This window comes from Hydrogenophaga sp. (assembly GCF_050182545.1).
Taxonomy (GTDB): domain Bacteria; phylum Pseudomonadota; class Gammaproteobacteria; order Burkholderiales; family Burkholderiaceae_C; genus Hydrogenophaga.
The window spans coordinates 1-55,379 of sequence record NZ_JBFXCD010000021.1 but is presented as its reverse complement, the minus strand read 5'-3'; the positions used below and the strand labels follow the sequence as shown (position 1 = coordinate 55,379).

Genomic DNA, 55,379 nt, shown 5'->3' with positions numbered 1-55,379 from the left:
TTGGGACACGCCAAAGAGCGCGGCGCCATTGTCCCAGGCGATCTTCCTCGCCACCTCGGCCGGCAGCGTGCCCAGCCAGGCGCGGTATCCCTTCATGAGGTCGTCGTAGTACAGCCAGCGCTGGTTGACCCAGGTGTCCGAACCAATCAGGAAGCGGTCCGGGTACTTGATCAGCAGCGCGCGCCACTCGGGGCAGAGCTGGCCGTCGCCGCAGGTCAGGCCGGGCCGGTACGACAGTTCTCCCATCAGGCGCGGGTAGCGCGCCATCAGCGCATCCACACGCGCCACCGGCGAACCACCAATGCCGGTGTGGGCCCAGATCAGCCGGGACTTCTGCCCTTTCGAGGGCGTGTGCGCCATCAGCAGGTCGATCGCCACATCGTCCACGTGCGCGAGGATGGCAAGGTCTTTGTCCTCAGCCAGCGCCATGAGCTGCTTTGCCACCGGGCCGTTGGCGTTGGCGCTGTCGTACAGGTGGAATTCGCCCAGGCCGCGGTAAGGGCCGGCGGGCGTGCCACGCGCGAGTTCGGTGTTCACCATCTCGACGATGCTCGCGTCGCGAAACCAGTTGGTGTAGTCGGCGCGGTTGCGGTAGAGACGCACGAACGGCACCACGGTGACGCCAGCCGCGCGCGTCTGCTCGCGCGCACTGGCCAGCGCCCGGGTGCCGTCGTTGGGTCGCGAATTGGCGATGATGGCCCGCACACCGTTGCGCTGCATGCGATCCAGCACGTCGGCCATGGGGTGCGGGCATCCCGGCGCGGGTGTGTCGTGCGTGCAGGCCTCGTCGTTGTAGTGCAGGTGGGCGTCGAACAGCGGACCGCTGTACTCGGACGCCAGCGCGGCCCGCCCCGCCAGCAGCACCACCAGACAGGCCACAGCGCGCCACACGGCCGTCAGCCCAGATGTTCGGCCAGGAACGCGAGCGTGCGTTCGCGCGCGAGCTTGGCGGCGGCTTCGTTGTACGAACCGCGCTGGTCGCAGTTGAAACCGTGGTTGGCGCTGTAGACGTGCACCGTCACGCCAGGATGTGCCTTCCTGAAGGCCTCGATCGTATCGAGCGGAATCCAGTGGTCCTGGTCGCCGAAGTGCACCATCACCGGCGTCATCGGCTTGCGACCCGCATCCTCACCGACGGTCATGCCGCCTCCGTAGTAGGGCACGGCGCCAGACAGCCCCTTGAGCATCGCGGCCGAGCGCCAGGTCAGCAAACCGCCCCAGCAGTAGCCCAGGATGCCGACCTTGCCGCCCTGCGCGGCATGGTCAATGGCGGCCTGGATGTCGGGCATCACGCCCGGCGCGGGCAGGCCTTCCACTGCGGCCTTCAAACCCATGCCCTCCTTCATGTCGGCTTCGGTGTAGCCCAAATCCACCCCCGGTTTGACGCGGTGAAAGGTGGCGGGGGCCACCACGAAGTAGCCGTCGGCCGCGTAGCCGTCGGCCACCGAGCGGATGTGCGAGTTCACGCCGAAGATCTCCTGCAGCACCACCAGCCCACCGCGGGCCTTGCCGGTGGGCTGGGCGACGTAAGCGGGGAAGCTGAAACCGTCCGCGGCCTTGAGTTCGATGGTCTGACCCATGTGCGTATCTCCTGTGTTGAGGTGGAAAGATTCAGGCCCGCAGGCGGCGGGCCACGAAGTCGAGGCGATCCTGGCCCCAGAACATTTCGCCGTCGACCAGGTAGGTCGGTGCGCCGAACACGCCGAGGTCGATCGCGGCCTGCGTCTGCGCCTCGTACCGTGCCTGCACATCGGGCTGCAGCGACGCGTCGAGTCGCGCGCCGTCCAGGCCACATTCGGCCAGCAGCTCGGCCAGCACGTCCTGCGAGGCAATGTTGCGCTCCTGCGCCCACACGGCGGCGGTCACGGCACCGGTGATGCGCAGCGCGGCATCGCTGCCGTCGTGCATCGCCACCGCGGTGATCAGGCGCGCGGCCGGGTCGCCGGCCACGGGGAAGAATTTTGGTTCGGGGTGCAGCGGCACGCCCAGGGCCTCGCCGAAGCGGCGCAGTTCGAGCAGGCGGTAGGCCTGGCGCTGCGGCGCGCGCTTGGGCAACGGCAGGCCGCCAGAGACGGGAAAGATCTTGCCCAGGTCCATGGCCAGCACGCGCACCTCGGCGCCGGTCTCGCGCGCCAGCGCGGCAAAACGCTCGTGGCCGAGGTAGGTCCAGGGACTCTGCGGGGCGAGGTAGTAGTCGACTGTGTGACGCATGGCGGTCTCCTGGCGCTGTTGTAATGGCGGGCTCGGTGGCGAGCCCGTGTTGTACGCCATGCCACCGACATTTGCAGGAGGCGGGTTATGGGCGATGTGACAGGACGGGCACTGCTCGTCACGGGGGGCGGGCGCGGCATCGGCGCGGCCACGGCGCGGCTGGCGACCCGCCAGGGTTGGGCGGTGGCGGTGAACTACACCGCAAATTCGCTCGCGGCCGACGAGGTCGTGCGCGCGATCCGTGCCGAGGGCGGCAGTGCGATGGCGGTGCAGGCCGACGTGGCGGACGAAGGCCAGGTGCTGGCCATGTTCGCCAGGATCGATGCGAAGCTGGGCCCGCTGCGCGGCCTGGTGAACAACGCCGGCGTGGTCGATGTCTCGGCGCGTGTCGACGAAATGAGCGTGGCACGCTGGCGCCGCATGTTCGACATCAACGTGATCGGTTCGATGCTGTGCGCGCGCGAAGCCGTGCGGCGCATGAGCACGAAGCACGGCGGCGCGGGAGGATCGATCGTGAACCTCTCCAGCGCGGCATCGCGCCTGGGCTCGCCGGGACAGTACGTGGACTACGCCGCCGCCAAAGGGGCGATCGATGCCTTCACCATCGGTCTGTCCAAGGAGGTGGCGGCCGAAGGCATTCGCGTGAACGCGGTGCGCCCGGGTCTGATCGAGACCGACATCCACGCCTCGGGCGGCCTGCCCGACCGCGTGCGCGATCTCAAGCACCAGGTGCCCATGCAGCGCGGTGGCCAGGCCGATGAAGTGGCCCAGGCCATTGCCTGGCTGCTGTCGGATGCGGCAAGCTACACCACGATGAGTTTGCTGGACGTGTCTGGAGGCCGATGACGATGACGACGACGACGACGACGACAAGCCCGATCAAATACTGGTGGGAAGACCTGCAGGTCGGCGAAACGCGCGACCTGGGCAGCATCACCCCCACGGAGGAAGAAACCGTGGCCTTCGCGCGGCAGTTCGATCCCCAGCCTTTCCACCTGGACCATGAGGCGGCCAGGGCATCGGTGTTCGGCGCCCTCAGCGCCAGCGGCTGGCACACCTGCGCCATGGCCATGCGGCTGATGGTCACCCACTTCCTGCACGAAAGTTCCAGCCTGGGATCGCCCGGCCTGGAGAGCCTGAAATGGCTCAAACCGGTCTTCCCCGGTGACACGCTGCGCCTGCAGCACACCATCACCGAGAAGCGCCCCATGAGCAAGCGCCTGGACGTGGGCCTGGTGCGCACCACCTGGGAAATGTTCAACCAGCACGGGGACAAGGTGCTGCACATGGAAGGCTACGGCATGTTCCGCCGCCGCGAGCCCGGGCAGCCATAGCGCGGCGGGGGTGGGCCACAATCCATCATGGATTTCAAACCGCTCATCACCCTGCTGGCGATCGTCAACCCGCTGGCGATCGTGCCGTTCTTCATCCACTACACGCAGGGGTTTTCGCGCAAGCAGCGGCGGCGCACGGTGATGATCTCCGCGCTCAGCGCCTTCGCGGTCATTGCCACCTGCGCCGTCATCGGCCTGCAGATCCTGGAGTTCTTCAGCATCTCGCTGGCCAGCTTCCAGGTCGGCGGCGGCATGCTGCTGCTGACCTCGGCCCTGTCCATGCTCAACGCCCGCCCCGCCGAGGCCAAGGTCACCGAACAGGAGGTGAGCGACGCCTCGTCGCGCGCCTCCATCGCGGTGGTGCCGCTGACCATTCCCCTGCTCACCGGGCCGGCGACCATGTCCACCGTGGTGATCTACGCCGACCAGGCGAGGACCTTCTTCCAGCACGCCGCGCTGGTGGGCTACGGCGTGGTGATCGCGCTGGCCACCGCCATCTGCTTCACGCTGGCCGAGCCGATCGCGCGCTTTCTCGGGCAGACCGGCATCAACGTGATGACGCGCCTCATGGGCCTGATCCTCGCCGCGCTCGCGGTCGAGGTCATGGCCACCGGGCTGGTCAAGCTGTTCCCCGCGCTGGCGGGCTAGCTGTTCACTTCAGCTTCTGCGTCTCGGCGCGGAATTCGGCCAACACGGCGCGCGCGTTCTTCAGGCCCCGCGCCTCGGCCGCGGCCACCCACTTGTCCTCGAGTTGCGCCTGGCGGGCCTTCACATCGTTGATGAAGGCCTCGCTGGCCATCTGGCGCTGCACGCCGGTGGTCTTCTGGATCTCGCGCGATGCCGCATCGGTGCGGTCCCAGCCGGCAGCGAACAGGCGCGCCGCGGCCTCGCCCGAGACCTTGTCGACCGCCGCCTTGTCGGTGGCCGACAGGGCGTCGTATCTGGCCTTGTTCATCATGAAAACGAAGCTGGTGTTGTAGAGCCCGCCGGGGAAGGTGGTGGCGTACTTCACCATGCCCAGCCGCATGGACTGCAGCGACTCGTCGGGGAAGAAGGTGCCGTCCATCACACCGGTGGACAGCAGTTCAAACGACTCGGTGGCGGGCTTGAGCGTGGTGTTCCAGCCCATGAGCTTGGACAGTTCGTTGATGTTGCCGCCGCCGATGCGGAACTTGAGTTTCGCGGCCTCTGCGGCGCTCGTCACCGGCTGCTTCACCGTGAAGATGATGCCCGGCCCGTGCGTGAACACGGCCAGCGTCTTCACGCCGCGGTGCTCGCCCAGCGGTGCGAAGTACTTGTCGTAGATGCGCTGGTAGGCCACGCTGGTGGCGGTGGAGCTGTCGCCCAGGAAGGGGAACTCGGCCACCTGCGTGAACACGAAGCGACCGGGCGTGTAACCGTCCACCGTGTAGGACACGTCGGCGAGGCCGTCGCGCACCGCGTCGAAGGTGCCGGGTGGCGCGGAAACGGCCTTGGGCAGCAGGTTGCACTTGACGCTGCCCTTGCTCTCCTTCTCCACAGCCTCGCACCACTGGTTCTGCGCCACGGTGGCGCCGTGCGAGGGCGGCAGCCAGGTCGACACGTTGAGCACGGTCTGCGCACCGGCGTGGCCACTGAGGGCCAGCAACGTGGCGAGGGTGAGGGTCTTGCGGGTCATGGGCATGTCTCCAGGGTCGTTGTGGGGAAAAAGCTCAGGCCACGGTGGCCGGTTGCGGTGACGGGTCCAGCGTCGCCTGCTGCTCGGCGCGCACGCGCGCCTCCAGCAGGCGGCGGAACTGGATCAACGCGCCGTCCATGGCCAGCGGCATCATGGGCAACGCGGGGTTGAGCTGGATGTTGCGGTGCTGCGCGGTGATCATGTCGCGGTCTTCATTGAACGCGCTCACCAGGCTGTTGTAGATGCTCTCGGTCACGGTCTCGTCACCCTCGCCCACCGGGTGCGACTGCTGGAAGAAATAGTGCGTGGTGGTGGCGGTCTCGGGCGTGAGCGTCTGGCAGGAATGCAGGCGCACCGACGGGCCGGGTGCGTCCGGTGCGGCACCCGTCGGCCGCCCACCCGAGTGCATCAGCAAGGTGCCGGGCAGCAGGAATTCGTAGACGAACCAGCGGTCCAGGTTCGTGTCGAAGCGGCGAAAGCGCTGGTAGAACGGCGGCGCGGGCACGTCGTTGACGTGGCGCGAGACCTTGATGCCCATCTGCGGCCAGCCAGCCATGGCGCCGGGCACCGCCTCGATCACCGGGCGCGACTGCGCGATGCGCGTGGAGCCCCCCAGTGTCTTCTCGTGCACATAGCTCAGGTGCGAGAAGTCGAGCAGGTTGTCGGCAATCAGCAGGTAGGGCGTGTCGTAGTGCAGGTAGCCGGGCTTGTTCTTCCAGTCCGGGCTGTCACAGCTGAAGTTGTCGGGCAGCAGCGCGGTGTCGGCCAGCGCGGGCTCACCCATCCAGACGAACACCCAGCGGTTCTTCAGCGCCACCGGATAGCTGCGCACACGCGCGCGCGCCGGCACGACCTCAATGCCGGGGGCCTCCACGCAACGGCCCTCCGGGTCGAACTTCAGACCGTGGTAGCCGCAGCGCACACAGTCGCCTTCGCGCTTGCCCACCGAGAGCGGCGCGTGCCGGTGGCAGCAACGGTCCTCCAGCGCCACCAGCTCGCCAGCCCGCGTGCGGTAGACCAGCACCGGCTCGCCGAGCACGGTGCGGGTGAAGAGTTGCGGCGCATCGGCCGCCGGGATCTCATGGTCCCAGGCGATCACGTACCAGCAATTGCGCAGCCACATGGACTTGTCTCCTTTTCGTGGGAATGTGGACCCATGCTAGGTGGCGTGTTCATGAGGACTGTCCCCCCCGAAGGGGATGGACAAGGGCACTTGCCGACCCACGCCAGCCTATGCCAGCCAGCGCGCCAGCCGCATCCGGTCGGCCGGCAGACCCGCGTCGGCGAGTTTCGCGTAGGCGCGCTTTCTCAAGGTCACCACCGTTGACGGCGCCACGTCGAGATCGGCGGCGATGCCGTCCGCACTCAGGCCGCAGGCGATGCGCGCGCAGACGGCGCGCTCGCGCGGCGACAGCGAAGGCGCGTGACGCGCCAGGCGCTGCTCGGCCTGCGCCACCTGGGCCTGACGATCGGCCGCGACCGCACCCACCTGCAGCGCCGCATGGTGAGCCTGGCGCAACAGCGGCGCGAGCGCGAGCAGCTGGTCGATCTCATGCGGCTGAAACAGGCCCTGACGGTCGTCGCGGTAGAGGTGGATCGCCTGCACCGCGCCCGGTGCCGGCGCGTGCAGCAGCGTGAAGCGCTCGGTGAGGCGTTCGCGCACGTAGATGTCGTCGCGCCAGCCGCGCACCGGCAGTTCGTCGGCGCGGCAGTGCAGCACCGCGACCTCGCGCGCCGGGCGGGTGGCCGCGTGGCCAGCGATGCGCATCACCGCGTCGCTGCGGAAGTAGCTGCGCCGGTAGATGGCGAAACACTCGGCCACCACGTCGCGCCCCTGCGTGTGCTGGGAACTGCCTTCGATGAGTTCGGGCAGGTCACGCCGGAAAGCCACGAGCGAGAGGTATTCCACCGGCACGACCGCCTGAATGGCGCGCAGCAAGCGCGGCGCGCTCAGCGGTGCGCTGGCCACGTCAAGCAGGGCCTGCACCGCCGTGGCCGGCAGGGCCAGGCCGGGAGCGGGTGCGTCGAAGGTCCAGGTGGTGGGCATGGGTCCGATTCTTGTGTGCCCGACCACGCACCACCAGCGGACTAACCCTGTCGGACCGAGGGCAGCGGGTACAGCCCGAGCGACTGTGCCTTCAGGCGCGCCAGTCCCAGCAGCGCATCGGTGAAGGGCGCGGGCACCTGGGTGATCTGGCCCAGCTCGCGCACCGCGCTGACCAGCGCATCCAGCTCCAGCGGCTTGCCGGCTTCCACGTCCTGCAGCATCGAGGTCTTGATCGCGCCCAGCTTGCGCGTGAGCACATGGCGGTCTTCGGGCTGCTGGTCAATGGGAATGCCCAGACGGGCGCCGATCTCGCGCGCTTCGAGCATCACCTGGCTGATGAAGCCGCGCACCAGGTCGTCGTCCATGATGCGGTCGGTGGTGGCGCCGGTGAGCGCGCTCACCGGGTTGACGGTCATGTTGCCCCAGAGCTTGTACCAGACGTCTTTCTGGATCTGCGGCGACACGGAAGCGTCGAAGCCGGCACGGCGCAACAGCCCGGCCAGGGCCACCACGCGTTCGCTGTTCTCACCCGAGGGTTCGCCGATGATGAGACCGTTGCCGAAGTGGTGACGGATCACGCCGGGTGCGTCCACCGAGCAGCTCGCGTGCACCACGCAGCCGACGACATGGCGCGCGGGAATGGCGCGCTCGAGTTCGCCCTGCGGGTCCACGGTCTGCAGCCGGGTGCCGGCGCGCTCGCCGCCAAAGCCGTTGAAGAACCACCAGGGCACGCCGTTCATGGCCGTGAGCACCACGGTGTGGCGCCCGATCAGGGGCTCGATGCTGCGCGCCAGGCCGGCGAGCGCCGGCGCCTTGACGGCCACGATCACCAGGTCCTGCACGCCCAGGGTGGCCGCGCTGGCGGCCGCGGCCACCGGTGCGCCCTGCAACTGGCCGTCCTGGTGCAGTTGCAGGCCGTCGCGCTGCAGCGCGGCCAGCGTCTCGCCGCGCGCCAGGGCGCTGACGGTGCAGCCCGCGTGCGACAGGCGCACGCCCATCCAGCCCCCAATGGCGCCCGCACCGACGATGGCGACGCGCTGGAAAACGGGTGTGGTGCTCAAGGTGTCACTCCAGATAGCTTGGGTCGAACCGGTTGACCTGGCGCACCAGGGCATCGAACACGTCGCGCCCGGCGCCGTGGTGGGGGTTGAACTGCAGCGCGTCGCGCGTGCATCTGGCAGCGATGGCCTCGGGCACGGGCAGCGCGGCCTGCGCGCCCCCCATGGAGAACGTGGCCAGCTGAATCTCGCAGGCGCGCTGCAGCGTCCAGAGAATGGCGAAGGTCTGCGGCAGGGTCGCGCCCCAGGCCAGCAGGCCGTGGTTTCGCAGGATCACCGCAGGCTTGTTGCCAATGCTCTTGAGCAGGCGCGGCGCCTCGTCGGCATGGATGGTGATGCCTTCGAAGTCGTGGTAGGCCACCATGTCGTGCAGCTGCGCGGTGTAGAAGTTGGTCTGCTGCAAGCCATCCTTCAGACAGGCCACGGCCACGCCGGCGGTGGTGTGGGTGTGCATCACACAGTGCGCGCCCGGCAAACCGTCGTGGATGGCAGCGTGCACCGTGAAGCCGGCGGGGTTGACCGGATGCGGCGAGCCGTCGAGCACCTCGCCCTGCAGGTTGATCTTCACGAGGTTGCGCGCGGTGACTTCGCTGTAGTGCAGGCCAAACGGATTGATCAGGAACTGCTTGTCCTCGCCGCTCACGCTGGCGGGCAGGCGAAGCGTGATGTGGTTGTAGATCATCTCGGTCCAGCCAAGCAGGGCGAAGACGCGGTAGCAGGCGGCGAGTTCGACGCGCGCGGCCCACTCGTCGGCGTGCATGCCGGCGGGTGCGGCGGTGGCGGGTTGCAGGGCAGCATTCATGGGTTTCTCCGGTCGCGGGTTGTCAGTACACGGCGCCCCGGGCCGGCGCGGCCACGGCGGGCGCATCGGCCTTGAAGCGCGCGGCCAGGGCGCTGGTCTGGCGCACGAGGATCTGCGTGTCCAGCCCCACGGCCACGAACACCGCGCCGAGCGCGAGGTAGTGGCGCGCCTGGGCCTCGTCGCTGGTGAGGATGCCGGGCGCCTTGCCCGCGCGCAGGATGCGGGCGATGGCGTCCTCGATCGCGGCCTGCACCTCGGGGTGGCCCGGGTTGCCGACATGGCCGAGCGAGGCCGAGAGGTCGGCCGGGCCGATGAACACGCCGTCCACACCGGGTGTCGCGGCAATGGCATCCAGGTGCCGCAGGGCCTCGCGCGTCTCGGCCTGCACCAGCAGGCAGACCTGGGCATTGGCCTCCTTCGCGTAGTTCGGGTAGCGGCCCCAGCGCGAGGCGCGGCTGCCGGCCATGCCGCGCACACCGCCCTGGCCGTCGTCCTGCGGGTATCGGCAGGCGCGCACCAGCGCGGCGGCCTGTTCGGGCGTGTCGACCATGGGCACCAGCAAGGTCTGCAGGCCCAGGTCCAGGTACTGCTTGATCAGCGCGGTGTCACCCACGGGCACACGCGCGATGGCGTGCGAGCCCGGGTAGGCGGCGATGGCCTGTGCCTGCGCGAGCACGTCGCGCAGGCCGTTGGGTGCGTGCTCGCCGTCGATCAGCAGCCAGTCGAAACCGGCGCCGGCGCAGATCTCGGCGCTGTAGGCGCTGGCCATGCCAAGCCAGAGGCCGATCTGGGCGCGCCGCTGTGCGAGCGCCTGCTTGAAGGGGTTGGTGGGTGTCTGCATGGTGGCGGCTTTCAAACGAACTGGAACTTGAGGCAACCCAGGGGGCCGTAGTCGGCCTCGAACAGGTCGCCCGCTTTTGCGGCCACCGGCCGCGTGAACGAACCAGCGAGCACGATCTGGCCCGACTGCAGCGACTCGCCCCAGGGCGCGAGCTTGTGCGCCAGCCAGGCGATGCCAATGGCCGGGTGGCCCTGCACGCCGGCGGCCAGTCCGGTTTCCTCCACCGCGCCGTTCTGCCGCAGCACCGCGCCGCACCAGGGCAGGTCGGTGGTGTGCGGGTCGGCGCGGTAGCGCGGGTCGCCCTCGCCGATCACGATGCCGGCGTTGGCCGCGTTGTCGCTGATCGTGTCGAACACCTTGCGCATCACCTTCGTGTGGCGGTCGAACTGCTCGATGCGCGCGTCGATGATCTCGATGGCCGGCGTCACGTACTCGGTGGCGGCGAGCACGTCCTGCACAGACACGCCCGCGCCCTGCAGCGGTGCCTTGAGCACGAAAGCGAGTTCCACCTCCACGCGCGGCGCGATGAAGCGCGCCGCAGGAATCTGCAGCACCTGACCCGCCGGGGCGGTAAACAGCATGCTGTCGAGCAGGGTGCCGAAGTCGGGTTCGTCGATCTGGCTGGCCATCTGCATGGCGCGGCTGGTCAGGCCGATCTTGTGGCCGATGACCTTCTTGCCACCGGCGACCTGTTGCGCCACCCAGGCGCGGCCGACGCGGTAGCCGTCGTCGATGGTCATGCCGGGAAAGCGCCGGGAGAAGTGCTCCAGCGGCACACGGCTGCGCTCGGACTGGTCGAGTTCGGCAGCGAGCTGCTGGATGAGGGTGTCGTCGAGCATGGTCTGGGGTCAGCCTCGGTTGAAGAGCGGATGCAGCGAACTGGTCTTGCCGTCGAACACCTCGTGCCCCTCGTCCACCTGCACGGTGATGCCGATCGGGCGGGCGGCGAGTTGCGCGGCGAAGTGCGCTTTCACGACGGCCTGCAGTGCGTCGCCCACGCGCTGGTGCGTGAGCGCGCTGCGGCCTTTGGCCATGCGCAGGTTCATGTAGACGAAGGCGTAGTCGCCGCCCTGCCCGGCAGCGATGCCGGCCGCGCCACCGTCGGCAATGGCGCTGTGCGCAGCCGGGTAGGCGAACACCCGCGTGCCGCCGGTGGGAAAGACCTGCCTGTCCGCTTCGTCGCGCACGGCCAGCATGGCGCCGCACAGCGTGCGACAGAGCGCACCCATGTCGGCGCCGCCTTCGCTCACGGCGCGGTCGAGGTTGGGCGTGTAGAGGATGACGAGGTGGGGCATGGTGGCAATCAGAGGCGCGAGACGGCCTGGAAACCCTGCGCCGAGGATGCCTGCGGCGCGGGGATGGCGCTGCCCGTGACGGGCGTGACCGGGAAGGCGATGTTGATCTGCCCCGTACCCGAGGCGCCGAAGTACGGCGTGATCACCTCGCCGTGGCCGTCGTACTCGCTCCAGCCGAGCGCGCCCAGCATCATGGCGGTGTCGTGCATGAAGCCCTCGCCGTGGCCCTTGACGGCGTACTCGGGCAGCATCTCGCAGAAGGCCTTCCATTCGCCGCTCTGCCACATGCGCACCACCTCGTGGTCCATGGTTTCGAGGAAGGGGCTCCAGAGCTTGAAGGCGTATTCGGGCGCCAGGCCGTTCTGCGCGAAGCGGTGGCTGAGCGAGCCGCTGGCGAGGATGGCGACGGTGCCGTCGTATTCGTCCTCGATGGCGCGGCGAATGGCCCAGCCCAGGCGCACGCTGTCGTTCAGGTAGTGCGCCATGCACAAGGCCGAGACGGAGACGGCCCTGAAGTGCTGGTCGGGGTTCATGTAGCGCATGGGCACCAGGGTGCCGTACTCGGGCGCGAGGGTGGTGCCTTCGTGCGCGAGGGTGTCGACCTTCATCTCGTTGGCCACCCGGGCCAGCAGGTGGCCGAGCTCGGGGTTGCCCGGGATGGCGTAGGGCAGGTTGCTGATGAAGTGCGGCAGTTCGTTGCTGGTGTAGAGGCCTTCCCAGTGCCGGGTGCAGTTGATGTGGTAGCTGGCGTTGACGAGCCAGTGGGTGTCGAAGACGACAAAGGTGTCCACGCCCAGGTCGCGGCAGCGCTGGCCGATGTGTTTGAGGCCGTCGATGGCGTCCTGCCGCGTGCCCTTGCGGGGGCCTTCATCGATCTCGCTGAGGACGATGGAGGGGACGTGGGTGATCTTGGCGACGAGTGCTAGTTTGCCCATATGTGCTCTCTCTTTGTGCGTTGGGTTTCGCTCGCTCCGTGGCTCTGACCCAGGGGGTACCCGCCTCCGCTCATGTCCCCCGCCAAGGGCTTTGCCCTTGGCTCCTCCTTGACTTCGCTGCGGCGGGCACCCCCTGGGTCAGAGCCACCGCGGACCGCGTGCACCACGGCGCGAACGCCCACACGCCGCTTCGGATTGAGGAGGCTGGGCGCTCTGCGCAGCGAAGTCAAGGAGGAGGGCCGGGCGAAGCCCGGTCCGGGGGACATGAGCGGAGCAGAGCGCCCAGCCTCCTCAATCCCGCCGATACGCAGGAGCGAAAGCATTTCACACCCCCCAATGCGGAATGTGGTGCGACCCCAGAGACACCGCCACGTTCTTGGGCTCCAGGAACACCTCGTAACTCCAGGTGCCCCCCTCGCGCCCCGTGCCCGACGCCTTGGTGCCGCCAAACGGTTGCCGCAGATCGCGCACGTTCTGCGAGTTCACGAAACACATGCCCGCCTCGATGGCCGCCGCCACGCGGTGCGCGCGCCCCAGGTTCTCCGTCCACACGTAGCTGGAGAGCCCGTACTGGATGTCGTTGGCCAGCTCGATCGCGTGCGCTTCATCCCTGAACGGAATCAGGCAGGCCACCGGGCCGAAGATCTCTTCCTGCGCGATGCGCATGCGGTTGTCCACATCGGCAAACACGGTGGGCCAGACGTAGTTGCCCTTCGCCACGCGCGCCGGCAGCTCGGCCGCGTACGACGGCCGGTCCAGCCCGCCACAGAGCAGCGTGGCGCCCTCTTTCGGGCCCAGCTCGATGTAGCTGCGCACCTTGGCCAGATGCCCCTGGCTCACCATCGGGCCGACGATGGTTTTCTCGTCCAGCGGGTCGCCCACGGTGATGCGCTTGGCTCTCTCGGCGAACTTCTGCGCGAAATCGGCATAGATACTTTGCTCCACCAGGATGCGGCTGCCCGCCGTGCAGCGTTCGCCGTTGTTGCTGAAGATCATGAACACGGCGGCGTCCAGCGCTCGGTCCAGATCGGCGTCGTCGAAGACCACGAACGGGCTCTTGCCGCCCAGTTCCATGCTGAACTTCTTCAACCCGGCACTCTGCACGATGCGGTTGCCCGTGGCGGTGGAGCCGGTGAAGGAGATGGCGCGCACATCCGCGTGCGCGCACAGCGGCTCGCCGACCTCCTTGCCGTAGCCGTGCACCACGTTCAGCACCCCGGGGGGAATGCCGGCCTCCAGCGCCAGCTCGCCCAGGCGCGCGGCCGTCAGCGGCGAGAGCTCGCTCATCTTGAGCACCGCGGTGTTGCCGAAGGCCAGGCAGGGCGCGGTCTTCCAGGTGGCGGTCATGAACGGCACGTTCCAGGGGCTGATGAGCGCGCACACGCCCACCGGGTGGAACAGGGTGTAGTTCAGGTGCGTGGGTGTGGGGTAGGTGTGGCCGTCCACGCGCGTGCACATCTCGGCGAAGTACGAGAAGTTGTCGGCCGCGCGCGGGATCAGCTGCTTGCCCGTCTGCGCGATCACCTGGCCGCTGTCGTTGGTCTCGGTCTGCGCGATGGCCGGCACGTTCGCGGCGATCAGCTCGCCCAGCCTGCGCACGAGCCTGGCGCGCTCGGTCGCCGGCAGGCCGGCCCATTTCGGGAACGCGTCCTTCGCGGCCTGCACGGCGGCGTTGACTTCGTCCCGGCCACCGGCCGCGACCTCGGCCAGCACCTCCTGCGTCGCGGGGTTGATGGTTTCGAAGGTGGAGGCGCTGGCCACGGCCTGGCCGTTGATGAGGTGCGAAATCGTCGTCATGGTGATGCGGAGGATGAGGTGATGGTGTTGACCAGTTCGCCAATACCTTCGATGGACGTGACGATCACGTCACCGGGCTGGCAGTCGACGACGCCATCGGGCGTGCCGGTGAGGATCAGGTCGCCGGGTTGCAGGGTCATGAATGCGCTGAAGTACTCGATCAGCGTGGGCACGTCGAAGATCATGTCGCGCGTGCTGCCCTGCTGCGTGACCTGGCCGTTCACGGTGGTCCGCAGCGCGAGGTTCATCGGATCGGCCACATCGGCCGCGTCCACCAGCCAGGGGCCGATGGGCGTGCAGGTGTCGCGGTTCTTCACGCGCAGGTTGGGCCGGTACCAGTTCTCCAGCACGTCGCGGATGGCGTAGTCGTTGGCCACGGTGTAGCCGGCCACGCAGTCCAGTGCGTCGGCCTTCTTCACACGCCGGGCGGTGCGCCCGATCACCACAGCGAGTTCGCATTCGTAGTGCATGAAGTTCACGCCCGGCGGGCGCAGCGTGAGGCCGCGGTGACCGGTGAGCGAGGCTTCGCCCTTGACGAAGGCCAGCGGCTCTTCGGGCGCCTTGAACGCGAGTTCCCTGGCGTGGTCCGCGTAGTTCAGGCCCAGGGCGAGCACGGTGCGCGGGCGCTGCGGCGGCAGCGGTTGCAGTGGGGGCAGCCAGACCACGTCGTCAAAGGCCACGCGGCGACCTTGCAGGCCCGGCGTGAGCAGTTCAAGCTGGCCGTCGGCCTCAACGGCGTCGTGGACCGCCCCGGCCCAGGCGATGCGGGCGCGTTTCATGCGGCGGCCTCCTCTTGCGTGAAGCTGTGCAGCGTGGGCAGGGCGAAGCCGGGCGCCGTGATTTCCACCATGTCGCCCGCGTGCACCAGTGGCCGCGAGCCGTCTTCCAGGCAGTCGCTGCCCAGCATCAGCACGTCGCCGGGACGCAGGGTCATGAATTCGTTCACGTCGGCCAGCAGCGTGGCGGCGTCGCGCACCATCGCGGCCAGCTCGGTGGTCTGGCGGTGCACGCCGTTGATGTGCAATTCGATCTGCAGCTCGGCCAGGCCATCCAGCCCGCCGAGCTGCGCCAGTGGCGCGCACACCGCGCCCACGCCCAGGAAGCCGTCGACGCAGCGCGCCTTGATGGGCGGCCGGTAGTAGCTTTCGTGCGCGATGGCCACGTCGTTGAAGAGCACCGCGCCCCAGGCGCCACCGGCCTCCATCACCAGCCCCAGCGAGGCCGACACTTGCACCGGCGCGCCGGCGGGCAACACGATCGCCCCACCCGCTGGCGTGAATGTGTTGGCGGTCTTGACGTAGAGCACGGGCGCCCTGGGTGGCGACTTGTAAGGCGCCTCGTTCATGCGCGGCGCCCACAGCGCCCATTCGCGCTGGAAGTTCAGCAGCGTGCCGTAGACGGTGCCGGCCGGCATCCAGGGGCAAGGCGGGTTCATGCGGCGTCCTCCTCGAGGTCGTTCGCTTCGGTGCCCTGGGGCGCCTCGAGCGCGATCACTTCGTCCAGCAGCGCGTACAGCTGCGCCAGCCGTGCCTTGCCCAGGCGCTGCTCCATCCAGCCGTAGTGCGCTTCGATGGTGCTGGACAGGCTCTTAACGAGCTTGAGCCCCGCCGGGGTGGCGCGCACCACGGTGCGCCGCGCGTCCTGCGGGCAGCGGCTGCGCGCGATCAGGCCGTCGCGCTCCATGCGGCTGAGCACGCCGGTGAGGCTGGGGCCAAGCAGAAAGGCCTCTCGCGCCACGCGCCCGGTCTCCACACCACCGGCGAGCTGGGCGTGTTCGCCGAGCACGCGCAGCACGCGCCACTGCTGGTCGGACAGGCCGTACTCGCGCAGGCTGGGCCGGGTGTGGAGCATCACGGCCTCGCGCGCTTCGAGCAGCAGGCGCGGCAGGTTGCGGTGGATGAAAGGGGTGTTGTCGCTCATTTATTTAATATGTTAAATGAACTTTCCAGATACACATTCAGGGTTTACCCCGTGGGGTGTCCCGGTGAGAATGCGCGCTTATGAATGCACTCACCACCCTGCTCGGCACCGAACATCCCTTGATCCAGGCGCCCATGGCGGGTGTGCAGGGCGCGGCCCTGGCGGTGGCGGTGAGCAACGCGGGGGCCTTGGGCTCGCTGCCCTGCGCCATGCTCGCGCCCGACGCGCTCGAACGCGAGCTGACCGCACTGGCCGCCGGCACGCAGCGGCCTTACAACGTCAACTTCTTCTGCCATACGCCACCAGAGCCCGACGAGGCCCGCGAAGCCGCCTGGCGCTTCTGGCTCGCGCCCTTTTACGAGCAGGCCGGGCTGGACATCGACGCCGTGCCTGCCGGCCCTGGGCGCGTGCCGTTCAACCGCGCCGCGGCCGACCTGCTGGAGCGCTTCCGGCCGAAGGTGGTGAGCTTTCACTTCGGCCTGCCCGACATCGACCTGCTCGAGCGCGTGAAAGGCTGGGGCAGTGTGGTGCTGTCGTCGGCCACCACGGTGGAGGAGGCGCGCTGGCTCGAGGCCTTCGGCGTGGACGCCATCATTGCCCAGGGCGTGGAGGCCGGTGGCCACCGCGGCATGTTCCTCAGCGACGACATCACCGAGCAGATGGGCACCTTTGCGCTGCTGCCGCAGGTGGTGGCCGCCGTGAGCGTGCCGGTGATCGCGGCCGGCGGCATTGCCGACGCCACCGGCGTGGCCGCCGCCATGGCGCTGGGCGCCTCGGGCGTGCAGGTGGGCACGGCCTACCTGTGCTGCCCCGAAGCCACCACCAGCGCGGTGCACCGCGCCGCGCTGCAGAGCGATGCGGCCCACCACACCGCCCTCACCCGCGTGTTCACCGGCCGCCCCGCGCGCGGCATCGTCAACAAGGTGATGCGCGAACTCGGCCCCATGAACCCGGCGGCCCCGCATTTCCCCCTGGCCACGGCGGCCATGGCGCCGCTGCGCGCGCACTGGGAAGCCAGGGGCAGCGGCGACTTCTCACCGCTGTGGTCGGGACAGAACGCCAGCGGTTGCCGGGAGGTGCCGGCGGCCGAGCTCACGCGCGAGCTGGTGCAGGGCTTGCGCTCAGGTCCCGCTGCGCATTGAGCCAGCGCTTGAGCCGCGCGGGTTCTTCAAGCTGCGCCCGGTCGTCTGCGAGCTGCGCCAGAGCGGCTTCCAGCGCACGGGTCTGATCGATCCGGTTTTGCAACAAGGTGTTGGCGTTGGATGAGACGCCCTCGGGCAGGTCGAACTCATCCGCCAGGGCGTTTTGCCGCGCCGCGCGCTCACGTTCCAACTCGGCCACCTGGGCCTTCAACAAAAGCGTCAGCGAGGCCAGGCGCTGGTCAGACAGCTGGTGCACCGCCTCCGGGGCTGCCAGTTCCGCGCGGCCCTGTATCTGCAGCAGCGTGACGAGGTCGCGCTTTTCATATGCGGCGTTGGCCTCGCTCATCAGCGCGGTCTTGGCCAGGCGCGCCTTCGGGTCGGTCTCGCGGTCCGGGTGCATGGCGCTGGCGAGTTGGCGGAACAGGCGGCGCAGCAGGGTGTCGGCCTCAAGCTGCCCGGCGGTCTGGCGTTCGACCACCCCGGGCTTCTTGCGCGCGCGCTTCGCCTGTGCGGCGGTGCGCTTGCGCTCCTGTGCTTCGTCCTGTGATCGGCGCAGGCGCTCCATGCCGGCGCGCAGCAGCTGTTCGGCGCTCAGGCCCTGCCCATCGTCCTGCAGCGGTTCGCCCAGCACCGCTTCCAGGCGCTGGCGCAGGGCGTCGGCCTCGTCCTGTTTCAGCCGGGCCAGCGGGCGCGGGCTGTGGCGGTCGTGCAGCTCGCGCATCGCGGCGTCGCCGTCTTCGGCCAGGGTGCGCGCCCAGCGGCACAGCACGGTGCGTGCGGTCTCGGCCTGCGCGCGGCTCAGCACCTTGCCTCGCAGGTGTTCGTCCAGCGCGAACGCCAGGTCGCGTTGCGCCTGCGTGAGCTGCCGCCGCAACGGGTCGACCGCGGTGTGCAGTGCCTGCCGGTGCAACTGGCCCAGGGTGTCGAGCTCGGCGAGCTGGCTGCGCAGCTTGTCGATGCGGGCGAGCTGCAGGTTGTAGGCGCGCGCGGCGGCCGACAGGGGCTGCGCGGAGGGCGGCAGCACGCGCAGGGCGGTGGCATCGTTCGGGCTTGATGGCATGGGCTCTCGACTATATTGCCCGGCAACATGGCCAAAGACAAAACCCAATACACCTGCAGCGAATGCGGCGGCAGCAGCCCCAAGTGGCTGGGCAAATGCCCGCACTGCAACGCCTGGAACACGCTGGTCGAAACCGTGGCGGAGGCGGCCTCCCCGTCGAAGAACCGTTTTGCCTCGCTGGCGAAGACGGCGGAGGTGACGGCGCTGGCCGACATCGACGCCACCGACGTGCAGCGCACGCCCACGGGCCACGACGAACTGGACCGGGTGCTGGGGGGCGGCATCGTCGAAGGCGGTGTGGTGCTGATCGGCGGCGACCCGGGCATCGGCAAGTCCACCCTGCTGCTGCAGGCGCTGGATTCGCTGCAGCGCGCCGGACTCAAGACGCTCTACGTCACCGGGGAAGAAAGCGGCGCCCAGGTGGCGCTGCGCGCGCGCCGGCTCGGGCTGGACGGTTCCCAGGTCAGCGTGCTGGCCGAGATCCAGCTGGAGAAGATCCTGGCCACGCTGGAGGCGACACGGCCCGCGATCGCGGTGATCGACTCGATACAGACGGTGTACTCCGAACAGCTCACGTCCGCGCCGGGCTCGGTGGCGCAGGTGCGCGAGTGCGCGGCGCACCTGACGCGCGCGGCCAAGGCCAGTGGCACGGCCATCGTGCTGGTGGGGCACGTCACCAAGGAAGGCGCGCTGGCCGGACCGCGCGTGCTGGAGCACATGGTGGACACCGTGCTGTACTTCGAGGGCGACACGCACAGCAGCTTCCGCCTGATCCGCGCGATCAAGAACCGGTTTGGCGCGGTCAACGAGATCGGCGTTTTCGCCATGACGGAGAAGGGCCTCAAGGGCGTGAGCAACCCGAGCGCGATCTTCCTGTCGCAACACAGTGAACCGGTGCCGGGCAGCTGCGTGATGGTGACGCTGGAGGGCACGCGGCCCATGCTGGTGGAGATCCAGGCGCTGGTGGACAGCGGCGGGCCGTCGCCCCGCCGCCTGAGCGTGGGCCTGGAACGCGACCGGCTGGCCATGCTGCTGGCGGTGCTGCACCGCCACGCTGGCGTGGCCTGCATGGACCAGGACGTGTTCGTCAATGCCGTGGGCGGTGTGCGCATCAGCGAACCGGCAGCCGACCTGGCGGTGATGCTGGCGATCACCTCCAGCCTGCGCGGCAGGCCGCTGCCCAAGGGTTTTCTGGCTTTCGGCGAGGTCGGTCTCGCCGGCGAAGTGCGGCCTGCCCCGCGTGGCCAGGAGCGCCTGAAGGAGGCGGCCAAGCTGGGCTTCAGCGTGGCGGTGGTGCCCAAGGCCAACCTGCCGAAGAAGAACGACAAGGCGTTCGAAGGCCTCACCGTGCACGGCGTGGACCGCATCGAGGAGGCCATGGAGCTCGCGCGCAGCCTGGCCTGAGCGGCACCGGCGCCCGTCCATCCGTACAAGCCGCAGGACCGCGGGCGCTGCCGGCACCGACAATGCCCCCATGCGATTCCAGAAAATCTTCGTTCTCGCGGGCTGCGCCGCCCTGCTCTACATGTCGCACCGCGCCTATGGGTGGCCCGGCCTGGCGGCGGCCGGTGGCGGCTTGCTCATGTGGCTGCTGCTGCATTTCACGCGCCTCATGACGATTCTCCAGCGCGCCGCCCACCGCCCCATCGGCTATGTGGACAGCGCGGTCATGCTCAACGCCAAATTGCGCCCGGGCGTGACGCTGATGCACGTGGTGGCCATGACGCGCTCGCTGGGCGAGCGGCTGTCGGATGAAAACGTGCAGCCCGAGGTCTACCGCTGGCGGGACAACGGCGACTCCTTTGTGACAGCCGACTTCCAGGACGGCAAGCTGCAGCGCTGGAAACTGGACCGCCCGGCCCCGGCAGATGCCGATCCGGTGGCACCGCAAGCGGGTGGTCCGACGCCGTAAAATCGCGGGTTTGGCAGCCGGTCTGCCGCAGACAAACAACCCAAGGACCCCCATGAGCTCCATCGTTCCCTCGATGTCCGACCGCGACGGCAAGATCTGGATGGATGGCCAGATGGTGGACTGGCGCGACGCCAAGATCCACGTGCTGACCCACACCCTGCACTACGGCTGCGGCGCCTTCGAGGGGGTGCGCGCCTACAACACCCAGGGCGGTACGGCGATCTTCCGGCTGGAGGAACACACGGAGCGCCTGTTCAACAGCGCCAAGATCCTGCGCATGAAGATCCCGTTCACGCAGGACGAGGTGAACGAAGCCCAGAAGGCCGTGGTGCGCGACAACAAGCTGGAAAGCTGCTACATCCGCCCGCTGACCTGGATCGGCGACAAGAAGCTGGGCGTCTCCCCCCGGGGCAACACCATCCACCTGATGGTCGCAGCCTGGGCCTGGGGCGCCTACCTGGGCGACGAAGGCCTCAAGCGCGGCATCCGCGTCAAGACCAGCAGCTACACCCGCCACCACGTCAACATCACCATGACGCAGGCCAAGGCAGTGAGCAACTACAGCAACAGCATCCTGGCCAACATGGAAGCGCTCGACGACGGCTACGACGAGGCCCTGTTGCTGGACTCCAGCGGCTTCGTGAGCGAGGGCGCGGGCGAGAACATCTTCGTGATCAAGAGCGGCGTGATCTACACGCCCGACCTCTCGGCCGGCGCGCTCAATGGCATCACGCGCAACACCGTGTTCCACATCGCCAAAGACCTCGGCCTGGAGATCGTGCAGAAGCGCATCACGCGCGACGAGGTCTACATCGCCGACGAAGCCTTCTTCACCGGCACGGCGGCCGAGGTCACCCCGATCCGCGAGCTCGATCGCATCGAACTCGGCAAGGGCGACTACGTGGGCACGCGCGGGCCGATCACCGAGAAGATCCAGAGCGCCTTCTTCGACATCGTCAATGGCCGCAATCCGAAGTACGCCCACTGGCTGGCCAAGGTCTGAGGAGCACGCCATGAGCAAAGCCACCGTCGAACTCAAGGCCTCCGACCTCAACGCCCATGGTGGCGTGTTCTGCCCCAGCCCGCTGGCCGACATGAAGCTGTGGAACAGCCACCCCAAGGTCTATCTGGATGTGGCCGCCACCGGCGAGGCGAAGTGCCCCTACTGCGGCACGGTGTACCGCCTCAAGGCCGGCGAGACCGTGGCGCACGGTCACTGAATCGATGAGATGGGGGGTCTGCCGGCGGCGCCGGTGGACCGCAGATAATGCAGTGGGCAGGGCGTCGAGGGCGGCGCCCGAAGACCCACACCACAAGGGGAACTCATGATTCTCGTCACTGGCGGCGCCGGCTTCATCGGCGCCAACTTCGTGCTTGACTGGCTGGCGCAGCATGACGAGCCCGTGCTCAATCTGGACAAGCTGACCTACGCCGGCAACCTGGAGACGCTGGCCAGCCTGCGGGGGGACGCCCGCCACGTGTTCGTGCAGGGTGACATTGGCGACGGCGCCCTGGTAGGCCGGTTGCTTGCCGAACACCAGCCGCGCGCAGTAGTCAACTTCGCCGCCGAAAGCCATGTGGACCGCTCCATCCACGGCGCTGAGGACTTCATCCAGACGAACATCGTGGGCACCTACCGCCTGCTCGAGGCCGTGCGCGCGCACTGGTCCGGCCTGCCGGATGCCGACAAGGCCGCCTTCCGCTTCCTTCACGTGAGCACCGACGAGGTGTATGGCAGCCTCGCGCCCAACGAGCCCGCCTTCACCGAGACGCACCGCACGGAGCCCAACAGCCCCTACAGCGCCAGCAAGGCAGCGAGCGACCACCTGGTGCGCGCCTGGCACCACACCCACGGCCTGCCGGTGCTCACCACCAACTGCAGCAACAACTACGGCCCCTTCCACTTCCCCGAGAAGCTGATCCCGCTGATGATCGTCAACGCGCTGGCGAGCAAGGCCCTGCCGGTGTATGGCGACGGCATGCAGGTGCGCGACTGGCTGTACGTGACCGATCACTGCAGTGCGATCCGCCGCGTGCTGGAGGCTGGCCGCGTGGGCGAGACCTACAACGTGGGTGGCTGGAACGAGAAGCCCAACATCGAGATCGTGCACACCATCTGCGCCCTGCTCGACGAGTTGCGCCCGCGCGCCGACGGCGCCTCCTACACCACGCAGATCACCCATGTGAAGGACCGCCCGGGACACGACCGGCGCTACGCGATCGACGCGCGCAAGCTGGAAGCCGAACTGGGCTGGAAGCCGGCCGAGACCTTCGAAACCGGCATCCGCAAAACCGTCCAGTGGTACCTGGACCACCCCGACTGGGTTGCCCACGTGCAGAGCGGCGCCTACCGGCAATGGGTGCAGACGCAATACGGGGCGCCGGCCACCGCATGAAGATCCTGCTGCTCGGCAAGAATGGCCAGGTGGGCTGGGAGCTGCAGCGCAGCCTGGCGCCGCTGGGCGTGCTGATCGCGCTGGACCGCCACAGCGGCGATGCCGACGGTGGCTGTGGCGACCTCACCGAGCCGGATGGGCTGCGCGCCACGGTGCTCCGGCACCGCCCGGACGTGATCGTCAACGCGGCGGCCTACACGGCGGTGGACAAGGCCGAGAGCGAGCCTGAACTCGCGCGCACGGTCAACGCGCTCTCGCCCGGGGTGCTCGCCGAAGCCGCCCGGGAAACCGGCGCCCTGCTCGTGCACTACTCCACCGACTACGTGTTCGACGGCAGCGGTCGCACGCCCTGGCGCGAAGGCGCCGCCACAGGGCCCCTGAGCGTGTATGGGCGGACCAAGCTCGATGGCGAGCAGGCCATCATCGGGGCCGGGGCACGCCACCTGATCTTTCGGACCAGCTGGGTCTACGCCGCGCGAGGCGGCAATTTCGCGCGCACCATGTTGCGCCTGGCCCAGGAGCGCGAACGCCTCACCGTGATCGACGACCAGTGGGGTGCGCCGACGGGGGCCGAACTGATCGCCGATGTGACGGCCCATGCCATTGCCCAGGCGGAGCGGGGTACGGCCGGCGCAGGCACCTACCATCTGGCCGCGGCGGGAGAAACCAGCTGGAATGGCTACGCCCGCTTCGTGATCGAGACCGCGCGCACGCTTCAACCCAGCCTGCCCCTCAAAGCGCAGGACGTGGCGCGGGTGCCTACCAGCGCCTTTCCCACGCCCGCCCAGCGCCCCTTGAATTCGCGCCTGGACACCTCACGCCTGCGCGAGACGTTCGGCCTCGCGCTACCCGACTGGCGCTCCGGCGTGCAGCGCATGCTCACCGAAATCCTCTGACCCCAAGGAATCGAATGACCCAACGCAAAGGCATCATCCTCGCGGGCGGCTCAGGCACCCGCCTGCACCCAGCCACATTGGCCATCAGCAAGCAACTGCTGCCGGTGTACGACAAGCCAATGATCTATTACCCCCTGACCACGCTGATGCTGGCGGGCATTCGTGACGTGTTGATCATCAGCACGCCACAGGACACACCGCGCTTCCAGCAACTGCTGGGCGACGGCAGCGCCTGGGGCATGAACCTGCAGTATGCGGTGCAGCCCAGCCCGGACGGCCTGGCACAGGCCTTCATCATCGGCGCTGACTTCGTCGGCAACAGCCCGAGCGCGCTGGTGCTGGGCGACAACATCTACTACGGCCACGACTTCACGACGCTGCTCGCCGACGCCGACACGCAGGCCCACGGTGCCACGGTGTTCGCGTACCACGTGAACGACCCGGAGCGCTATGGCGTCGTGGCCTTCGACGCGCAAGGCAAGGCCCGCAGCATCGAGGAAAAGCCGGCGAAACCACAGAGCAACTTTGCCGTAACCGGCCTGTACTTCTATGACCAGCAGGTGGTCGACATTGCCAGGGCGGTGAAGCCCAGCGCGCGCGGCGAACTGGAGATCACCGCCGTCAACCAGGCCTACCTGGACCGGGGCGAGCTCAACGTGCAGATCATGCAGCGCGGCTATGCGTGGCTGGACACCGGCACGCATGAGAGCCTGCTCGAAGCCGGCCAGTTCATCGCCACGCTGGAGCACCGCCAAGGGCTCAAGATCGCCTGTCCGGAAGAGATTGCATGGCGGCATGGGTGGATCGACGCCGCCAGGCTGCAGGCCCTGGCCGAACCTCTGAAGAAGAACGGCTACGGCCAGTACCTGCTGCGGTTGCTCAACGAATCGGCGCAACGATGAAAGTCACCCCCACCGCCATCCCCGACGTGCTGATCATCGAACCCAGGGTGTTCGGTGATGAGCGCGGTTTCTTCCTCGAAAGCTTTAACCAGAAGGCGTTCAACGAAGCGACCGGCCTGGACCTGAACTTCGTGCAGGACAACCACTCACGTTCGGCCAAAGGCGTGCTGCGTGGGTTGCACTACCAGCTGCCGCCGCATGCGCAGGGCAAACTGGTGCGGGTGGTGCGTGGGAGTGTGTTTGACGTGGCGGTGGACATTCGAAAGAACTCCCCCACGTTCGGACGCTGGGTCGGTGTTGAACTCAGCGAAGACAATCACCGCCAGTTCTGGATCCCCGCTGGATTTGCGCACGGTTTTCTGGTTACGAGCGAGAGCGCGGATTTTTTGTATAAGACGACGGACTACTATGCTCCCGATTGCGAGCGCTGCATCGTATGGAACGACCCGACGCTTGCGATCAACTGGCCAACCATCGTCCAGCCCCAGCTGTCAGCAAAAGACCGGAGCGGGCGATTGCTTCGGGATGCTGAAACGCATGCGTAGCTGCATTCACCGCATAGCACCAGCAGGAATTTAAGTAGCATGATGATCGTGCCACGCCGCGAAGCGGATCCGATCACCGGCATTTACAGGGGAATTGTTTGAACAAGAAGGCGTTGATCACCGGCATCACGGGCCAAGATGGGTCGTATTTAGCTGAATTTTTGCTCGAGAAGGGCTACGTGGTTCACGGCATCAAGCGCCGCGCCAGTCTGTTCAATACTGGCAGGGTAGATCATCTGTATCAGGATCCGCATGTCTCGCACCGCAACTTCGTCCTGCACTACGGCGATCTGACCGACACTAGCAACTTGGTGCGCATCGTTCAACAGGTACAGCCCGACGAGATCTACAACCTCGGGGCGCAAAGCCACGTCGCCGTGAGCTTCGAGAGCCCCGAGTACACGGCAGACGTCGACGCCATCGGCACACTGCGGCTGCTGGAGGCCATCCGAATCCTCGGCCTTGAGAAGAAGACCCGCTTTTACCAAGCGTCCACCTCGGAGCTATACGGTCTGGTGCAGGAGAGTCCTCAAAGGGAAAGCACGCCTTTCTACCCGCGCAGTCCCTATGGCGTTGCCAAGCTCTACGCATACTGGATCACGGTGAACTACCGCGAAGCCTATGGCATGTACACATGCAACGGCATCCTGTTCAACCACGAGAGTCCCCGGCGTGGCGAAACCTTTGTCACCCGCAAGATCACGCGCGGCCTGTGCCACATTGCGCAGGGGCTTGAGGCGTGTCTCTATATGGGCAACATGGACGCGTTGCGCGATTGGGGCCACGCCAAGGACTATGTGCGCATGCAGTGGATGATGCTGCAGCAAGCGCAACCCAAAGACTATGTGATCGCCACGGGCGTGCAGTACAGCGTGCGAGAGTTCATCACGAAATCTGCGGCACAACTCGGTGTTTCCCTGCGGTTTGAAGGCAAGGGAGAAGCCGAATGTGCCGTGGTGGCGGCCATTCACGGAGACAAGGCTCCGGCACTCAAGGTGGGAGACGTCGTCGTTCGGGTCGATCCGCACTATTTCCGGCCAGCCGAGGTCGAAACCCTGCTGGGCGATCCCGGACTGGCAAAGAAGGACTTGGGCTGGGTTCCTCAAATCACCCTGGACGAGATGGTCCGGGAAATGGTCGACCACGACTTGGAACAAGCCAGGCAACTGGCTTTGCTCAGGCAACACGGCTTCTCGGTGCAAGTGAGCAAGGAAAAATGACTTCCCCCGAAAAGATCTTCGTCGCAGGCCATAGGGGCATGGTAGGCAGCGCGATTGTTCGCGCCTTGCTGGCCCAGGGTGTCACTGCAGAATCGATCGTCACGCGCACCCGCGACGAACTGGATCTGAGCGACCAGGCGGCTGTGCAGACCTTCTTCCGCGAGGAAAAGCCCACACAGGTCTACCTGGCTGCGGCCAAGGTCGGTGGCATCCATGCCAACAACGTCTACCCGGCGGAGTTCATCTACCAGAACCTGATGGTGCAGGCCAACGTCATCCATGCGGCGCACACGCACGGCGTACAGAAGCTGCTTTTCCTCGGCTCCAGTTGCATCTACCCACGACAGGCTTCGCAACCCATGCGTGAGGATGCTCTGCTCACAGGGGTCCTTGAGTCCACGAACGAGCCCTATGCGGTAGCGAAGATTGCCGGCATCAAGCTTTGCGAAAGCTACAACCGCCAGTACGGTCGAGACTATCGCAGCGTCATGCCCACCAACCTCTACGGTCCTGGCGACAACTACCACCCGGAGAACAGCCACGTCATTCCGGCACTGCTGCGGCGCTTTCATGAGGCAGTCAAAGACGGCGCGCAACAGGTGACCATCTGGGGTACGGGTACGCCGAGGAGGGAGTTTCTGTACGTCGACGACATGGCCGCCGCCAGCGTCTTCGTGATGAATCTGCCGGCGGCATCCTACGCGGGCCAGGTGCAACCGCAGCTCAGTCACATCAACGTCGGCTTCGGGGAGGACATCACCATTGCCGAGTTGGCGCGTGCCATTGCAATGGTGGTGGGCTACCAGAACAGGATCGTGTTCGACCCCGAAAAACCCGACGGCACACCCCGAAAGCTGATGCATTCGGGGCGCCTCCAGGCCATGGGCTGGAAGCCGACCGTGTCGCTGGAAGCCGGTTTGCGACTGGCCTACCGCGACATGCAATTGCATGAAATGCGCAGTGCATGAACCAGAACATGAATGCCATTGAAGTGATCAAACGCAAGGCGCACGGATTTCTCGCGAGGGCGCTGTCATCGCAGATGCGCACGGAAGGCATTGCACTGCTCGCGGGCGAGACGGCTGCGCGCCAGGTGCGAGGGCTGGAGCGTTTGCGCAGCCTCTGCGACGCCGAGTTTCGGGTGTCCTCGCAATGGGGCGAAGACGGCATCATCGAATGGCTGGTGCACCAGATGGAGGGAATTCCTGAGTCCTTCGTTGAGTTCGGCGTCGAGAACTACCTCGAGTCGAACACCCGCTTTCTGCTGCAGCACCGCAACTGGCGCGGCCTGGTCATTGATGGCAGTGAAACGCACATCGATTTCATCCACCGGGACCAGATCAGTTGGCGCCACGATCTGACGGCCGTGGCCTCGTTCATCACGCGGGACAACATCAACTCGATCATCTCGGGCGCCGGCTTCACCGGGGAAGTCGGCATCCTCAGCGTCGACATCGACGGCGTCGACTACTGGGTCTGGGAGGCCATTGACTGCATCAACCCCCAGATCATCATCGCCGAGTACAACTCGGCCTTCGGCGACCTTCTCCCATTGACCGTTCCGTACACACACGATTTCGTCCGTTCGCGGGCGCACCACAGCAATCTCTACTACGGTCTTTCGATTCGGGCCGCCCAGTATCTCGCCACCGTACGCGGGTACACGCTGGTCGGAACCAATCGGGCTGGAAGCAACGCCTTCTTCGTCCGCAACGATCGAGGAGATTCCATCTTGAAGCGGATCGACGGGGTGCAGGACCGACCATCCCGATTCCGCGAGAGCCGCGCGCTGGACGGTTCATTGACATTTGTGGCGCCCGCCGACCGCACATCGACCATGGCGAACATGCCGGTCATCGACGTCTCCACGAACACCCAACGGCAACTGGGTGAGGCCCAGGGCCTGTTTTCGCCTCGTTGGCAGGCACTGCTCGCTGGCCGGGCTGAAGCGACGTGATGCCACGCAACGTTCTGGTCACGGGCGCCTTCGGTTTTCTGGGGCGGCACGTTGCACGAGCCTTTGCCCGGGCAGGACATTCGGTGCGCGGCATCGGCCACGGTGCATGGACTCGCGCCGAATGGAGCGAATGGGGCCTGGGCGAATGGCACTCGGCAGACCTCACCCTGGATTCCCTCGTGTCGTATGGCGGAGAACCGGACCTCGTCATCCATTGCGCCGGCAGCGGCTCTGTCGGCTTTTCGATGGCTCACCCTGCGCAGGATTTCGATCGAACGGTGGTTACCACGCGCGACGTGCTCGAGTACGCAAGGCTGCACCGTCCCCTTGCCCGGGTGGTAGTTCCCTCAAGCGCCAGCGTGTACGGCAACGCCGGGGACATGCCCATCGGCGTGGATGCGCCGCTGTGCCCCGTGTCCCCCTACGGCATGCACAAGAAGATGGCCGAGGAACTCTGCCTTTCCTATGCCCGCCATTTCGGTATCTCGGTGGGGATCGTTCGCTTGTTTTCCGTTTACGGCGTCGGGCTTCGCAAGCAGCTTCTATGGGACGCGTGCAGCAAGCTGTCGCGCGGACCAGCCACCTTCGGCGGAACCGGACACGAAACGCGCGACTGGTTGCATGTCGATGATGCCGCGCGGCTGCTGCTGTCGGCCGGCCTGGCGGACCCTTCGCACCGCTTGACCATCAACGGCGCGACTGGCGTGGGGGTGCCCATCCAACGGATCGTCGAAACCATTGCACAGGCTTTCGGCGGCACCGGTGATGTGCGGTTTTCGGGCGGGGGCCGACCGGGTGACCCACTTCACCTCGTCGCGGACATGCAGGGCACCGAAGCGCTTGACTGGCGTCCCATGCATTCGCTCGACACCGAGTTGCGGCATTTCGTGGAATGGTTCAAGTCGGGGGCGCCGTGAAGCGGATCGCCTTCTTCATGCAGGCCAACCAGCACGAATGGCTGGGTGGGCTCAGTTACCTGCGCAACCTGCTCAAGGCTGTGCTGGCCAATCCGGGCCGCCGCATCGAACCCGTATTGATGGTGCATCCAGCCATGGCGCAAACCGACCTGTCTGGCTTCCCCGCCGTCGAGGTCATCCGGACGCCACTGGTCATGCACAGGCACCCGGCGCGGTTGGCCAGCAGGGTTGTCTTCGATCTCTGCCAACGTGACATCACGCTGGAACTGTTGCTGCGAAAGCACCGCATCGACGCGCTGTCTCACGCGCCCGCCATCGGCACCAGGAGCACGGTTCCCTCCATCGGCTGGATTCCGGATTTCCAACACATTCGCATGTCTGAGTACTTCACGCAGCGCGAACGCGACGAGCGAGACCGGCAGTACCTCCGCCTGACGAACGGAAGCCACCGGCTCATCCTGAGCAGCAACGACGCCCGGCAGGATTTCACTTCGTTTGCACCGCACGCCATCGACAAGGCCCGCGTACTGCATTTCGTCGCCAGCCCGGACAGCACCGCGGCAGCGTTGACGCGCGAGCACATCGCGAGCCGCTTCGGTATCGATCGCCCCTACTTTCACCTACCCAACCAGTTCTGGACACACAAGAACCACGCTGTGGTGATTGAAGCCGTCGGCCTGCTGCGCAAGCAGGGCGTCGATTCGCTGGTCTTGGCAACCGGCAAGGCGTCCGATCACAGAGACCCGCAGCACTACGAGCGCCTGATGGCCCGGGTGAAGCAGCTTGGCATCGAAGACAGCTTCAGGGCGCTGGGGGTCGTGAGCCTGCCAGAGCTCCAGTCGCTCATGCTGCATGCGCTCGCGCTGATCAATCCGTCGAACTTCGAGGGCTGGAGCACGACCGTCGAAGAGTCAAAATCGCTCGGGCTGCCGATGATCCTTTCGGACATTCCCGTCCACCAGGAACAGGCGCCCGACCTGGGCCGCTTCTTCAAGAGCGGTTCCGCCGAAGCGCTGGCCGAGGCAATGCGGTCAGCGATGCGAACGCATGATCCGGTGCTGGCGAAACAGGCACGCAAAATGGCCGCGCAGCGTCTGCCGGAGCGGATGGTGCAATTCGGCCGCACCTACGAGGCGATTGCCCTCGACGCCATCTCCAATGCCGCGCGCCCCAAAGATAGCCGAACATGAATGCCCCCGATTCCCACCGGCAAGACCTGGTCATAGAAGCCGGTAGCTCACCCAGCCATTACGCCCGTGAAGTGTGGCGGTTTCGTAGCCTGCTCTTCATTCTTGCGTGGCGAGACATCCGGGTTCGATTCAAACAGACGGTCATCGGCGCCGCCTGGGCGCTGCTGCGCCCCTTGCTGACGTTGATCATCCTAACCATCGTGTTCAGCAAGATTGCGCGCCTGCCATCCGAAGGCAATGCGCCGTATGTGCTGTTGGTGTTAAGCGGCCTGTTGCCATGGCAGTTCTTCGCAGCCGGATTGTCCGATGCTGCCAGCAGCGTGACGGACAACGAGAAGATCGTCAGCAAGATTTATTTCCCCCGGCTTGTCATCCCCATCAGTGCATTGGCGGTTTGCGCCGTGGACTTTGCAATCGCACTGCTGATCATGGTCGGGATCTTTGCGTTTTACGGTTTGACCCCCGACTGGACCCTGCTGGCACTGCCGGTGGTGCTGGTGTTCGCTGTGCTGGCCGCGCTTGGGCCAGGCCTGTTGCTCGCTGCCCTCAACGTCAAGTACCGCGACTTTCGCTACGTGGTGCCCTTCATTGTGCAGATGGGTATCTACGTTTCGCCAGTCGCCTACAGCACCAGCCTCATCCCCGAGGGCTGGCGCACACTGTACTATCTCAACCCCATGGCGGGGCTGATCGACGCGTTTCGATGGACGGTCCTGGGAAGCAACTTCACGCCGTGGTTGCCCGGCATCGGATTGTCATTGAGCGTGCTGGTGGTGCTTTTGGTGGCGGGTACGCTCTACTTCCGTGCCACTGAGCGTTCGTTTGCAGACAACATCTGACCCATGTCCTTTGCCATCAAGATTGAAGGGCTCGGCAAGCGCTACCTGCTGACCCACCAACACAAGGCGCGCTACCACTCGCTGCGCGATGCGCTGGCCAATGGCGCCCAACGCCTTGTGGGCGCTGCCAAAGGGGCGGTGCTTGGCCAGGCAGCGCCCGCGCGGACCGAGCGTGAGGAGTTCTGGGCGCTCAAGGACATCGACCTGCAAGTTGAACAAGGGGAGCGGCTGGCGATCGTGGGCCGCAACGGGGCGGGAAAATCAACCCTGCTGAAGTTGTTGAGTCGTGTGACCGAGCCCACGCGAGGCCGGGCCATACTGCGTGGCCGCATGGCCAGCCTGCTTGAAGTTGGCACAGGCTTTCACCCGGAGTTGACCGGGCGGGAGAACATTTATCTCAACGGGGCGATCCTGGGCATGGGTCGCCGGGAGATCGACCGAAAGTTTGATGAAATCGTCGCCTTCGCCGATGTCGAGAAGTTCCTGGACACCCCGGTCAAGCGCTACTCCAGCGGCATGTACACGCGTCTTGCCTTTTCGGTGGCAGCCCATCTGGACACCGACATCCTGATCATTGACGAGGTGCTCGCCGTCGGAGACGCCGCCTTCCAGCGCAAATGCCTCGGCAAGATGGAGGACGTAAGCCAGCAGGGGCGCACGCTGCTGTTCGTGAGCCATAACATGGCGGCGGTCGAGACGCTTTGCAACCGCGCGGTGCTGCTCGCGGGAGGCCGGATCGTGGATTCGGGCGACACGCGGCGCATCGTCGAAGCCTATTCACACACCTGGCGGCAAGGCGTGGCCCTGAGTGAACGTCACGACCGCAGTGGCACTGGTCGCGCGAGGATTGAATCCATCTTCTTGGAGAACGACGCGGGGGAGAAAACGCCGAGAATCCCCTCCATGCAGCCATTCAGCTTCAACCTGACCGTTTCGGCGGCACCCGAAGCTGTGGGCAAAAAGGTCGACCTGATCCTGATCGTATGTGACAGCCGTGACACCCGCATGGTGCCGCTGTACACAGAATGGACGCAAAGCAATCTGCGCCTCACGGGCGAACGTCAACACTTCCGCTGCGCCGTACCTGCCGGGTTGCCGCTGATCGCCGACACCTATTGGTTGACTGCGGCCGTACTGATAGGCGGTGTCAGCGAGGACAAATTAGACCGAGCCCTCGAATTTGAGGTCACCCCTTCCGAAGAGTTTGCCGGGGGATTGGTGTTGAATCCTGGCTTCGGTCAGATTCTTGTCAAACAAGATTGGGGATATACACATGCGTGAATCGATCGCGAAGGGCACGCCCGCGCATCCCACATCCAATGCATTGCCAACCGACGGTGAGCAGTTGTTGAAGCTCGGGCGGGCCCACTTCAGGTACGAGCCCTACCCCATCGGAATGATCCGCGATATCTTCGATCCTGATCTGTACGCGCGCCTGGTCGACACGTTTCCCCCCATCGACTTTTTCCGCTTCATGCAAGTCCACGGAGATAAATGGTCACTATCGGAAGTCAACAATCCAGACCTCTACCATAAGTTTCTGCGCTCTAGCGACGAGTGGCATCGGCTTTTCAAAGAAGTGAAAAGTCCAGGCTTCATTGATCAAGTCCTGCGCGCACTGGCCCAATCAAAAATTGAACTTGGCCTGAATGCATCGGGAGCGGTTGGCGTCCTGCGCAAGCTGCGCGACAGCTTGCTGGGCCGGAAGTCCCGCAATGAGCTTCGGGCGCGCTTCGAGTTTTCAATGATGAGCGCTGCGGGCGGCAACATCCTCCCGCACACGGACTCGCCCCAGAAGCACATCACCTTGGTGGTGAGCATGGTCAAGCCTGGGGAGTGGGATCCATCATGGGGTGGCGGGACCGATCTCATGCGCCCGCTGGACCCCAGTGAAAACTTCAACCACCTGAATCGCTATCTGGATTTTGATCAGGTGGAGACGCTGGAAACAATGCCCTACGAGCCCAACCAATGCGTCATTTTCGTCAAGACCTTCAACTCCCTTCATGCTGTCCAGCCGATGAGGGGGCCGCGCGAGGTCATGCGACGAACACTCACCGTCAACATTGAGTCAACCTAAATCATGCTGAGCGCGCCGTACGGAATCTCTTGGATTGACTATCTGCGACTGCGGGTATTCGGCCCCTTTCGAAAGAGCTGCAAGGTTCGCGGCCATGACATTAGCATCGGCGTTCGCTCGTCGCTGGAACTTTGGCGATGCCGGACATACGAAACTAAAGAGCCCGAGACCCTCGACTGGATCGATGGCTTTGGCAAAGATGACGTGCTTTTCGACGTTGGAGCCAACATTGGACTGTATTCACTCTACGCTGGGAAACGGGGCGTTCGCGTTTACAGTTTTGAGCCAGAAGGACAAAACTTCGCGGGCTTGGCAAACAACTGCCTGACCAATGTGCCCGGCGAGATCACGCCTTACTGTATGGCACTCGCCGATCGAGAGCATTTTGATTTGCTCTACGTGACAAGCACCAACCCAGGGGACTCGCAACACAATTTGGGGGCGGAAAACCCGATGTTTCGCCGAGAGTGCAGCGGTACTCAGGGCATTTTTGCCTGCACGATCGACAGGCTGTGCCATGAGCATGGGTTCCCGATTCCTCAGCACATCAAAATTGATGTGGACGGGCTGGAAGACCGAATTCTGGACGGCGCCAAGGCCGTACTGAGCCACCCCGAGTTCCGCTCCTTGCTGATTGAGATCGCCGGCGAGGATGGCGTCGAGCCGGTCGCTATCGGGCGACTCGCATCGCTCGGTCTTCACCCGGTCTCGATGCACTCGCGAGAGTATCGAAATGGCAACATCTGGGCGCGCAACCAGATATTCACCCGCGAGAAGAAATGATCCGTGCTATTCGAGATGGCATCCTGGGTCTCGCCCGATCGATGGGCTTCGAGATCCGACGGATCAACAGCCGTGGCCGCTTTGCAAAGAACATGATGTACGAGGCCGACGCTCGTTATCACGCGCTTCGTGCAAAGGGCCTTGCAGCTACCGCAAGTCCCGACGGCAAGACCAAGAGCATCGAGAAGCAGTACAACACGCTTCAGTTTCTTCGTTTGGTTCGCTCGATGGAAGGCAGCGTTGCCGAATGCGGCACCTTCAAGGGGCTCGGTAGCTTCATGTTCTGTCACACGCTGCGCGAGTCGGACCCCAGCTACGATGGTCGCGACTTCCACATCTTTGATTCCTTCGAGGGCCTGAGCGAACCGAAGGCACAGGACCAAATTCAGGACACTCGCGTGGGCACCACTGGGGTAGCTTACATGGGTGCGGGATCGTTTCATGGCGGCCTCGATCACGTGCGCCAGGCCCTGAGCGAATTCCCCGCCATCGAATACCACAAGGGCTGGATTCCGGAGAGTTTCAAGAACCTGCCAGAGCGCCAGTACAGGTTTGTTCACATTGACGTGGACCTCTATGAACCCACCCGCGATTCGCTGGAGTACTTTTATCCCCGACTCCGCGAAGGTGGCGTCATCGTTTGCGACGACTACGCCCATCTGCAATGGCCCGGAGCCCGAAGGGCACTTGACGAGTACTGCGACCCCAAAGGCATCACGGTCCTTTGCCTGACGACGGGGCAAGGCGTGATCATCAAACGAAGCCGCCAATCGTGAACGCCACGCCCGATCAAACTTTGCTGTCTCGTCGATTCGCGCGGGACGCAGGCCCCGCCGTCAGACTGGGGGCCGTTCAACACGCGATCAGGACAACAGTCGCCAACAAGCTGTCCGGTGACGGCTACCGGATGCTCTCGGACAGTTGCGCCTGCTGCGGACAGTCCGGCACAGACGTGCCTGTCTCATCGATCGATCGCTACGGGCTGCCTCTGGAAACCGTGTTGTGTTCGCGCTGCGGCACCCTGCGCGCGAACCCGTATCCCGATGATGACGGGCTTGCCGATTTCTACACGCACCACTACCAACAGATGTACGCCCGATCTGATGACCGGGTGGCCTACTTTGCCAAACAGCGGGGGTATGGGCAACGCGTTCTGGAGGCAGTCAAGGGCTGGCTGCCTGAGGGCGCATTTGTGTTTGAGGCGGGCTGCGGCGCGGGCGGCGCCCTGGATGTCCTGCGTGAAGGTGGGTACCAGGTTAGCGGCTGTGACTACAGCCAGGAACTGGTTGACCATGGTCGCACTCAAGGACTTTCCCTTCACTGGGGGCCTCCGCTGGCCGCACTGAAATCACTTCCTGCTCCCTCGTTGATCTACATGCACCACGTGTTCGAGCACGTCAGGGACCCACTGAGACAGCTCGAGGGTCTGCGCGACGCGTTGGCACCGGGTGGCAAAGTGCTGATCATCGTGCCGGATGTGAGCCGCATCAGCGAGTTCCCGTTTCCGGCCGGTGATCTGCGGCTGTTCCTGCACATTGCGCACCGCTTCAACTTTTCGCTCGCCGGGTTCAGGATGCTGGCGGCCCGCGCGGGCCTCGAGGTCGAGAGCCTGGAACAGCGCGACGCGAACCAGAGCCCGGAGTTCTGGGCGGTGCTCACCCGCCGGCAGGGGCCAGAGTCGGCACCTGAAGACCTCAATGCGGGTCGCGCCATGCTTGACTACCTCCGCCGCACCGAACGGCGCTGGCGCCTGCACCTCACGCGCGGGCAGTTGCTGGTACTGCGCCAGCGCATCCGCAGCAAGCTCAAGCGCATCCTGGGCAGGCGTGACAAGCCGCCGGTGACAACACCAACCGATGCATCTTGATATGGGATCCACGTCCAGCGCACCGGTCACCGTCTTCATCAGCTCGGGTGAGGCCAGCCTTCTTGAGCGGAAGGTGCTGATGTACTCGCTGCGCCGAAACTCCCAACGAGACTTGGACATTCGTGTTTTCAACGGCACGCACAACACGATCGAGCGCGAGGGCCATGCACCCGAACCCGCGACCATGTCGCTCAAGGTCAAGTACCAGAACGTCACCGAGTTCAGCAACTACCGCTTCCTGGTCCCAGCGGCTTGCGGGCATCGGGGGCGGGCGATCTCCATGGACTCTGACATGATTGCGTTGGGGGACATTGGCGAACTGTTCGACGCCGAGATGGGTGACAGGCAACTTCTGGCCAAGCCTGCGGCGTATGGCAATCAGGCAGACGAGCAGTGGGGGCTGAGTGTCATGCTGATCGACTGCAATCAAACTAGGTTTGCGCTTGACCAGTATTTCGACGAAATCGAAGCCGGGCTCTACAACTACACCGATCTGCACCAGATGCGCCCGAGCTTCCTGGCTCATCATCCGTTCAAGATCGGACGCATCGACCCGCAATGGAACGAGTTCGACCGCTGCGACAAGGACACGCGTCTGATCCATTACACGAACCTCTATACCCAGCCATGGAAGTTCCGCAGCCATCCGTACGGCGATCTCTGGTTTGAATACTTCGACGAAGCAAGGAAGGCCGGCTACGTCACAGATCGCGACATTGAGCTCACGCTTGTTCGTGCTTATGCGCGAAAGGACTTGCTTGAGGGGAACCGCTGGACACTTGCCTCGTACCTTCGTCGGATGGGCAGCGACTTCAAGTCGGAATTGCGTTGCCTCCGGGTTGCGCGTGCCCAGCGTGGCTAGTCAGGCACGATGGAGCGCCTTGTGGTTTGCCAGGGAACCGCGCAGTTGGTAACTGCGGTAGCGGCGCTTCGTGAGCACGCAAAGCGGGCAAGCACCGAATCGAATGGACCACCATCGCGGGATCATCTGCTGATCTGCGGTCTGGCCGTTTCCCCGGGCCAGATCGACGAGTTTGCGCTTGTCATAGAACGCATGGCTGCCCTGGTGCATTCATTTGCTTCAGTTAGCAGGATGGGCGACCGCGTGCTGGAGCAGTTGATCAATGCCGCGGAGCGCGGCGCTGGTGCACGCGAAGTCGCTGACCTGCTGCAGAAGGTCACAGGCGTGACAAAGGTGGGCGAAGTGTTCACCGTCCGCGACTGGCAAGCGTGCAATGAGCTCGCGCTCGGCGCCTACCCCGAGGCCACCCACATTTGCTACGGCGACAGCGTAGGCGTCTACTTGCCGCGCGGGTTCATGTCCCCCCGGCGCTCCCCTTGGTCGCGCGTCGCGGCACGATTACGCCGATGGCGTCAATCGAAGCAGGACCTTCTGGCCAATCCGCGGGTGGACATCAACTACCTTTTGTTGCCTGGTGCCTTTGGTATGCCACCGGGTGGCGAAGTGGTTCGAACGCAGGCCACCACACTACGCGATCTGTTCGGCTCCCTCGCCCCGTTGCTCGATGGCGCTGCCCTGGAGGGTATTCGCCAGAAGACCGCTGGTCGCCCGGTGTGGGTGCTGCTGGGGAGCAACTTTTCGGAGCAGGGGCTGATGACGCCAGAGGCAGAAGCATCCGCCTACCGTGACTGGATAGGCAGCTTGCATCCCGAGCCCGGGTCGGTGCTGCTGATAAAGTCACACCCTCGCGACCATCAGAGCAAGCGGACGCTTCTGGAGAAGCAGCTTCTCGGGCTCTTCGACGAGGTGTGGTGTGCCGATGCGGTCGGCAGTGCCTACCTGCCAGTTGAGGTGCTGTTGCTTGAGCTGGCATCGGTCGTGGGCAGTCTGCGTTGTCTGACCGTCAGCACCGCCTGCCTTGGCACCCGGTTCGTTGTCGAAAGCAAGACAGACATCGGTTTGGGTGATGCTCTGGTGTTGAAATACATGGTGCCGGATCGACAGGAGCAGCGTATGCAACATGAACGCGACCTGCGACGACTGTGTGCTGTTTGAATGGATGGAAGTGGTGTCTGACATGAATATGAAAACCGTACTGAAGGACACGCTGCCGCCAGTGCTGCTGCGGGGGTTGAAGCAAATCAAACGGCGCGTGCAAGCCAATTCGAGGGCGGGCGCAAAGGCTGGATCCCAGGAGCTCGACATTTATTGGGATCCTGCGATGGCAGCGGCCCTCGAGACTTGGGGCGTAGGCAACGCATGGAACGAGATACAGCTCTTACTGCTCAATGCGCGGGGCACGGTCCTGGACATAGCCTGCGGTACTGGAAAAGTCATCAGCTTGCTGCAAGACTTGAAGGATATTGAAGTTCACGGCTGTGACATCTCGGACTTTCTGTTGACCAAGGCCACCGAACGCGGCATTGCCAAAGAACGTCTTACCTGTTGCGATGCGACAGCATTGCCGTATCCCGCTGGGCACTTTGACTTCGCCTATTCGATCGGCTCGCTGGAGCACTTCACAGAAGAGGGAATTCATGCCTTCCTCCAAGAGTGCAGGAAAGTCGTGACCAAACGCAGCTTCCACATGATTCCTGTTTCTAGGTCGCAGAAGAACGAGGGTTGGATCAGTCCATGGCAGAGCTACTTCAACAACTCGACCGACTGGTGGGTAGCCAATTGTAGAAAAACCTTCTCCAGGGTCACGGTCCTTGACTCGGCCTGGCAGGATGAAGTCTCGACCGGGAAGTGGCTGATTTGTGAAGATTAAACTGCACATGCCCGGATCGCCGAGGGATCCGAATGCCGATTTTCCTTGGCCTCACAGTGCGTCAAGCCATGCCTAAAAAAAAGTTCGATGCCGCACGGCGGCATCATGAGGTGCGCAGGTCGTTCACTGTCGTCACGCCGAACTACAACATGGCTGGTCATCTCGGCCCTACGATTGAATCCGTGCTACAAAACCTCGGGCCGGGTGATGAATACTTCATCATTGACGGAGGCTCTACGGACAGCAGCACCGAGGTAATTCGAGCGCACGAGCACAGGCTGAGCGGATGGGTTAGTGAGCCCGATGCAGGATACGCGGACGCAGTCGCCAAAGGATTTCGCATGGCCCGAGGAGATTACCTTTGCTGGGTGAACTCTGGCGATCTCCTGCTGGATGGGGCGCTGGAGAAGGCGCGCAACTCGCTTCAGCGTACCGGTGCAGATCTGATCTTTGGCGATGACTTGCTGATTGATGAACAAGGCAACGTCATCCAAGTAACGAACGGGCACGCCTCTGATTTGAGAGCGATGATGTTGTACGCAGGCTGGACTCCTTTGCAGGAGTCCTGCTTCTGGACACGGGCCCTGTACGAGAAGGTGGGCGGAATCGATCCTGCCGTCAAGTACGCGGCCGACTACGACTTCTTCCTCAGAACCAGCCTGATTGGACGCTGCGAGTACTGTCCGGCGATATTTGGTGCATTCCGCAGGCACGACGGGCAACTGTCAATGGCCAAAACGGCTCAATATAGGGCAGAGCGCGAGGAGTGCCGAACGCGCGAGCTAGATGCACTGCCCTCTAACGCACTCTTGCCGCTAATCAATTTCTACCACTGGTTCAAGGTCCGCTGGCGGGTGAGGGTGCATGCCAGAAAACGGGACATGGATCATCTACGGGGCAAGGCAGTAGGCGACGTGGTTTGCCAGGACACCGGCAACGGACACGGGGTAGCGCGTGGCGATTAAGCAGTTGGTCAGGAATCTTGTGATGATGGCCATCCACCCGCGCCCCCTAATCGGCCTGGCCTACCTGCCAAGGTTCTTCCGCCACTGGGTGAGGTTCAACAAGTTGCACCAAGGGGACCGCCTGAAGGTCGCCGACGCATACCCCAACCTGTACGATTGGGTGGCTTCCACGCCTTTCGATCCCCATTATTTCTACCAAGCGGCCTGGCTCGCGCGCCAACTGGCCGGCACTCCTCCTGTCAGACACCTTGACATTGGCTCTGACGTAAAACTGATTGCCACGCTGTCAGCATTCGTGCCGACTGAGTTCATGGATTTTCGTCCGCTCGACGCGGCGCTGACCGGGCTTGAGTGCACGCGCGGCGACATTTTGGCGTTGCCGATGGAGGACGACTCCGTCAAGTCGGTTTCTTGCCTCCACGTGGTGGAACACATCGGGCTGGGGCGGTATGGTGATCCAATCGACCCCGAGGGAAGCCGCAAGGCAATTGCCGAACTGCAGCGCGTGCTTGCTCCCGGAGGACGCCTCTTCCTCTCGGTGCCAGTTGGAAGGGAGCGGATTTGTTTCAATGCACATCGAGTATTCGCGACGAAGACCATCCTCGCGCTTTTGGGAAAGCTAAGCCTAGTCTCTTTCTCGTTGGTGGATGATGCCGGTCGCTACTGGCCAGACTGCTCAACGGACCGCGCGAACGACCAGGATTACGGCTGTGGAATGTTTGTGCTAGAGAAGCCACGCAACCATCAATCGCCCTGATGCTTCCAGGGCAGCCCGAGTCGAGACCCCAAACACCAAGGCCCTGCAACTGGTTGTGCGATGAAGATCTTGTGCGCTTTTGGCCAGTACAACTATGGCGACGTCAAGCGCGGGGAGAGTCCGGAATTTTCGGCATTCTTACCCGCTCTCAGAAACCTCGGCCATGAGGTCAGGCTCGTCGAGACCTGGAACAGGCGGGCCTATCTGGATCTGGCTTCGTTGAACAGAGCGTTGCTGGACGCCGTCGAAGACTTTCGGCCCGATGTTCTATTGTCGGTGCAGATGAACTATGAGATCTGGTTGGAAACGCTTGAACTGATCCGGGCACGCGGTGATGTGATCACGCTGTCGTGGGCGACAGACGATTCATGGAAGTATCGCGAGGTTTCCCGATTCATCGCCGGCTCCTATGACGCGATGGCCACCACCTATGACCATGTGGTGCCTCGATACAGGTCCGATGGATTCGATCACGTCTTGGCCACCCAATGGGCCGCCATTTCAGACCACCTGCAGGAGCCCCTCCCCGCCCAGAATTGCCGGTATCCCGTCAGCTTCATTGGAACGTCACATGGATCGCGGATCCAACGGGTAGAGGCACTTCGAGCCCGAGGCATCAAGGTAGTGTGTTTTGGGCATGGGTGGCCGAATGGGCCGGTTGCGGCCGAAGATATGCCTCGAATCATTCGGGAGTCCTGCATCAGCTTGAACTTTGCCAACTCCCAAGGAGAGAACCAGATCAAGGCACGGCTATTCGAGGTGCCTGGGGCCGGTGGCTTCCTTCTCACCGAGCCAGCGCGATCACTGGAGAAGTACTACCGCGCAGACCAGGAGATCGCCGTCTTCGCCGATCTCGACGACCTCGTCGCCAAGATCAACCACTACCTCGCGCACCCTCAAGAGAGAGACAGGATCGCTCAAGCGGGCTTCCAGCGCACAAGGCAGGAGCACACCTACGAACACCGCTTCATTCAACTTCTGCGTTTTGCTCGGACCAGCGCGCCTGCGCGTTCGCATGCGAGGTCTGCAATGCCTTTCCAAGAGGCTGCAGTGCGACACAGGCTAACACCTCCTCTCAGGCTCCTGAGAAACATTCTGATGCGGCTTGGCGGTCTCGTCTTTGGAAAGGAGAAAGGGGCCAAAGCCGCCCGCAGATTGGTGTACGAGCTCAGTTGGCGATTGGTCGGTCGTCACACGTTCACCGCCAGTGGGTGGCCCGGCAGAATGTTCCCGCATGACTGATGCCACTGCGCCCGTTAGCGTCATCATCCCGTGCTTCCTTTGTAGGGAGACGATAGAACGCGCATTGCTTTCGGTGCTGCAGCAAACCATGCAACCCAGCGAAGTCCTGCTGGTGGATGACGCAAGCCCGGACGATGGCGCTACCGTTCGAGAATTGCAGACACTGGCTGACCTGCATGGAAGTTCGGTACCGATCCGGGTTGTGCAGTGTGCCCAAAATGGCGGGCCGGGAAACGCGCGAAACCGCGGCTGGGCGCTTTCAAATCAACCCTTCATCGCCTTCCTGGATTCGGACGACGCGTGGCTACCGAAAAAAATTGAAACCCAGTACACGTGGATGCGTGACCATCCAGAAGTTTTTTTGACATGCCATCGCCATGGCTTCGCCGATGGAAACGCTTCAGCCCTAGATGCGTCCACTGTGCAGCCGGGCACCATCACGGCCCGACCGGTTGATGGGAAATCGCTGCTCTACTCGAACGCAATTGCTACCCGAACAGTTATGCTGCGACGTGACGTGCCGCATCGGTTTAAAGAGGGAAAACGATATGCGGAAGATTTTCTGCTCTGGCTCGAGCTGGTCCTAGGAGGTATTCGTGCCGCCAAGCTTGATTCACTGCTTGCAGTGGCTTTCAAGGGAGACTTTGGCGCGGGTGGGTTGAGCGCAAACTTGGTGTGCATGGAGTTCGGCGAACTCGACTGCTATCGACAGTTGTACAAGGCTGAGTTGATTGGTTTGGGGACGTTTTTGAGCTGTTCGATCTTTTCGCTGGTCAAGTTTCTTCGCCGTGTGCTGGTGGTCCGCTTTCGCGAGATCCTATGATTTCTGGCTACCAAACAATCAAGAACCGACCTGTCGGGCCGGCAAGCGTATTTCACCCCGGCACCAAGGCGACCTGGCTCCGTTGTTCGCGGCCCGGTACCGACGAAACCGCAACCGGAACCTCACCCGGGCGGATCCACTCAGGGCACACGACACCATGATCAAGTGGACCGTGCCAATTCCACCCATCGATCGCGAGGCTTCATGACATCAGGGTGGAAGTCATCGGGCCAGAGAGACTCCTCTTCAATGTTGGCGGACATAGCTGAACGACCCAAGGTCTTGTACTTCATTTCAGTTGACTGGTTTTTTTGCTCACACTTCCTGGGGCGAGCGGTGGCGGCAAGAAATGCGGGCTACGAGGTAGTGGTGCTGACCCACGTTGACCAGCACCGGGAAATGATCGAGGCGGCCGGCTTCAAGCTCATTCCCCTGAGGATGGACCGCCGCAGTATGAGCCTCTACGCGAACTGGCTCACGTTCAAGCAGGTGCTTCGGGCGTACCGTGATGAAAAACCTTCGCTAGTGCACCAGATTGCGCTCAAGCCTGTGTTGCTGGGTGGAGTTGCAGCGCGGCTTTGCGGCATTCGACGCGTCGTCAATGCCATCGTTGGCGGAGGCTATGCGTTGACCTCCGGGTCCTTCAGGATGCGCGTCTTTCGTCCGATTCTGCAACTGGCTCTCCGGTTGCTGCTGAACCCAGAGGGCAGCAAAGTCGTCTTTGAAAACACCGATGACGTCGAGGAGTTCGTGCGGACGAAGCAAGTGGACCCCGCAGCTGCGGTGCTCATCAAGGGTTCTGGAGTGGACCCGACACTGTACGCTACGGACGTCTGCAAGGTAGATCCTCCCATCGTCCTGCTGGGTGCCCGTCTGCTTTGGGACAAAGGTATCGGTGAGTTTGTCGAAGCGGCGAACTTGCTTCGTGCGCGCGGCATCAATGCTCGATTTGTCATTGCAGGTGACGCGGACCCAGGAAACCGGGCATGCATTGACCCCCAGACACTTGAATATTGGCGGGCAGCGGGCGTGGTTGAGTTCTGGGGATTCCGTAAGGACATGCCGGACGTACTGTTGCGCTCTACTGTCGCTTGCCTGCCGTCATACCGCGAGGGGCTTCCAAGGTTCTTGCTGGAAGCCATGGCGGCTGGCCTGCCTTGTGTCGCAACAAATGTTCCCGGATGCCGCGGCGCTGTCAAGGATGGAGACAATGGTCTGCTGGTGCCGGCGCGCGACGCTGCGGCGTTAGCAGATGCACTTCAAGAGCTTCTGATTGATCCGTCGCTTCGAAAACGCATGGGCAGCCGCGGGAGAGATCGCATTGCAGATGAGTTTTCGTCAGCGCTGATCGAGAGTCAGACGTTGGGCCTCTATCAACAGATGTACGCCCGATGAAGATCCTTGTCACCGGCGCCAACGGCTTTGTGGGAGGCGCCACCGTTGCTGCCTTGACCAGCCGGGGACGCGTGACCGTTGCCACCACCCGACGTCGCGCCGAGAATTCGATCGGTATCGGATCCATAGATCGCCATACGGACTGGTCGTTTGCGCTGACTGGCTGTGACACCGTCGTCCACACGGCGGCACGTGTGCATCTGCTTCACGACAGGGTCCCGGATCGACTTTCTGCCTTTCGCGCGGTCAACGTTGAGGGGACACTTCAACTCGCCCGCCACGCACTTCAAGCGGGTGTGCGGCGTCTGATCTTCCTCAGCTCGGTCAAGGTGAATGGCGAGGGTACACAGCCCAACAGAGCGTTCCATGGGAACGATCCGCCCACCCCGCTTGACCCCTACGGCATCTCCAAGCACGAAGCGGAAATCGGACTGCGTGAGATTGCCACCGCTACTGGGATGCAGGTCGTCATCGTACGCCCGCCCCTTGTGTATGGCCCCGGCGTCAAGGCCAACTTTGCTGCCATGATGCGCGCCGTGCAACGCGGGCTGCCCCTGCCCCTAGCTTCGGTGACGCACAATCGCCGCAGCCTGGTCGCGCTGGACAACCTCGTAGACCTGCTCATCACCTGCATCGACCACCCGGCCGCAGCCAACCAGACTTTTCTGGTGAGTGACGGCGAAGACCTGTCCACCGCCGATCTGCTGCGCCGCATGGGACACGCCATGGGCAAGCCCGCGCGCCTGCTGCCGGTGCCGCCGGCCCTGCTGACACTGGGCGCCGCCATGATCGGCAAACGCGACGTGGCCCAGCGCCTGCTCGGCAGCCTGCAGGTCGACATTGCCCACACGCGCGACACGCTGGGCTGGACGCCGCCGATCGGCGTGGACGAAGGGCTGCGCCGCGCGGCCGCTGGCATGGTGGCGCGACCATGAAGCGCCTGTTCGACCTGCTGCTCGCGCTGTGCGCGGGCGCTGTGCTGCTGCTGCCCGTCATCCTCGCGGCGCTGGCCGTGAAGCTCACCTCTCCGGGCCCGGCCCTCTACTGGAGCGACCGTGTCGGCCGCCACAACCGCATCTTCCGCATGCCCAAGTTCCGCAGCATGCGCACCGACACGCCGGCCGTGGCCACGCACTTGCTGAGCGATCCGGCGAAGTACCTCACCCCCATTGGCCCCTTCCTGCGCAAGAGCAGCCTGGACGAGTTGCCACAGCTCTGGAGCATCCTCAAGGGTGACATGAGCTTCGTCGGACCACGCCCCGCGCTGTTCAATCAGGATGACCTGATCGCCCTGCGCACCGAACAGGGCGTGCACGAACTGACACCCGGGCTGACCGGCTGGGCGCAGGTGAACGGGCGCGACGAGCTGCCGATCCCGCAGAAGGTGGCGCTGGATGCAGAATACCTGCGGCGCCGCAGCCTGTGGTTTGACGTGCGCATTCTCTGGATGACATTCGTGAAAGTGCTGCGCCGTGACGGCGTGGCCCACTAAAAAGAAAACAAACTTGGGACAGGGGCACATGGACAACAAGGATCGTCGAGGCGCGACCGCATCCACGCTGCTGCACATGCCGCGGACGGCCAAGCGGCTCTTCGCTGTTGCCGTCGACATCGCGCTCTGCGCGCTGACTGTCTGGCTGGCGCTGTGCCTGCGGCTGGAGCACTGGGTGCGGCTCACGCCCATGCATTGGTGGGCGATCGCTGGCTCGGTGCTGATCGCATTGCCGCTCTTCATCCGCTTCGGTCTGTACCGCGCCATCTTCCGCTACGCCGGCTGGAATGCCATGGTCAATCTGGCGCAGGCGATGGTGCTGTACAGCCTCTTCTATGCCACCGTGTTCACCGTGGTCAGCGTCCCTGGAGTGCCGCGCACGGTGGGCGTGATCCAGCCCCTGCTGCTGCTGGTCGCGGTCGGTTTCAGTCGCGTGGTGGTGCGCTACTGGCTGGGCGGGCTGTACCGCACGCTGCTGCAACGCCAGCACCTGCCGGGCATCCTGATATATGGTGCGGGATTGGCGGGGCGGCAGCTCGCCGCCGCGCTAGCGCGAGGTAGCGAACACCGGCTGCTCGGCTTTGTAGACGACGACGACCAGCTTCAAGGCAACAGCCTGGACGGTCGCATGGTGCACGACCCGGCGGAGCTCGTGCGACTCATTCACGAACTGGGTGTGACCGACATCCTGCTCGCGCTGCCTTCGGTCTCGCGCCAGCGGCGCCTGGAGATTCTGGACAACCTGCGCCATCTGCCGGTGCATGTGCGCACCCTGCCAGGCATGTCGGACCTGGCGTCCGGCCGCGTCACGCTGAGCGATGTGCGCGAACTCGACATCGAGGATCTGCTGGGCCGCGACCCGGTCACGCCCGATGAAACACTGCTCAACCGCCTGATCCAGGGCAAAGTGGTGGTCGTCACGGGCGCTGGCGGCAGCATCGGCAGCGAACTGTGCCGCCAGATTGCGGCCTGCCAGCCGCACACCCTGCTGCTGGTGGAAAACAGCGAGTTCGCGCTTTACCAGATCCATCGCGAGTTGCTCGCGTTGTGGAGTGCTCAGGTCGAACCACCAGAGCACAGTGAGCGCGCCGGCGCTCCCACCGCACCAGCGATGCGCCTGGTCCCCCTGCTCGCTTCGGTGCAGGACGAGGCCCGCATGGATCAGATCATGCAGACGTGGCGGCCGCACACGGTCTACCATGCCGCCGCGTACAAGCACGTGCCCCTGGTGGAGCACAACCCGGTGCAGGGTCTGCGCAACAACGTCTGGGGCACGTGGATCACCGCGCAGGCGGCGCTGAACGCGGGCGTGGCGAACTTCGTCCTCGTCAGCACCGACAAGGCCGTGCGCCCCACCAACGTCATGGGCGCGAGCAAGCGCCTGGCCGAGATGGTGTTGCAGTCGCTCGCCGAGACAGCTCCCGACGGCGGCACCATCTTTGCGATGGTGCGCTTTGGCAACGTGCTGGGCTCCAGCGGCTCGGTGGTGCCACTGTTTCGCGAACAGATCCGCAACGGCGGGCCCATCACCCTCACGCACCCGGACATCACCCGCTATTTCATGACCATCCCGGAGGCCGCGCAGCTCGTAATCCAGGCCGGCGCCATGGCGCAGGGCGGCGACGTGTTCGTGCTCGACATGGGCGAGCCGGTGCGCATCATCGATCTCGCCCGGCGCATGGTCGAGCTCTCGGGCCTGGCGGTGAAGGAAGATCTGGGCGCTGATGGCGACATCGAGATCCAGATCACCGGGCTGCGGCCCGGCGAAAAGCTGTACGAGGAACTGCTGATCGGTGACAACCCTCAGCCCACGCAACACGCGCGCATCATGAAGGCGCTGGAGGACAGCCTGCCCTGGGACGAGCTGCGGACCGTGCTGAAGGCGCTGGACGAAGCCATGATCCGCAACGATGTGGCCAGCATGCGCGCCATCCTGCAGGCGTGTGTGCAAGGCTACCAGCCCGCAGGTGAACTCGTGGACTGGGTGCACTCCTCGCCCGGCAACAACCTTGAATCCTTGCCCGCCTGAGAGCAGCGTAAGACGCAAAAAAAAGCCGCCTTGAGAGGCGAGCCGTTCAATTAAAGTGTTGAACTAAACATTGCATTCGATTGACTGATGTAAGGGCTGCAGCCATGCAGCCCTTTTTTTGTTTGCGCTACTCAAATTGCGGGAAGGTCAGGCTCATCGTAGGCGTCCGTTCATCCCCACCTGCCGCTGTACCGCCCGGAAGCGATCTTCAGCCGAGCTGGCCTCGCCATCTCCCACTCCTCCCTGGCGCAATGGGTGGGCTCCTGTGGCGTGCAGTTGCAGCCGGCACCGACTGGCTTGGTGTCAGGGGTGAACTCAGGCATCCGCAACGCCCAACTTTTGAGCAGCAGCCCGCAGATCATGCTGGCCGTGGCCTGCGGGCGTTGTCCACTTGGTTATCCACAGGTTAGAGCACAGTCCCTGTGGGTAACGAACGGAAAATACCCACTCGACTCAGTGGGACGTGTTGTAAGGCCGTCATCAGCGTTCGCTCGCCACTCACCTGATTCAGCGCGGCCTCCGCATCAACCGGTAGACCACAGGCACCACCAGCAGCGACAGCAAAGGCGCGCTGATCATCCCGCCGATCATGGGCGCTGCAATGCGCTGCATCACCTCGCTGCCGGTGCCCATGCCCCAGAACAGCGGCAGCAACCCGGCCACGATGGTGGCCACCGTCATGGCCTTGGGCCGCACCCGCAGCACTGCGCCCTCCCGGATCGCCTCCAGCAACGACAGTTCGTCCGTGCGCCCGGCGTCCAGCCGTTCCTGCCACGCCTGCTTGAGGTAGATCAGCATGATCACGCCGAACTCGGCCGCCACGCCGGCCAGCGCAATGAAGCCCACCACGCTGGCCACCGACAGGTTGTGCCCGAGCAGCCAGAGGAACCACACCCCACCCACCAGCGCGAACGGCAGCGTGGCCATGATAAGCAAGGCTTCGTCGAAGCGGCGGAAGATCAAATAGAGGAGCACGAAGATGATCAGCAGCGTGACTGGCACCACCAGCTTCAGCTTGGCCGTGGCGCGCTCCAGAAACTCGAACTGCCCCGACCACGACACCGAGTACCCCGCGGGCAGCACCACCCGCTCGGTCACCGCGCGCTGCATGTCCAGCACCGCGCCGCGCAGGTCGCGCCCGCGGATGTCCACGTACACAAAGCCGGCCAGGCGCGCGTTTTCGCTGCGCAGCATGGGCGGCCCTTCGTTGATGCGCAGGTCGGCCACGTCGGACAACACCAGCCGCTGGCCGCCCGGCGCCACGATGGGCAGCGCGCGCAGCTCCGGCAGCGAATCGCGCAGCTCGCGCGGGTAGCGCAGGTTGATCGGGAAACGCTGCAAGCCCTCCACCGTCTCGCCGATGTTCATGCCGCCCACGCTGCCGGCAATGATGTCCTGCACATCGGCGATGTTGAGGCCGTAGCGCGCGGCGTCCGCACGGCGGATGTCCACGTCGATGTAGCGCCCGCCCGTGAGGCGCTCGGCCAGCGCGCTGCTCACACCAGGCACGTTCTTCACTGCTTTTTCTATCTCGCCGGTGAGGCGGTCGATGGTGGCGAGGTCGGGCCCCGCCACCTTCACACCCACAGGACTCTTGATGCCGGTGGCCAACATGTCGATGCGGTTGCGGATGGGTGGCACCCAGATGTTGGAGAGGCCCGGCACGCGCACGGTGCGGTCGAGCTCCTCGATCAGCGCCTCGGGCGTGAGGCCGGCGCGCCATTCGTTGCGCGGTTTGAACTGGATCGTGGTCTCGAACATCTCCAGCGGCGCCGGGTCGGTGGCGGTCTCGGCGCGTCCGGCCTTGCCGTACACGCTCTGCACCTCCGGAATGGTCTTGATCAGGCGGTCGGTCTGCTGCAACAGCTCGGCCGCCTTGGCGGCAGACAGGCCAGGCAGCGCCGTGGGCATGTAGAGCAGGTCACCTTCGTCCAGCGGCGGCATGAACTCGCTGCCCAGCTGGCGCAGCGGCCAGAGGCTGGCCACCAGCACCAGCGCCGCGACCCCCAGCGTGAGCTTCGGCGCCTTGAGCACCGCGTCCAGCACCGGGCGGTACAGCGCGATGAGTGCGCGGTTCAGCGGGTTGGCGGTCTCGGCCGGGATGCGCCCGCGGATCAAGTAACCCATGAGCACCGGGATCAGCGTGACCGCCAGACCGGCCGAGGCCGCCATGGCGTAGGTCTTGGTGAAGGCCAGCGGCGCGAACAGCCGGCCCTCTTGCGCCTCCAGCGTGAACACCGGGATGAAGCTCAGCGTGATGATGAGCAGCGAGAAGAACAGCGCCGGCCCGACCTCGGCCGCAGCGTCGCCGATCACGCGCCAGCGCGGTTCGCCCTGCAGCGTTTCGCCCGGGTGCTGGTGCGCCCAGCGCTCCAGGTGCTTGTGGGCGTTTTCGATCATCACGATGGCCGCGTCCACCATAGCGCCGATGGCAATGGCGATGCCCCCCAGAGACATCACGTTGGCGTTGATGCCCTGCTGCTGCATCACGATGAAAGCCATCAGCACACCCAGCGGCAGCGAGATGCTGGCCACCAGCGCGCTGCGCAGGTGAAACAGAAACGCCAGGCACACCAGCGCCACCACGATGAACTCCTCCAGCAGCTTCTCGCCGAGGTTTTTCACCGCGCGCTCGATCAGGCCCGAGCGGTCGTACACCGGCACGATCTCCACACCCGCCGGCAGGCTGCGCTGCAGCTCGGCCAGGCGCGTCTTCACCGCTTCGATGGTCTGCAGCGCGTTCTTGCCCGAGCGCATCACCACCACGCCGCCCACGGCCTCGCCCTCGCCGTTGAGCTCACCGATGCCGCGCCGCATCTCCGGCCCGGTCTGCACCCGCGCCACATCGCCCAGGCGCACCGACACACCGGCGCTGTTGGTGATGAGCGGGATGGCGCGGAAGTCATCGAGTGTTTTCAGGTAGCCGTTCGCGCGCACCGCGTACTCGGCCTCGCCCAGCTCCAGCACCGAGCCCCCGGCCTCCTGGTTGCCGCGCGCCACCGTCTCGGCCACCATGGCCTGCGTCACGCGGTAGGCGGCCATCTTGTCGGGGTCGAGCACGATCTGGTACTGCTTGACCATGCCGCCCACGCTGGCGACCTCGGCCACATCGGGCACGGTCTTGAGCTCGAAGCGCACGAACCAGTCTTGCAGGGCGCGCAGCTGCGCCACGTCCTGCCCGCCGGTGCGATCAATCAGCGCGTACTGGTAGATCCAGCCCACGCCCGTGGCGTCGGGCCCGATCGATGAGGTGGCCCCGCGCGGCAGGCGCGCCTGCACCTGGTTGAGGTACTCCAGCACACGCGAGCGCGCCCAGTACGGGTCCACCGCGTCTTCAAACAGCACGTACACAAAGCTGTCGCCGAACATCGAGAAGCCGCGCACAGCGCGAGCGCCCGGCACCGAGAGCATGGTGGTGGTCAGCGGGTAGGTGACCTGGTTCTCCACGATCTGCGGCGCCTGCCCGGGCCAGGTGGTGCGGATGATCACCTGCGTATCAGACAGGTCGGGCAAAGCGTCCAGAGGCGTTCGCTGCAGGGCCACCACGCCCCAGGCGCTCAGCAGCGCGGTGGCCAGCAGCACGAGGAAGCGGTTGGCGATGCTCCAGCGGATCAGGCCGGCGATCATTTGCCGGGCTCCGGTGCAACGCGCTGCAGGCTGGTGATGCGCGGCACCTCGCCCTCCTGCATCTCAAACTCGATCTGCAGGCGGTCACCGGCTTCCAGGTCGCGCGGCTGCTGTGCGCGCGGTGGCAGCTTGAAGTCCATCTGCATCTGCGGCCATTTCAGTGCGGGTATGGGCGGGTGCGTAAGCGTGACCGTATCGCCGCTGAGCGCATCGATCACCGCGTCGGTGGTGTAACGCTGAGCTGTGGGCGAAGGCTCCTGGTTGAGACGTGCTTCGAGCCCACGCAGGCTGGCTTCGGAGTCGATCAAAAACTGACCCGAGAGCACCACGCGCTGACCCATTTGCAGGCCGGCGCTGATCTCGGTCTGACCACCCACCTCCAGACCCGCAGTCACCTCCACCGGGCGGAAGCGCCCGCCGTCTTCCGCCACCATCACCACACTGCGCCGCCCGGTGTGGATCACCGCGTCGCTGGGCACCAGCAGGGTGGTCGCGGCCTGCGGGCGGTCCAGCCGCATGCTCACCAGCATGCCGGGCACCAGCCGCCCCTGCGGGTTGGCCAGCTCGACCCGTGCGCGGATGGTGCGTGTGACCGCGTCCACCTCGGGCAGCAAGGTCTGCACCTGGCCCTCGAACGTCTGGCCGGGCGCGCCGGGGCTGGTGGTGCGCACGCGCGCGCCTGGCTGCAGCAGCGCGGCCTGGCTTTCGGGCACCGCCCCCTCGGCCCACACCGTGCGCGTGCCTTGCAGGCGCATCAGCGCCATGCCCGGCATCGCGGTGGCGCCTTCGCGCACCATGAGTTCGCTCACGATGCCGGCGATGGGCGCGGTCAGCGTGAAGCGGGGCTGCACCACGCCCGAGCTCACCACGCGCTGGATGTGCGCAGGGCTCATGCCGGCCTGGCGCATGCGCTGGCGCGCGGCGTCCTGCAGCGCGTCGGTGCCTTCGCCACTCAGTCGCGCCAGCGCCAGGTACTCCTCTTGCGCGGCCACCCAGTCGGGCACGTACAGCTCGGCCAGAGCCGCACCGGCCGCCACGCGATCGAGTGCCGCTTTCACATGCAGCTTCTCCACATAACCCATGGCACGCGAACTCAGCTCCACCCGCTCGCGCTCGTTCCAGGCCACGTTGCCCACGGCGGTCACTTCCGACACCAGTGAGCCTTCGATCACCGGCGCCGTGCGCAGCCCCAGGTTCTGCTGGATGCGCGGGCTCACCGTGACGCTGCTGGCGTCCGCCGCGTCACTGCCGGCGTAGCGCGGCACCAGCATCATGTCCATGAACGGCGACTTGGCCGGTGCCTCGAAGTTCTTGCCCGGCACCATGGGGTCGTGGTAGTTCAGGATTTGCCGGCCCGTGGCCGGGTCCACGTCCCCCGCCTTGAGCGATTCGCGGATGTGCCGGCGTGTGGCTTCTTCGCCTTGCGGGATGGTCCACAACGAAGGGTCGGCGCTGGCGTCGGTGCTGCTCACCTGGGCTTCATTGGCGCTCATGGTGTGGCCCATGCCCTGCTGCATGCCGACCCACCAGGCGCCAGCGCCCACGGCAACGAGCGCGGTCACCGCAGCGAGTGCGACGATGGATGCTTTTTTGTTCATGGCTTCACTCCAGTGGCGCTGTCGGGGATGAGGTATTCGAGTTGGGCCCACAGGCCTGCGGTGTCGCGCTCCAGCGCGAGGCGTTCGAGCGCGAGGTTCAGTGCGTCGCGGCGCGCCTGCAGCACCGGGCCCAGGCTCTCGCGCCCGCCCCGGTAGGCGGCGAGCGTCACGTCAACGCGCTGTGTGACCAGCGGCTGGCGCTGCTCGTCCAGGTGGGCCAGCCGGTCCAGCCCGGCGCGCCAGTCGTGCTGCCAGCGTCGCACCTGCAGCGCCCGCTCGCGGGTCTGCTCCTCGCGTTCGGCCTCCAGCTCGTTCACGCGGGCCAAACGCGCGGCGAGCTCGCGTTGCTGACGCTGCGGCTTGTCCCACTGCAGTGGCACTGAAACGCCGATCGACACCATGTTGGAGAACGCCGAACCGCGCTGGCTGAACATGATTTCTACGCTCCAGTCGGGATTGAGCTCCTGGCGGGCCACTTCGGCCTCGGCCCGGGCCACGGCTTCGCGAGCCTGCAATGCGGCCAGATCGGGGAGGGAGTGCAATCGGTCCGCTTCACCCATCGCTGCGATGGTCTGCCGCATCGGCGGTGGATCGGCCAGCGGCAGGTCGGGTGGCCCGCCGGTGAAGCGCGCCAGCGTCAGGCGTGCGTTGGCGCGGTCGGCCTTCGCGCCGATCAAGCCCTGCTCCAGCTGCGCCAGCGCCTCTCGCGCGCCCAGCGCGTCGGCTGCGGAGCCGCGCCCACCGCGGAGCGCAGCCTCGGTGGTTTGCACCAGAACGCGTGCCTCGGCGATCTGCGCCTGCAGCAACAACCAACGCTGTTCCTGCATGCGGCGCTCGAGCCAGGCTTGCGCCACCTCGGTTTGCAACAGGGCCACCCGCTGGGCGCGGTCGCTGAGCGCTGCCTCGGCTTCACGCTCGTAGCGTTCGCCCCGCGCGCGACGCTTGTCCGCATTGGGTAGCATTTGCATGAGTGCGACGGAGCGCATGGTCATGAAGTCGCGCGTGGTGCTGAAGCGCTCAGGCCCATCCACCGGCAGGTTGTCCAGGGAGAGGCGCAGCACCGGGTCGGGTCGCTGTGCAGCCGCCACCGCCATCTCGCGTGCGCCTTGCGCGGCGGCGGTTGATGCGTCGAGGCTGCGCGAACGGGCCAGGGCTGCGCTCACCGCAGCGCCCAGGCTCAGAGGTTCATCGGCGGCAGCGGGTGTGATCACCGCGAGCAGGCCAGCGAGGGCCAGCACGGCGCGCACAAGAAAAAGCGAAGGGTGTTCCATGTCTGAGTTCCTGAGCAGGCACGTCCGGGCGCAATGGCCCTGGCAACGTGCGACAGCAGCACCACCGGCAGATGGGCTGCACTGTGCGGGGAATCAGAAGGAAGTGGGGGGGCGCCAGAGGCGCGTGGTCGCGCCTGGAGGAAGGCTGCGCCAGGCTGGCGCCAGAGGGTCCTGGGTGACCGGGGTCTGGGCCACGAGGGATGGGAAAGATGGCAGGCCTGCAGCGGGCGCGACGCAGCTCTGAACGCTCTTGCAAGGCTGGCCCGTGCGCTCGAAGGTGGCCATGTCGTTGCAGCAGTCTTTCATGGCCTCGGCCAAGGTGTCTGCCGTCTCGCCGGCTTCATCCGCCATGGCCATCATGTCCTGCATAGGGCATGGTGACGCAGGAACCTGCCACGCCGCGAACCCCTGCAGGGGCAGCAGTAGACACAGGACGAGAATGAGCATACGACGCATGGACAGATTTTAGGGCGCGCAGGCCGATCGCGTTTTCCAGGAAGGCCTTGGTTCGTAGTCGCTCAGTACGGTGCGTTCGCGGTCGTCTGGGGCGGGTTGCTGGTGACGCGAAGAGACCGGAGTATCCGAGGACCCGGAAACTGCAAGCAAAACCGCGTCGTTCCTGCTGCCGATGAGACGTAGGCGCCACCGCCGTGAGCCAGCATGATGGCTTTGGTGATGGCCAGACCCAAGCCCGCGCCATCGGAAGATGGGTGCGCACGTGCCTTGTCCACGCGATAGAACCGGTCAAACAGGCGCGGCAGGTCGACAGCATCAACCGGGTCACCGGTATTCGTGACACACAGGTTGGTGCCATCCCCCTGAGGCTCGACGGTCAGCGTAACCTCGGTGCGAGGGTGCGCGTGCCGCAAGGCGTTAGACAGCAAGTTGCTGATAGCTCGCCGAATCATCAGGCGATCACCCACCACAATTCCCGCTCCTACCACCTGAAGACGAAGCTGTTTGTCTTCAGCCACCGCATCGTAGAAATCCAGAAGACTCATCACTTCGTCTTCCAGCGCGACATCTTCACGGTTCGGAAGCTGGATGCCGTGGTCCGTCTTGGCCAGAAACAGCATGTCGGACACCATGCGCGCCAGGCGCTGGAACTCCTCGGCGTTGGAGGCGAGGATGTCGCGGTAGGTTTCTGGATCACGGTGCTGCGACAGCGACACCTGGGTCTGTGTCAGCAGGTTGCTGATGGGGGTACGCAGCTCATGCGCGATGTCGCTGGAGAATTCCATGAGCTTCGCAAAATCCTGTTGCAGCCGCTCCAGCATGGCGTTGAGGCTGTGGGCCAGCTCCGCCATCTCCACGGGCACGGCGTCGATCGGCATGCGCTCGTCGAGCTTATGAGCCGTGACCTTGAGCGCGCGCTCCTTCATGGTCCTGAGTGGGGCTAAACCGCTGCGGGCCGCCCACCACCCCAGCAGACCACTGAGCAAGGTGGCCAGCACCACGTACACCGCCAACTGCTGGCGCAGCATCTGCATGAAGTGGGTGTGGTGCTGCGTGTCCAACGCGAGTGTGAGGCGCATGCTCTGCACTGCACCTGTCACTCTACCGGGCAACTGCGTTGTCGAAATCTCTGTGCTCATGCCTCGCAATTGCCGCTCACCATCGGTCCAGTCCATGGGCTGATCTGCGGCGTTTTGCGCAGCGAGTTCCACTGGAAATGTGATGCCGCCTTTTCCAAACAGCTGTACGTCACCGCGCGTAATTGAGATGAAAAGGCCTTGATGGCTGTTGAGCGATTCATCCAGCTTGGCCGCGAGTTCGGCTGGCTCTGGCGTTTCATCAACGATCTTCTCGATGAGCTGCACCTTGTCCAGCAGGTAGTCGCGGTCA

55 protein-coding genes and 1 pseudogene (1 of these 56 running past the window's edge) are annotated in these 55,379 nt (G+C 65.0%); 35 read left to right on the top strand and 21 right to left on the bottom strand.

Annotation, left to right across the window (positions count from 1 at the left end):
• The 3 genes in view from AB7P10_RS17660 to AB7P10_RS17650 are tightly spaced (at most 31 nt apart) and all read right to left on the bottom strand, a layout consistent with a single transcriptional unit that may run on beyond the window.
• Positions 1-891, bottom strand: partial view of an amidohydrolase family protein gene (locus AB7P10_RS17660; RefSeq protein WP_428295169.1) — the 5' portion only. Its footprint begins 15 nt before the window's first position; the window shows 891 of its 906 coding nt (coding positions 1-891); the start codon lies at positions 889-891; its stop codon lies off the left edge, out of view.
• Between the two features lie 5 nt (positions 892-896).
• Positions 897-1,580 (bottom strand): dienelactone hydrolase family protein, encoded by a 684-nt coding sequence (locus tag AB7P10_RS17655; RefSeq protein WP_428295168.1) that lies wholly within the window; start codon positions 1,578-1,580, stop codon positions 897-899.
• Between the two features lie 31 nt (positions 1,581-1,611).
• A complete protein-coding gene (locus AB7P10_RS17650) occupies positions 1,612-2,211 on the bottom strand; it encodes a 2-hydroxychromene-2-carboxylate isomerase (protein ID WP_428295167.1) in 600 nt (199 codons plus the stop codon).
• 87 nt (positions 2,212-2,298) lie between these two features.
• Here AB7P10_RS17650 and AB7P10_RS17645 point away from each other — a divergent pair, with 87 nt between their 5' ends.
• The 3 genes from AB7P10_RS17645 to AB7P10_RS17635 are packed head-to-tail and all read left to right on the top strand — an operon-like array spanning position 2,299 to position 4,193.
• Entirely contained in the window at positions 2,299-3,057 is a 759-nt protein-coding gene (locus AB7P10_RS17645) for an SDR family oxidoreductase (RefSeq protein ID WP_428295166.1), read from the top strand.
• Between the two features lie 2 nt (positions 3,058-3,059).
• Positions 3,060-3,545, top strand: coding sequence for a MaoC family dehydratase (locus tag AB7P10_RS17640; protein ID WP_428295165.1), 486 nt, complete (start codon positions 3,060-3,062; stop codon positions 3,543-3,545).
• A 27-nt stretch (positions 3,546-3,572) separates the two neighbouring features.
• The gene (locus AB7P10_RS17635; protein WP_428295164.1) at positions 3,573-4,193 is read left to right on the top strand and encodes a MarC family protein; all 621 of its coding nucleotides are present in this window, start codon (positions 3,573-3,575) and stop codon (positions 4,191-4,193) included.
• Between the two features lie 4 nt (positions 4,194-4,197).
• Here the strand turns inward: AB7P10_RS17635 and AB7P10_RS17630 are convergent, their stop codons facing one another.
• From AB7P10_RS17630 to hpaR, 13 genes are all read right to left on the bottom strand, one after another.
• Complete coding sequence (locus AB7P10_RS17630) at positions 4,198-5,202, bottom strand: TRAP transporter substrate-binding protein (RefSeq protein ID WP_428295163.1); 1,005 nt, start codon at positions 5,200-5,202, stop codon at positions 4,198-4,200.
• A gap of 34 nt (positions 5,203-5,236) precedes the next feature.
• On the bottom strand, positions 5,237-6,325 hold the full coding sequence (locus tag AB7P10_RS17625) for a Rieske 2Fe-2S domain-containing protein (protein ID WP_428295162.1): 1,089 nt from the start codon (positions 6,323-6,325) through the stop codon (positions 5,237-5,239).
• 108 nt (positions 6,326-6,433) lie between these two features.
• Positions 6,434-7,249 (bottom strand): helix-turn-helix transcriptional regulator, encoded by an 816-nt coding sequence (locus AB7P10_RS17620; protein ID WP_428295161.1) that lies wholly within the window; start codon positions 7,247-7,249, stop codon positions 6,434-6,436.
• A 41-nt stretch (positions 7,250-7,290) separates the two neighbouring features.
• Positions 7,291-8,247 carry a 2-dehydropantoate 2-reductase gene (locus AB7P10_RS17615; protein ID WP_428295179.1) on the bottom strand — a complete coding sequence of 319 codons (957 nt, stop codon included), beginning with the start codon at positions 8,245-8,247 and terminating at the stop codon, positions 7,291-7,293.
• Between the two features lie 67 nt (positions 8,248-8,314).
• Positions 8,315-9,109 carry a class II aldolase/adducin family protein gene (locus AB7P10_RS17610; RefSeq protein WP_428295160.1) on the bottom strand — a complete coding sequence of 265 codons (795 nt, stop codon included), beginning with the start codon at positions 9,107-9,109 and terminating at the stop codon, positions 8,315-8,317.
• Positions 9,110-9,131: 22 nt separating this feature from the next.
• Positions 9,132-9,950 carry an aldolase/citrate lyase family protein gene (locus tag AB7P10_RS17605; protein WP_428295159.1) on the bottom strand — a complete coding sequence of 273 codons (819 nt, stop codon included), beginning with the start codon at positions 9,948-9,950 and terminating at the stop codon, positions 9,132-9,134.
• Positions 9,951-9,961: 11 nt separating this feature from the next.
• A complete protein-coding gene (gene hpaH / locus AB7P10_RS17600; RefSeq protein ID WP_428295158.1) occupies positions 9,962-10,789 on the bottom strand; it encodes a 2-oxo-hept-4-ene-1,7-dioate hydratase in 828 nt (275 codons plus the stop codon).
• A gap of 9 nt (positions 10,790-10,798) precedes the next feature.
• A complete protein-coding gene (locus AB7P10_RS17595; protein WP_428295157.1) occupies positions 10,799-11,245 on the bottom strand; it encodes a 5-carboxymethyl-2-hydroxymuconate isomerase in 447 nt (148 codons plus the stop codon).
• 8 nt (positions 11,246-11,253) lie between these two features.
• Positions 11,254-12,180, bottom strand: a complete 927-nt coding sequence (gene hpaD, locus AB7P10_RS17590) for a 3,4-dihydroxyphenylacetate 2,3-dioxygenase (protein WP_428295156.1) — start codon at positions 12,178-12,180, stop codon at positions 11,254-11,256.
• 324 nt (positions 12,181-12,504) lie between these two features.
• On the bottom strand, positions 12,505-13,977 hold the full coding sequence (gene hpaE / locus AB7P10_RS17585; protein ID WP_428295155.1) for a 5-carboxymethyl-2-hydroxymuconate semialdehyde dehydrogenase: 1,473 nt from the start codon (positions 13,975-13,977) through the stop codon (positions 12,505-12,507).
• Entirely contained in the window at positions 13,974-14,756 is a 783-nt protein-coding gene (locus tag AB7P10_RS17580) for a fumarylacetoacetate hydrolase family protein (protein ID WP_428295154.1), read from the bottom strand. Before AB7P10_RS17580 ends, hpaE begins: the two co-directional genes overlap by 4 nt.
• Positions 14,753-15,412, bottom strand: coding sequence for a fumarylacetoacetate hydrolase family protein (locus AB7P10_RS17575; RefSeq protein WP_428295153.1), 660 nt, complete (start codon positions 15,410-15,412; stop codon positions 14,753-14,755). The genes AB7P10_RS17580 and AB7P10_RS17575 overlap by 4 nt, the downstream gene beginning before the upstream one ends.
• On the bottom strand, positions 15,409-15,897 hold the full coding sequence (gene hpaR, locus AB7P10_RS17570) for a homoprotocatechuate degradation operon regulator HpaR (RefSeq protein WP_428295152.1): 489 nt from the start codon (positions 15,895-15,897) through the stop codon (positions 15,409-15,411). Before hpaR ends, AB7P10_RS17575 begins: the two co-directional genes overlap by 4 nt.
• Positions 15,898-15,977: 80 nt before the next feature.
• On the opposite strand from hpaR, the gene AB7P10_RS17565 reads away from it, so the two are divergent.
• The gene (locus AB7P10_RS17565; protein ID WP_428295151.1) at positions 15,978-17,039 is read left to right on the top strand and encodes an NAD(P)H-dependent flavin oxidoreductase; all 1,062 of its coding nucleotides are present in this window, start codon (positions 15,978-15,980) and stop codon (positions 17,037-17,039) included.
• On the opposite strand, the gene AB7P10_RS17560 is transcribed toward AB7P10_RS17565, so the two are convergent.
• On the bottom strand, positions 16,990-18,099 hold the full coding sequence (locus tag AB7P10_RS17560; protein ID WP_428295150.1) for a hypothetical protein: 1,110 nt from the start codon (positions 18,097-18,099) through the stop codon (positions 16,990-16,992). The genes AB7P10_RS17565 and AB7P10_RS17560 overlap by 50 nt on opposite strands.
• A 27-nt stretch (positions 18,100-18,126) precedes the next feature.
• Between AB7P10_RS17560 and radA the strand changes: the two genes are divergently transcribed.
• From radA to AB7P10_RS17405, 31 genes and pseudogenes are all read left to right on the top strand, one after another.
• A complete protein-coding gene (gene radA / locus AB7P10_RS17555) occupies positions 18,127-19,503 on the top strand; it encodes a DNA repair protein RadA (RefSeq protein ID WP_428295149.1) in 1,377 nt (458 codons plus the stop codon).
• Positions 19,504-19,573: 70 nt separating this feature from the next.
• A complete protein-coding gene (locus AB7P10_RS17550) occupies positions 19,574-20,011 on the top strand; it encodes a glycerate kinase (RefSeq protein WP_428295148.1) in 438 nt (145 codons plus the stop codon).
• A gap of 52 nt (positions 20,012-20,063) precedes the next feature.
• Positions 20,064-21,014, top strand: coding sequence for a branched-chain amino acid transaminase (locus AB7P10_RS17545; protein ID WP_428295147.1), 951 nt, complete (start codon positions 20,064-20,066; stop codon positions 21,012-21,014).
• 10 nt (positions 21,015-21,024) lie between these two features.
• Positions 21,025-21,231 (top strand): zinc-finger domain-containing protein, encoded by a 207-nt coding sequence (locus AB7P10_RS17540; protein ID WP_428295146.1) that lies wholly within the window; start codon positions 21,025-21,027, stop codon positions 21,229-21,231.
• 105 nt (positions 21,232-21,336) lie between these two features.
• Entirely contained in the window at positions 21,337-22,407 is a 1,071-nt protein-coding gene (gene rfbB / locus AB7P10_RS17535) for a dTDP-glucose 4,6-dehydratase (protein WP_428295145.1), read from the top strand.
• Positions 22,404-23,303 (top strand): dTDP-4-dehydrorhamnose reductase, encoded by a 900-nt coding sequence (gene rfbD / locus AB7P10_RS17530; RefSeq protein WP_428295144.1) that lies wholly within the window; start codon positions 22,404-22,406, stop codon positions 23,301-23,303. The genes rfbB and rfbD overlap by 4 nt, the downstream gene beginning before the upstream one ends.
• A gap of 14 nt (positions 23,304-23,317) precedes the next feature.
• Positions 23,318-24,205, top strand: a complete 888-nt coding sequence (gene rfbA / locus AB7P10_RS17525) for a glucose-1-phosphate thymidylyltransferase RfbA (protein WP_428295143.1) — start codon at positions 23,318-23,320, stop codon at positions 24,203-24,205.
• Positions 24,202-24,750, top strand: a complete 549-nt coding sequence (rfbC, locus tag AB7P10_RS17520) for a dTDP-4-dehydrorhamnose 3,5-epimerase (RefSeq protein ID WP_428295142.1) — start codon at positions 24,202-24,204, stop codon at positions 24,748-24,750. Before rfbA ends, rfbC begins: the two co-directional genes overlap by 4 nt.
• A gap of 98 nt (positions 24,751-24,848) precedes the next feature.
• Complete coding sequence (gmd, locus tag AB7P10_RS17515) at positions 24,849-25,970, top strand: GDP-mannose 4,6-dehydratase (RefSeq protein ID WP_428295141.1); 1,122 nt, start codon at positions 24,849-24,851, stop codon at positions 25,968-25,970.
• Entirely contained in the window at positions 25,967-26,938 is a 972-nt protein-coding gene (gene fcl, locus AB7P10_RS17510; RefSeq protein WP_428295140.1) for a GDP-L-fucose synthase, read from the top strand. The genes gmd and fcl overlap by 4 nt, the downstream gene beginning before the upstream one ends.
• Positions 26,935-27,927: a hypothetical protein gene (locus AB7P10_RS17505; protein WP_428295139.1), complete on the top strand. Its 993-nt coding sequence runs from the start codon at positions 26,935-26,937 to the stop codon at positions 27,925-27,927. The genes fcl and AB7P10_RS17505 overlap by 4 nt, the downstream gene beginning before the upstream one ends.
• Positions 27,927-28,844 carry an NAD-dependent epimerase/dehydratase family protein gene (locus AB7P10_RS17500; protein WP_428295138.1) on the top strand — a complete coding sequence of 306 codons (918 nt, stop codon included), beginning with the start codon at positions 27,927-27,929 and terminating at the stop codon, positions 28,842-28,844. The genes AB7P10_RS17505 and AB7P10_RS17500 overlap by 1 nt, the downstream gene beginning before the upstream one ends.
• Positions 28,841-30,034: a glycosyltransferase family 4 protein gene (locus AB7P10_RS17495; RefSeq protein ID WP_428295137.1), complete on the top strand. Its 1,194-nt coding sequence runs from the start codon at positions 28,841-28,843 to the stop codon at positions 30,032-30,034. Before AB7P10_RS17500 ends, AB7P10_RS17495 begins: the two co-directional genes overlap by 4 nt.
• Positions 30,031-30,873, top strand: coding sequence for an ABC transporter permease (locus AB7P10_RS17490; RefSeq protein WP_428295136.1), 843 nt, complete (start codon positions 30,031-30,033; stop codon positions 30,871-30,873). Before AB7P10_RS17495 ends, AB7P10_RS17490 begins: the two co-directional genes overlap by 4 nt.
• Positions 30,874-30,876: 3 nt before the next feature.
• Positions 30,877-32,154 (top strand): ABC transporter ATP-binding protein, encoded by a 1,278-nt coding sequence (locus tag AB7P10_RS17485; RefSeq protein ID WP_428295135.1) that lies wholly within the window; start codon positions 30,877-30,879, stop codon positions 32,152-32,154.
• Complete coding sequence (locus tag AB7P10_RS17480) at positions 32,147-32,953, top strand: hypothetical protein (RefSeq protein WP_428295134.1); 807 nt, start codon at positions 32,147-32,149, stop codon at positions 32,951-32,953. Before AB7P10_RS17485 ends, AB7P10_RS17480 begins: the two co-directional genes overlap by 8 nt.
• Before the next feature lie 3 nt (positions 32,954-32,956).
• Positions 32,957-33,736 carry an FkbM family methyltransferase gene (locus tag AB7P10_RS17475; protein ID WP_428295133.1) on the top strand — a complete coding sequence of 260 codons (780 nt, stop codon included), beginning with the start codon at positions 32,957-32,959 and terminating at the stop codon, positions 33,734-33,736.
• Positions 33,733-34,512 carry a TylF/MycF/NovP-related O-methyltransferase gene (locus AB7P10_RS17470; protein ID WP_428295132.1) on the top strand — a complete coding sequence of 260 codons (780 nt, stop codon included), beginning with the start codon at positions 33,733-33,735 and terminating at the stop codon, positions 34,510-34,512. Before AB7P10_RS17475 ends, AB7P10_RS17470 begins: the two co-directional genes overlap by 4 nt.
• The gene (locus AB7P10_RS17465) at positions 34,509-35,603 is read left to right on the top strand and encodes a methyltransferase domain-containing protein (RefSeq protein WP_428295131.1); all 1,095 of its coding nucleotides are present in this window, start codon (positions 34,509-34,511) and stop codon (positions 35,601-35,603) included. The genes AB7P10_RS17470 and AB7P10_RS17465 overlap by 4 nt, the downstream gene beginning before the upstream one ends.
• Position 35,604: 1 nt before the next feature.
• Positions 35,605-36,465, top strand: coding sequence for a hypothetical protein (locus AB7P10_RS17460; protein ID WP_428295130.1), 861 nt, complete (start codon positions 35,605-35,607; stop codon positions 36,463-36,465).
• Positions 36,466-36,474: 9 nt separating this feature from the next.
• A complete protein-coding gene (locus tag AB7P10_RS17455) occupies positions 36,475-37,620 on the top strand; it encodes a polysialyltransferase family glycosyltransferase (protein ID WP_428295129.1) in 1,146 nt (381 codons plus the stop codon).
• On the top strand, positions 37,586-38,335 hold the full coding sequence (locus AB7P10_RS17450; protein ID WP_428295128.1) for a class I SAM-dependent methyltransferase: 750 nt from the start codon (positions 37,586-37,588) through the stop codon (positions 38,333-38,335). Before AB7P10_RS17455 ends, AB7P10_RS17450 begins: the two co-directional genes overlap by 35 nt.
• 32 nt (positions 38,336-38,367) lie before the next feature.
• A complete protein-coding gene (locus tag AB7P10_RS17445; protein ID WP_428295127.1) occupies positions 38,368-39,300 on the top strand; it encodes a glycosyltransferase family 2 protein in 933 nt (310 codons plus the stop codon).
• Between the two features lie 22 nt (positions 39,301-39,322).
• Entirely contained in the window at positions 39,323-40,057 is a 735-nt protein-coding gene (locus tag AB7P10_RS17440; RefSeq protein WP_428295126.1) for a class I SAM-dependent methyltransferase, read from the top strand.
• Between the two features lie 60 nt (positions 40,058-40,117).
• Positions 40,118-41,299, top strand: a complete 1,182-nt coding sequence (locus AB7P10_RS17435; RefSeq protein WP_428295125.1) for a CgeB family protein — start codon at positions 40,118-40,120, stop codon at positions 41,297-41,299.
• Complete coding sequence (locus AB7P10_RS17430) at positions 41,292-42,122, top strand: glycosyltransferase family 2 protein (RefSeq protein WP_428295124.1); 831 nt, start codon at positions 41,292-41,294, stop codon at positions 42,120-42,122. Before AB7P10_RS17435 ends, AB7P10_RS17430 begins: the two co-directional genes overlap by 8 nt.
• A 282-nt stretch (positions 42,123-42,404) precedes the next feature.
• Entirely contained in the window at positions 42,405-43,517 is a 1,113-nt protein-coding gene (locus tag AB7P10_RS17425; protein ID WP_428295123.1) for a glycosyltransferase family 4 protein, read from the top strand.
• Complete coding sequence (locus AB7P10_RS17420) at positions 43,514-44,452, top strand: UDP-glucose 4-epimerase family protein (protein ID WP_428295122.1); 939 nt, start codon at positions 43,514-43,516, stop codon at positions 44,450-44,452. Before AB7P10_RS17425 ends, AB7P10_RS17420 begins: the two co-directional genes overlap by 4 nt.
• Positions 44,449-45,009, top strand: coding sequence for a sugar transferase (locus AB7P10_RS17415; protein WP_428295121.1), 561 nt, complete (start codon positions 44,449-44,451; stop codon positions 45,007-45,009). Before AB7P10_RS17420 ends, AB7P10_RS17415 begins: the two co-directional genes overlap by 4 nt.
• Positions 45,010-45,037: 28 nt before the next feature.
• Complete coding sequence (locus AB7P10_RS17410; RefSeq protein ID WP_428295120.1) at positions 45,038-47,038, top strand: polysaccharide biosynthesis protein; 2,001 nt, start codon at positions 45,038-45,040, stop codon at positions 47,036-47,038.
• A gap of 177 nt (positions 47,039-47,215) precedes the next feature.
• Positions 47,216-47,347: pseudogene (locus AB7P10_RS17405) on the top strand (IS66 family transposase); the annotation flags it as partial.
• Positions 47,348-47,545: 198 nt separating this feature from the next.
• Here AB7P10_RS17405 and AB7P10_RS17400 read toward each other — a convergent pair.
• From AB7P10_RS17400 to AB7P10_RS17385, 4 genes are all read right to left on the bottom strand, one after another.
• Positions 47,546-50,665, bottom strand: a complete 3,120-nt coding sequence (locus AB7P10_RS17400; protein WP_428295119.1) for an efflux RND transporter permease subunit — start codon at positions 50,663-50,665, stop codon at positions 47,546-47,548.
• A complete protein-coding gene (locus AB7P10_RS17395) occupies positions 50,662-52,263 on the bottom strand; it encodes an efflux RND transporter periplasmic adaptor subunit (protein WP_428295118.1) in 1,602 nt (533 codons plus the stop codon). The genes AB7P10_RS17400 and AB7P10_RS17395 overlap by 4 nt, the downstream gene beginning before the upstream one ends.
• On the bottom strand, positions 52,260-53,534 hold the full coding sequence (locus AB7P10_RS17390; RefSeq protein ID WP_428295117.1) for a TolC family protein: 1,275 nt from the start codon (positions 53,532-53,534) through the stop codon (positions 52,260-52,262). Before AB7P10_RS17390 ends, AB7P10_RS17395 begins: the two co-directional genes overlap by 4 nt.
• A gap of 518 nt (positions 53,535-54,052) precedes the next feature.
• A partial coding sequence (locus AB7P10_RS17385; protein ID WP_428295116.1) for a heavy metal sensor histidine kinase occupies positions 54,053-55,379 on the bottom strand: 1,327 nt, incomplete at its 5' end.

What these genes read in the sequence shown, in the direction of transcription:
- AB7P10_RS17580 (WP_428295154.1), bottom strand. Translation starts at nt 14,756, where the DNA reads ATGAAACGCGCCCGCATCGCCTGGGCCGGGGCGGTCCACGACGCCGTT.
- AB7P10_RS17455 (WP_428295129.1), top strand. Translation starts at nt 36,475, where the DNA reads ATGGAGCGCCTTGTGGTTTGCCAGGGAACCGCGCAGTTGGTAACTGCG.
- AB7P10_RS17500 (WP_428295138.1), top strand. Translation starts at nt 27,927, where the DNA reads ATGCCACGCAACGTTCTGGTCACGGGCGCCTTCGGTTTTCTGGGGCGG.
- AB7P10_RS17540 (WP_428295146.1), top strand. Translation starts at nt 21,025, where the DNA reads ATGAGCAAAGCCACCGTCGAACTCAAGGCCTCCGACCTCAACGCCCAT.
- AB7P10_RS17485 (WP_428295135.1), top strand. Translation starts at nt 30,877, where the DNA reads ATGTCCTTTGCCATCAAGATTGAAGGGCTCGGCAAGCGCTACCTGCTG.
- AB7P10_RS17505 (WP_428295139.1), top strand. Translation starts at nt 26,935, where the DNA reads ATGAACCAGAACATGAATGCCATTGAAGTGATCAAACGCAAGGCGCAC.
- AB7P10_RS17595 (WP_428295157.1), bottom strand. Translation starts at nt 11,245, where the DNA reads ATGCCCCACCTCGTCATCCTCTACACGCCCAACCTCGACCGCGCCGTG.
- hpaH (WP_428295158.1), bottom strand. Translation starts at nt 10,789, where the DNA reads ATGCTCGACGACACCCTCATCCAGCAGCTCGCTGCCGAACTCGACCAG.
- AB7P10_RS17635 (WP_428295164.1), top strand. Translation starts at nt 3,573, where the DNA reads ATGGATTTCAAACCGCTCATCACCCTGCTGGCGATCGTCAACCCGCTG.
- AB7P10_RS17410 (WP_428295120.1), top strand. Translation starts at nt 45,038, where the DNA reads ATGGACAACAAGGATCGTCGAGGCGCGACCGCATCCACGCTGCTGCAC.
- AB7P10_RS17565 (WP_428295151.1), top strand. Translation starts at nt 15,978, where the DNA reads ATGAATGCACTCACCACCCTGCTCGGCACCGAACATCCCTTGATCCAG.
- AB7P10_RS17640 (WP_428295165.1), top strand. Translation starts at nt 3,060, where the DNA reads ATGACGACGACGACGACGACGACAAGCCCGATCAAATACTGGTGGGAA.
- AB7P10_RS17470 (WP_428295132.1), top strand. Translation starts at nt 33,733, where the DNA reads ATGATCCGTGCTATTCGAGATGGCATCCTGGGTCTCGCCCGATCGATG.
- AB7P10_RS17560 (WP_428295150.1), bottom strand. Translation starts at nt 18,099, where the DNA reads ATGCCATCAAGCCCGAACGATGCCACCGCCCTGCGCGTGCTGCCGCCC.
- AB7P10_RS17400 (WP_428295119.1), bottom strand. Translation starts at nt 50,665, where the DNA reads ATGATCGCCGGCCTGATCCGCTGGAGCATCGCCAACCGCTTCCTCGTG.
- AB7P10_RS17550 (WP_428295148.1), top strand. Translation starts at nt 19,574, where the DNA reads ATGCGATTCCAGAAAATCTTCGTTCTCGCGGGCTGCGCCGCCCTGCTC.
- AB7P10_RS17445 (WP_428295127.1), top strand. Translation starts at nt 38,368, where the DNA reads ATGCCGATTTTCCTTGGCCTCACAGTGCGTCAAGCCATGCCTAAAAAA.
- rfbC (WP_428295142.1), top strand. Translation starts at nt 24,202, where the DNA reads ATGAAAGTCACCCCCACCGCCATCCCCGACGTGCTGATCATCGAACCC.
- AB7P10_RS17475 (WP_428295133.1), top strand. Translation starts at nt 32,957, where the DNA reads ATGCTGAGCGCGCCGTACGGAATCTCTTGGATTGACTATCTGCGACTG.
- AB7P10_RS17435 (WP_428295125.1), top strand. Translation starts at nt 40,118, where the DNA reads ATGAAGATCTTGTGCGCTTTTGGCCAGTACAACTATGGCGACGTCAAG.
- AB7P10_RS17480 (WP_428295134.1), top strand. Translation starts at nt 32,147, where the DNA reads ATGCGTGAATCGATCGCGAAGGGCACGCCCGCGCATCCCACATCCAAT.
- AB7P10_RS17615 (WP_428295179.1), bottom strand. Translation starts at nt 8,247, where the DNA reads ATGGGCGTGCGCCTGTCGCACGCGGGCTGCACCGTCAGCGCCCTGGCG.
- radA (WP_428295149.1), top strand. Translation starts at nt 18,127, where the DNA reads ATGGCCAAAGACAAAACCCAATACACCTGCAGCGAATGCGGCGGCAGC.
- AB7P10_RS17650 (WP_428295167.1), bottom strand. Translation starts at nt 2,211, where the DNA reads ATGCGTCACACAGTCGACTACTACCTCGCCCCGCAGAGTCCCTGGACC.
- AB7P10_RS17625 (WP_428295162.1), bottom strand. Translation starts at nt 6,325, where the DNA reads ATGTGGCTGCGCAATTGCTGGTACGTGATCGCCTGGGACCATGAGATC.
- AB7P10_RS17655 (WP_428295168.1), bottom strand. Translation starts at nt 1,580, where the DNA reads ATGGGTCAGACCATCGAACTCAAGGCCGCGGACGGTTTCAGCTTCCCC.
- fcl (WP_428295140.1), top strand. Translation starts at nt 25,967, where the DNA reads ATGACTTCCCCCGAAAAGATCTTCGTCGCAGGCCATAGGGGCATGGTA.
- AB7P10_RS17545 (WP_428295147.1), top strand. Translation starts at nt 20,064, where the DNA reads ATGAGCTCCATCGTTCCCTCGATGTCCGACCGCGACGGCAAGATCTGG.
- AB7P10_RS17395 (WP_428295118.1), bottom strand. Translation starts at nt 52,263, where the DNA reads ATGAACAAAAAAGCATCCATCGTCGCACTCGCTGCGGTGACCGCGCTC.
- AB7P10_RS17415 (WP_428295121.1), top strand. Translation starts at nt 44,449, where the DNA reads ATGAAGCGCCTGTTCGACCTGCTGCTCGCGCTGTGCGCGGGCGCTGTG.
- rfbB (WP_428295145.1), top strand. Translation starts at nt 21,337, where the DNA reads ATGATTCTCGTCACTGGCGGCGCCGGCTTCATCGGCGCCAACTTCGTG.
- hpaR (WP_428295152.1), bottom strand. Translation starts at nt 15,897, where the DNA reads ATGAGCGACAACACCCCTTTCATCCACCGCAACCTGCCGCGCCTGCTG.
- AB7P10_RS17420 (WP_428295122.1), top strand. Translation starts at nt 43,514, where the DNA reads ATGAAGATCCTTGTCACCGGCGCCAACGGCTTTGTGGGAGGCGCCACC.
- AB7P10_RS17460 (WP_428295130.1), top strand. Translation starts at nt 35,605, where the DNA reads ATGGGATCCACGTCCAGCGCACCGGTCACCGTCTTCATCAGCTCGGGT.
- AB7P10_RS17610 (WP_428295160.1), bottom strand. Translation starts at nt 9,109, where the DNA reads ATGAATGCTGCCCTGCAACCCGCCACCGCCGCACCCGCCGGCATGCAC.
- rfbA (WP_428295143.1), top strand. Translation starts at nt 23,318, where the DNA reads ATGACCCAACGCAAAGGCATCATCCTCGCGGGCGGCTCAGGCACCCGC.
- AB7P10_RS17645 (WP_428295166.1), top strand. Translation starts at nt 2,299, where the DNA reads ATGGGCGATGTGACAGGACGGGCACTGCTCGTCACGGGGGGCGGGCGC.
- AB7P10_RS17575 (WP_428295153.1), bottom strand. Translation starts at nt 15,412, where the DNA reads ATGAACCCGCCTTGCCCCTGGATGCCGGCCGGCACCGTCTACGGCACG.
- hpaE (WP_428295155.1), bottom strand. Translation starts at nt 13,977, where the DNA reads ATGACGACGATTTCGCACCTCATCAACGGCCAGGCCGTGGCCAGCGCC.
- AB7P10_RS17490 (WP_428295136.1), top strand. Translation starts at nt 30,031, where the DNA reads ATGAATGCCCCCGATTCCCACCGGCAAGACCTGGTCATAGAAGCCGGT.
- rfbD (WP_428295144.1), top strand. Translation starts at nt 22,404, where the DNA reads ATGAAGATCCTGCTGCTCGGCAAGAATGGCCAGGTGGGCTGGGAGCTG.
- AB7P10_RS17390 (WP_428295117.1), bottom strand. Translation starts at nt 53,534, where the DNA reads ATGGAACACCCTTCGCTTTTTCTTGTGCGCGCCGTGCTGGCCCTCGCT.
- AB7P10_RS17440 (WP_428295126.1), top strand. Translation starts at nt 39,323, where the DNA reads ATGATGGCCATCCACCCGCGCCCCCTAATCGGCCTGGCCTACCTGCCA.
- AB7P10_RS17620 (WP_428295161.1), bottom strand. Translation starts at nt 7,249, where the DNA reads ATGCCCACCACCTGGACCTTCGACGCACCCGCTCCCGGCCTGGCCCTG.
- hpaD (WP_428295156.1), bottom strand. Translation starts at nt 12,180, where the DNA reads ATGGGCAAACTAGCACTCGTCGCCAAGATCACCCACGTCCCCTCCATC.
- AB7P10_RS17630 (WP_428295163.1), bottom strand. Translation starts at nt 5,202, where the DNA reads ATGACCCGCAAGACCCTCACCCTCGCCACGTTGCTGGCCCTCAGTGGC.
- AB7P10_RS17450 (WP_428295128.1), top strand. Translation starts at nt 37,586, where the DNA reads ATGAACGCGACCTGCGACGACTGTGTGCTGTTTGAATGGATGGAAGTG.
- AB7P10_RS17605 (WP_428295159.1), bottom strand. Translation starts at nt 9,950, where the DNA reads ATGCAGACACCCACCAACCCCTTCAAGCAGGCGCTCGCACAGCGGCGC.
- AB7P10_RS17430 (WP_428295124.1), top strand. Translation starts at nt 41,292, where the DNA reads ATGACTGATGCCACTGCGCCCGTTAGCGTCATCATCCCGTGCTTCCTT.